The sequence below is a fragment of the Agrobacterium albertimagni AOL15 genome (genome assembly GCF_000300855.1).
Lineage (GTDB): Bacteria > Pseudomonadota > Alphaproteobacteria > Rhizobiales > Rhizobiaceae > Allorhizobium > Allorhizobium albertimagni.
The window spans coordinates 1-54,861 of sequence record NZ_ALJF01000013.1 but is presented as its reverse complement, the minus strand read 5'-3'; the positions used below and the strand labels follow the sequence as shown (position 1 = coordinate 54,861).

The 54,861-nt window shown below is 62.0% G+C and carries 57 protein-coding genes (1 of these 57 only partly in view); 29 read left to right on the top strand and 28 right to left on the bottom strand.

Annotated features, from left to right (window positions below):
- Both QWE_RS15845 and QWE_RS15840 read right to left on the bottom strand, forming a co-directional pair.
- Positions 1–1,043: the 5' portion of a fatty acid desaturase gene (locus tag QWE_RS15845; RefSeq protein WP_006727167.1), read on the bottom strand. The gene continues 10 nt to the left of window position 1, outside the view; only the first 1,043 of its 1,053 coding nucleotides appear in the window; the start codon lies at positions 1,041–1,043; its stop codon lies off the left edge, out of view.
- A 312-nt stretch (positions 1,044–1,355) separates the two neighbouring features.
- Entirely contained in the window at positions 1,356–1,847 is a 492-nt protein-coding gene (locus tag QWE_RS15840; protein ID WP_006727166.1) for a hypothetical protein, read from the bottom strand.
- A 461-nt stretch (positions 1,848–2,308) separates the two neighbouring features.
- Here QWE_RS15840 and QWE_RS15835 point away from each other — a divergent pair, with 461 nt between their 5' ends.
- From QWE_RS15835 to QWE_RS15825, 3 genes are all read left to right on the top strand, one after another.
- Positions 2,309–2,518 (top strand): cold-shock protein, encoded by a 210-nt coding sequence (locus QWE_RS15835; RefSeq protein ID WP_006727165.1) that lies wholly within the window; start codon positions 2,309–2,311, stop codon positions 2,516–2,518.
- Between the two features lie 239 nt (positions 2,519–2,757).
- Positions 2,758–2,994, top strand: coding sequence for a 30S ribosomal protein S21 (gene rpsU, locus QWE_RS15830; protein WP_006727164.1), 237 nt, complete (start codon positions 2,758–2,760; stop codon positions 2,992–2,994).
- 132 nt (positions 2,995–3,126) lie between these two features.
- Positions 3,127–3,354: a hypothetical protein gene (locus QWE_RS15825; protein WP_006727163.1), complete on the top strand. Its 228-nt coding sequence runs from the start codon at positions 3,127–3,129 to the stop codon at positions 3,352–3,354.
- A 77-nt stretch (positions 3,355–3,431) separates the two neighbouring features.
- On the opposite strand, the gene QWE_RS15820 is transcribed toward QWE_RS15825, so the two are convergent.
- The 3 genes from QWE_RS15820 to QWE_RS15810 are packed head-to-tail and all read right to left on the bottom strand — an operon-like array spanning position 3,432 to position 5,471.
- Positions 3,432–4,208: a VOC family protein gene (locus tag QWE_RS15820; RefSeq protein WP_006727162.1), complete on the bottom strand. Its 777-nt coding sequence runs from the start codon at positions 4,206–4,208 to the stop codon at positions 3,432–3,434.
- A 29-nt stretch (positions 4,209–4,237) separates the two neighbouring features.
- The gene (locus QWE_RS15815; RefSeq protein ID WP_006727161.1) at positions 4,238–4,729 is read right to left on the bottom strand and encodes a DUF1579 domain-containing protein; all 492 of its coding nucleotides are present in this window, start codon (positions 4,727–4,729) and stop codon (positions 4,238–4,240) included.
- 10 nt (positions 4,730–4,739) lie between these two features.
- The gene (locus QWE_RS15810) at positions 4,740–5,471 is read right to left on the bottom strand and encodes a DUF899 domain-containing protein (RefSeq protein ID WP_006727160.1); all 732 of its coding nucleotides are present in this window, start codon (positions 5,469–5,471) and stop codon (positions 4,740–4,742) included.
- 50 nt (positions 5,472–5,521) lie between these two features.
- Here QWE_RS15810 and QWE_RS15805 point away from each other — a divergent pair, with 50 nt between their 5' ends.
- Entirely contained in the window at positions 5,522–5,968 is a 447-nt protein-coding gene (locus tag QWE_RS15805; RefSeq protein ID WP_006727159.1) for a MarR family winged helix-turn-helix transcriptional regulator, read from the top strand.
- A gap of 8 nt (positions 5,969–5,976) precedes the next feature.
- Here the strand turns inward: QWE_RS15805 and QWE_RS15800 are convergent, their stop codons facing one another.
- Positions 5,977–6,189: a hypothetical protein gene (locus tag QWE_RS15800; protein WP_006727158.1), complete on the bottom strand. Its 213-nt coding sequence runs from the start codon at positions 6,187–6,189 to the stop codon at positions 5,977–5,979.
- 211 nt (positions 6,190–6,400) lie between these two features.
- The gene (locus QWE_RS15795; RefSeq protein ID WP_006727157.1) at positions 6,401–6,823 is read right to left on the bottom strand and encodes an organic hydroperoxide resistance protein; all 423 of its coding nucleotides are present in this window, start codon (positions 6,821–6,823) and stop codon (positions 6,401–6,403) included.
- A 144-nt stretch (positions 6,824–6,967) separates the two neighbouring features.
- On the opposite strand from QWE_RS15795, the gene QWE_RS15790 reads away from it, so the two are divergent.
- The 4 genes from QWE_RS15790 (at position 6,968) to QWE_RS15775 (ending at position 9,545) form a co-directional block, all read left to right on the top strand.
- Positions 6,968–7,423: a MarR family winged helix-turn-helix transcriptional regulator gene (locus QWE_RS15790; RefSeq protein WP_006727156.1), complete on the top strand. Its 456-nt coding sequence runs from the start codon at positions 6,968–6,970 to the stop codon at positions 7,421–7,423.
- A gap of 324 nt (positions 7,424–7,747) precedes the next feature.
- Complete coding sequence (bla, locus tag QWE_RS15785) at positions 7,748–8,647, top strand: class A beta-lactamase (RefSeq protein ID WP_006727155.1); 900 nt, start codon at positions 7,748–7,750, stop codon at positions 8,645–8,647.
- On the top strand, positions 8,644–9,009 hold the full coding sequence (locus tag QWE_RS15780) for a hypothetical protein (protein ID WP_006727154.1): 366 nt from the start codon (positions 8,644–8,646) through the stop codon (positions 9,007–9,009). Before bla ends, QWE_RS15780 begins: the two co-directional genes overlap by 4 nt.
- A gap of 131 nt (positions 9,010–9,140) precedes the next feature.
- Positions 9,141–9,545, top strand: a complete 405-nt coding sequence (locus tag QWE_RS15775) for a host attachment family protein (protein WP_006727153.1) — start codon at positions 9,141–9,143, stop codon at positions 9,543–9,545.
- Positions 9,546–9,654: 109 nt separating this feature from the next.
- On the opposite strand, the gene QWE_RS15770 is transcribed toward QWE_RS15775, so the two are convergent.
- Positions 9,655–10,362 (bottom strand): L,D-transpeptidase, encoded by a 708-nt coding sequence (locus QWE_RS15770; RefSeq protein WP_006727152.1) that lies wholly within the window; start codon positions 10,360–10,362, stop codon positions 9,655–9,657.
- Positions 10,363–10,518: 156 nt separating this feature from the next.
- Entirely contained in the window at positions 10,519–11,337 is an 819-nt protein-coding gene (locus tag QWE_RS15765) for a L,D-transpeptidase (RefSeq protein WP_006727151.1), read from the bottom strand.
- A 306-nt stretch (positions 11,338–11,643) separates the two neighbouring features.
- Here QWE_RS15765 and QWE_RS15760 point away from each other — a divergent pair, with 306 nt between their 5' ends.
- Entirely contained in the window at positions 11,644–13,866 is a 2,223-nt protein-coding gene (locus QWE_RS15760; protein WP_006727150.1) for a methyl-accepting chemotaxis protein, read from the top strand.
- Positions 13,867–13,966: 100 nt separating this feature from the next.
- Here QWE_RS15760 and QWE_RS15755 read toward each other — a convergent pair whose 3' ends face one another.
- Together QWE_RS15755 and QWE_RS15750 are read right to left on the bottom strand one after the other, a co-directional pair.
- A complete protein-coding gene (locus tag QWE_RS15755) occupies positions 13,967–14,614 on the bottom strand; it encodes a hypothetical protein (protein ID WP_006727149.1) in 648 nt (215 codons plus the stop codon).
- 134 nt (positions 14,615–14,748) lie between these two features.
- Positions 14,749–16,353, bottom strand: a complete 1,605-nt coding sequence (locus QWE_RS15750) for an MDR family MFS transporter (protein WP_006727148.1) — start codon at positions 16,351–16,353, stop codon at positions 14,749–14,751.
- A 64-nt stretch (positions 16,354–16,417) separates the two neighbouring features.
- Here QWE_RS15750 and QWE_RS15745 point away from each other — a divergent pair, with 64 nt between their 5' ends.
- On the top strand, positions 16,418–17,026 hold the full coding sequence (locus QWE_RS15745; protein WP_006727147.1) for a MarR family winged helix-turn-helix transcriptional regulator: 609 nt from the start codon (positions 16,418–16,420) through the stop codon (positions 17,024–17,026).
- A 170-nt stretch (positions 17,027–17,196) separates the two neighbouring features.
- Here QWE_RS15745 and QWE_RS15740 read toward each other — a convergent pair whose 3' ends face one another.
- Positions 17,197–17,400 (bottom strand): hypothetical protein, encoded by a 204-nt coding sequence (locus QWE_RS15740; RefSeq protein WP_006727146.1) that lies wholly within the window; start codon positions 17,398–17,400, stop codon positions 17,197–17,199.
- A gap of 219 nt (positions 17,401–17,619) precedes the next feature.
- On the opposite strand from QWE_RS15740, the gene QWE_RS15735 reads away from it, so the two are divergent.
- Positions 17,620–18,999, top strand: a complete 1,380-nt coding sequence (locus QWE_RS15735; RefSeq protein ID WP_006727145.1) for a TIGR03808 family TAT-translocated repetitive protein — start codon at positions 17,620–17,622, stop codon at positions 18,997–18,999.
- A gap of 124 nt (positions 19,000–19,123) precedes the next feature.
- Entirely contained in the window at positions 19,124–20,962 is a 1,839-nt protein-coding gene (locus QWE_RS15730) for a putative bifunctional diguanylate cyclase/phosphodiesterase (RefSeq protein WP_006727144.1), read from the top strand.
- A gap of 45 nt (positions 20,963–21,007) precedes the next feature.
- On the opposite strand, the gene QWE_RS15725 is transcribed toward QWE_RS15730, so the two are convergent.
- Complete coding sequence (locus QWE_RS15725) at positions 21,008–21,565, bottom strand: DUF2087 domain-containing protein (RefSeq protein ID WP_006727143.1); 558 nt, start codon at positions 21,563–21,565, stop codon at positions 21,008–21,010.
- Positions 21,566–21,866: 301 nt separating this feature from the next.
- Between QWE_RS15725 and QWE_RS15720 the strand changes: the two genes are divergently transcribed.
- A complete protein-coding gene (locus QWE_RS15720) occupies positions 21,867–22,526 on the top strand; it encodes a glutathione S-transferase family protein (RefSeq protein ID WP_006727142.1) in 660 nt (219 codons plus the stop codon).
- 12 nt (positions 22,527–22,538) lie between these two features.
- Here QWE_RS15720 and QWE_RS15715 read toward each other — a convergent pair whose 3' ends face one another.
- From QWE_RS15715 to QWE_RS15705, 3 genes are all read right to left on the bottom strand, one after another.
- Complete coding sequence (locus tag QWE_RS15715; protein ID WP_157790719.1) at positions 22,539–23,873, bottom strand: oligosaccharide flippase family protein; 1,335 nt, start codon at positions 23,871–23,873, stop codon at positions 22,539–22,541.
- Positions 23,870–25,165: a GNAT family N-acetyltransferase gene (locus QWE_RS15710; RefSeq protein WP_006727140.1), complete on the bottom strand. Its 1,296-nt coding sequence runs from the start codon at positions 25,163–25,165 to the stop codon at positions 23,870–23,872. Before QWE_RS15710 ends, QWE_RS15715 begins: the two co-directional genes overlap by 4 nt.
- A 117-nt stretch (positions 25,166–25,282) precedes the next feature.
- Positions 25,283–26,290 carry an asparaginase gene (locus QWE_RS15705; protein ID WP_006727139.1) on the bottom strand — a complete coding sequence of 336 codons (1,008 nt, stop codon included), beginning with the start codon at positions 26,288–26,290 and terminating at the stop codon, positions 25,283–25,285.
- Between the two features lie 72 nt (positions 26,291–26,362).
- Here QWE_RS15705 and QWE_RS15700 point away from each other — a divergent pair, with 72 nt between their 5' ends.
- The 5 genes from QWE_RS15700 to QWE_RS15675 all read left to right on the top strand — a co-directional run bounded on the left by QWE_RS15700 (position 26,363) and on the right by QWE_RS15675 (position 29,365).
- Positions 26,363–27,097 (top strand): DUF3750 domain-containing protein, encoded by a 735-nt coding sequence (locus QWE_RS15700; RefSeq protein WP_006727138.1) that lies wholly within the window; start codon positions 26,363–26,365, stop codon positions 27,095–27,097.
- Between the two features lie 567 nt (positions 27,098–27,664).
- On the top strand, positions 27,665–28,165 hold the full coding sequence (locus QWE_RS15690; protein ID WP_157790718.1) for a hypothetical protein: 501 nt from the start codon (positions 27,665–27,667) through the stop codon (positions 28,163–28,165).
- A 247-nt stretch (positions 28,166–28,412) separates the two neighbouring features.
- Complete coding sequence (locus tag QWE_RS15685) at positions 28,413–28,685, top strand: hypothetical protein (RefSeq protein ID WP_006727135.1); 273 nt, start codon at positions 28,413–28,415, stop codon at positions 28,683–28,685.
- Positions 28,682–28,981, top strand: a complete 300-nt coding sequence (locus QWE_RS15680; protein WP_040300415.1) for a type II toxin-antitoxin system RelE/ParE family toxin — start codon at positions 28,682–28,684, stop codon at positions 28,979–28,981. Before QWE_RS15685 ends, QWE_RS15680 begins: the two co-directional genes overlap by 4 nt.
- A gap of 78 nt (positions 28,982–29,059) precedes the next feature.
- Positions 29,060–29,365, top strand: coding sequence for a hypothetical protein (locus tag QWE_RS15675; protein ID WP_006727133.1), 306 nt, complete (start codon positions 29,060–29,062; stop codon positions 29,363–29,365).
- A gap of 11 nt (positions 29,366–29,376) precedes the next feature.
- Here QWE_RS15675 and QWE_RS15670 read toward each other — a convergent pair whose 3' ends face one another.
- Positions 29,377–30,072 (bottom strand): Ntn hydrolase family protein, encoded by a 696-nt coding sequence (locus QWE_RS15670; protein ID WP_006727132.1) that lies wholly within the window; start codon positions 30,070–30,072, stop codon positions 29,377–29,379.
- A gap of 274 nt (positions 30,073–30,346) precedes the next feature.
- On the opposite strand from QWE_RS15670, the gene QWE_RS15665 reads away from it, so the two are divergent.
- Positions 30,347–31,372 (top strand): hydroxyacid dehydrogenase, encoded by a 1,026-nt coding sequence (locus QWE_RS15665; RefSeq protein WP_006727131.1) that lies wholly within the window; start codon positions 30,347–30,349, stop codon positions 31,370–31,372.
- 37 nt (positions 31,373–31,409) lie between these two features.
- Here QWE_RS15665 and QWE_RS15660 read toward each other — a convergent pair whose 3' ends face one another.
- Complete coding sequence (locus QWE_RS15660; RefSeq protein WP_006727130.1) at positions 31,410–32,411, bottom strand: NAD(P)H-quinone oxidoreductase; 1,002 nt, start codon at positions 32,409–32,411, stop codon at positions 31,410–31,412.
- Between the two features lie 224 nt (positions 32,412–32,635).
- On the opposite strand from QWE_RS15660, the gene QWE_RS15655 reads away from it, so the two are divergent.
- Positions 32,636–34,348 carry a flagellin N-terminal helical domain-containing protein gene (locus tag QWE_RS15655; RefSeq protein ID WP_006727129.1) on the top strand — a complete coding sequence of 571 codons (1,713 nt, stop codon included), beginning with the start codon at positions 32,636–32,638 and terminating at the stop codon, positions 34,346–34,348.
- A gap of 23 nt (positions 34,349–34,371) precedes the next feature.
- On the opposite strand, the gene QWE_RS15650 is transcribed toward QWE_RS15655, so the two are convergent.
- Together QWE_RS15650 and QWE_RS15645 are read right to left on the bottom strand one after the other, a co-directional pair.
- Positions 34,372–34,842 (bottom strand): GNAT family N-acetyltransferase, encoded by a 471-nt coding sequence (locus QWE_RS15650; protein ID WP_006727128.1) that lies wholly within the window; start codon positions 34,840–34,842, stop codon positions 34,372–34,374.
- A 77-nt stretch (positions 34,843–34,919) separates the two neighbouring features.
- Positions 34,920–36,722, bottom strand: coding sequence for a bifunctional diguanylate cyclase/phosphodiesterase (locus tag QWE_RS15645; RefSeq protein WP_006727127.1), 1,803 nt, complete (start codon positions 36,720–36,722; stop codon positions 34,920–34,922).
- Positions 36,723–37,068: 346 nt separating this feature from the next.
- Here QWE_RS15645 and betI point away from each other — a divergent pair, with 346 nt between their 5' ends.
- The 5 genes from betI to QWE_RS15620 all read left to right on the top strand — a co-directional run bounded on the left by betI (position 37,069) and on the right by QWE_RS15620 (position 43,130).
- Positions 37,069–37,716, top strand: a complete 648-nt coding sequence (gene betI / locus QWE_RS15640) for a transcriptional regulator BetI (protein ID WP_006727126.1) — start codon at positions 37,069–37,071, stop codon at positions 37,714–37,716.
- A 108-nt stretch (positions 37,717–37,824) separates the two neighbouring features.
- A complete protein-coding gene (betB, locus tag QWE_RS15635; RefSeq protein WP_006727125.1) occupies positions 37,825–39,288 on the top strand; it encodes a betaine-aldehyde dehydrogenase in 1,464 nt (487 codons plus the stop codon).
- A gap of 228 nt (positions 39,289–39,516) precedes the next feature.
- Entirely contained in the window at positions 39,517–41,169 is a 1,653-nt protein-coding gene (gene betA, locus QWE_RS15630; RefSeq protein WP_006727124.1) for a choline dehydrogenase, read from the top strand.
- Between the two features lie 251 nt (positions 41,170–41,420).
- Complete coding sequence (locus QWE_RS24470) at positions 41,421–42,728, top strand: S8 family peptidase (protein ID WP_157790717.1); 1,308 nt, start codon at positions 41,421–41,423, stop codon at positions 42,726–42,728.
- Positions 42,729–42,764: 36 nt separating this feature from the next.
- Entirely contained in the window at positions 42,765–43,130 is a 366-nt protein-coding gene (locus tag QWE_RS15620; RefSeq protein WP_006727122.1) for a hypothetical protein, read from the top strand.
- Between the two features lie 85 nt (positions 43,131–43,215).
- On the opposite strand, the gene QWE_RS15615 is transcribed toward QWE_RS15620, so the two are convergent.
- From QWE_RS15615 to QWE_RS15605, 3 genes are all read right to left on the bottom strand, one after another.
- Positions 43,216–44,625: a virulence factor family protein gene (locus QWE_RS15615; RefSeq protein WP_006727121.1), complete on the bottom strand. Its 1,410-nt coding sequence runs from the start codon at positions 44,623–44,625 to the stop codon at positions 43,216–43,218.
- Positions 44,622–45,941, bottom strand: coding sequence for a phosphatidylglycerol lysyltransferase domain-containing protein (locus QWE_RS15610; protein WP_100220939.1), 1,320 nt, complete (start codon positions 45,939–45,941; stop codon positions 44,622–44,624). The genes QWE_RS15615 and QWE_RS15610 overlap by 4 nt, the downstream gene beginning before the upstream one ends.
- 206 nt (positions 45,942–46,147) lie before the next feature.
- Complete coding sequence (locus QWE_RS15605) at positions 46,148–47,290, bottom strand: alpha/beta hydrolase (protein WP_006727119.1); 1,143 nt, start codon at positions 47,288–47,290, stop codon at positions 46,148–46,150.
- A 375-nt stretch (positions 47,291–47,665) separates the two neighbouring features.
- Between QWE_RS15605 and QWE_RS15600 the strand changes: the two genes are divergently transcribed.
- The 3 genes from QWE_RS15600 to QWE_RS15590 all read left to right on the top strand — a co-directional run bounded on the left by QWE_RS15600 (position 47,666) and on the right by QWE_RS15590 (position 50,622).
- Positions 47,666–48,700 (top strand): TRAP transporter substrate-binding protein, encoded by a 1,035-nt coding sequence (locus tag QWE_RS15600; RefSeq protein WP_006727118.1) that lies wholly within the window; start codon positions 47,666–47,668, stop codon positions 48,698–48,700.
- A gap of 72 nt (positions 48,701–48,772) precedes the next feature.
- Entirely contained in the window at positions 48,773–49,312 is a 540-nt protein-coding gene (locus QWE_RS15595; protein ID WP_006727117.1) for a TRAP transporter small permease, read from the top strand.
- Positions 49,312–50,622: a TRAP transporter large permease gene (locus QWE_RS15590; protein WP_006727116.1), complete on the top strand. Its 1,311-nt coding sequence runs from the start codon at positions 49,312–49,314 to the stop codon at positions 50,620–50,622. The genes QWE_RS15595 and QWE_RS15590 overlap by 1 nt, the downstream gene beginning before the upstream one ends.
- Here QWE_RS15590 and QWE_RS15585 read toward each other — a convergent pair.
- Complete coding sequence (locus QWE_RS15585; RefSeq protein ID WP_006727115.1) at positions 50,600–50,881, bottom strand: Ada metal-binding domain-containing protein; 282 nt, start codon at positions 50,879–50,881, stop codon at positions 50,600–50,602. The two genes, QWE_RS15590 and QWE_RS15585, sit on opposite strands and share 23 nt — an antisense overlap.
- 150 nt (positions 50,882–51,031) lie before the next feature.
- Between QWE_RS15585 and QWE_RS15580 the strand changes: the two genes are divergently transcribed.
- Positions 51,032–51,691, top strand: a complete 660-nt coding sequence (locus QWE_RS15580) for a DUF2161 domain-containing phosphodiesterase (protein WP_006727114.1) — start codon at positions 51,032–51,034, stop codon at positions 51,689–51,691.
- 4 nt (positions 51,692–51,695) lie between these two features.
- On the opposite strand, the gene QWE_RS15575 is transcribed toward QWE_RS15580, so the two are convergent.
- The 4 genes from QWE_RS15575 to QWE_RS15560 form a co-directional block, all read right to left on the bottom strand.
- Positions 51,696–52,067, bottom strand: a complete 372-nt coding sequence (locus QWE_RS15575; protein WP_006727113.1) for a hypothetical protein — start codon at positions 52,065–52,067, stop codon at positions 51,696–51,698.
- A 115-nt stretch (positions 52,068–52,182) separates the two neighbouring features.
- Positions 52,183–52,653, bottom strand: a complete 471-nt coding sequence (locus QWE_RS15570) for a DUF6644 family protein (RefSeq protein WP_006727112.1) — start codon at positions 52,651–52,653, stop codon at positions 52,183–52,185.
- Between the two features lie 4 nt (positions 52,654–52,657).
- Positions 52,658–53,047, bottom strand: coding sequence for a DUF6152 family protein (locus tag QWE_RS15565; RefSeq protein ID WP_006727111.1), 390 nt, complete (start codon positions 53,045–53,047; stop codon positions 52,658–52,660).
- Positions 53,048–53,201: 154 nt separating this feature from the next.
- Entirely contained in the window at positions 53,202–54,221 is a 1,020-nt protein-coding gene (locus QWE_RS15560) for a sulfate ABC transporter substrate-binding protein (RefSeq protein ID WP_006727110.1), read from the bottom strand.
- Between the last annotated feature and the right edge of the window lie 640 nt (positions 54,222–54,861).

Sequence of the window (54,861 nt, the reverse complement as noted above, 5' to 3'; positions counted from 1 at the left end):
ACGGCCATCCGCCTTGCTTCGCGGAAGGACACCAGGCGGCCGCGGGCTTCGTCCCAGAGGACGAGTTTCACGCAGGCGAAGCTTTCCTTCAGCGTGATGCGGCTGATGGTCTTCAGCTCCGGGTGGTCGCGCAGGACTTCTGGCAGGCGGTAGAAGGGGATCTTGCTCGACAGATGATGCACATGGTGCACGCCGATATGGCCGGTCAGCCAGCGCAGGCCCCAGGGCAGATCGTAATGCGAGGCGCCGTGAAGGGCCGCGTGCTGGAACTGCCATTCCGGAGGGTTCGACCAATGGGTGTCTTCGAACTGGTGCTGGACGTAGAAGAGCCAGATACCGAGGGCGCCGGCAAGCAGGACGATCGGCAGGTGCACCACGAGGAAGGCGTCGAGACCGGCAAGCCAGATCATCAGCGCTGCCGTGATCGCCATGCCGGCATTCGTCGCCATAGTGGAGACCCAGGGCAGAGCCCCGTCCTTCATCATGCCGAAGGGCAGACGCTGCTTCAGCAGGAAGACCCAGATCGGGCCGATGCCGAAAAGCACGACCGGATTGCGATAGAGGCGGTAGCCGAGACGGCCCATCGGGGACAGGGCCTTGTATTCGGCAACGGTCAGCGTGGTGATGTCGCCGACGCCGCGTTCCTCGAGATTGCCGGCGGTCGCATGGTGTTCGGCATGGGCCCGGCGCCAGTAGTCGTAAGGCGTGAAGGTCAGGACACCCAGCAGGCGGCCGGTCCAGTCATCCACCGAGCGGCGGGCGAAGAAGGCGCCATGGCCGCAGTCATGCTGGATGATGAAGAGGCGCAGAAGGAAGGCGGCTGCCGGCACCACAAGCACGAGGCCCGGCCAGAAGGAATATTCGAAGCTTGCCCAGGCACCGAGCCAAAGCAGCACGAAAGGCACAAGCGTGATGCCAAGCTCGAAGCTCGAGCGCGTCAGGTCCGGCTTGCGATAGGTGTTGACGATTTTCAGCCAGGCCTTGGCATCGGGCGTCTGATCTTCGAGGATTTGATCGTCGCGGTAATCGAATGCAGCACTCACAGGCCGGCCTCCGAAATCTTGTTTTGGTCGGAAAAGGCGGAGAGGCTGAATACGCCCAATATCGGGGCGCGCGACACGGGGCATCCGAAGGAGAGGCCCGCAGCAATGGTCATGGTCGGCTGGCTTTCGTGACTTAGAGATCGCCCGTCACTCCTGGAACGGGTGCGTCCTCCTAGCAGATCATGGGGGCCTTGTCGCCATGGAACTCTGTGGCTTGTCTGGCTGCGGCATTTCGCCGGGCTTACGGTGAGGCGCCCCGGAGCGCTCAAGAACCGGGACGCTGGTTTTCTGGCACGAGACGATCGGCGCCAATCAGCCGGCCGGCTTCAGTGTCGCAAGGATCTTGCCGACTTCGGGCATGTTCTCGGCTTCGGTTTCCGTGGAAGCCCAATAGGTGACGATAGCGATCTTTTCGTCGGAAAGGCCAATGATGCCCACGCCGATCGAGACGGGACCGTCCTTGTCCGTGCCCTTCCAGTCGATGGTCTCGAACGGCATGCCGTTCAGCTGGTCCTTTGATTCTTTCTGAGACGCCGGATCGGGCACGACACCGTTTTCCTCGAGGAAGGCGAAGACATCGGTCATCACCTGGTCCATGTCCTCGGCGCCCGCGACGTCGAAGGAAATGTAGGTGCCGGCATCGGGAGAGTTTGCCTCGACGCCGTAATCGGTCTCGGTCGGCTGCCATTCATCCGGGATATCGACGATGGCTGCCGGTTCATCGGAGGGGAAGGTGAAAGTGCCTGCAAAGGCGGTGGATGCGGTGATCAGGAGGATTGCGGTTGCGGCGAGAAACTTGTTCATCCGAAGGGTCCGTTGATGAGTGACGAGACGTGACGGACCGCGGTTTTCGAGCCGCGGCCGGCGCGATGTCGTAGCAAGACAAGGTCAAGATAGTCGTACTGTTTTTGCGTGGACCGGCCTGCGGCGATGAAAAAATATCAATCCTTCACGATATGATGAAGAAATATTGAAATGCCGCGTTTCGCCCCTTGCCGCATCATTTTTTCGCCGCGGTGCAAAACTCAATTTCCGCAACGATTTCATAAACTTTTGTCGAGATTCCTGCCTTCGGCCGAGTCTCGAAACAGCGGTTTTTCCGGTTTTTGCTTGTATCGGCGCGAGCATTTCCCTATATTGCCGACATCGAAGATTGCGAGCGACTTTGTCTACGCGCTTTTTGCGCACGCCAGATTTCCTTCAACGTCGATATACCAGCCGTCGAATGTCTCGGCGGCAAGCCCAACGATTGAAAGGAAATCGTTATGAACACAGGTACCGTAAAGTGGTTCAACAGCACCAAGGGTTTTGGTTTCATCCAGCCGGATGAAGGCTCTGCCGACGTGTTCGTCCACATCTCTGCAGTTCAGCGCGCCGGCATGCGCGACCTCGTCGAAGGCCAGAAGATCGGCTACGACATCGTTCAGGACAAGCGTTCGGGCAAGAGCTCGGCCGACAACCTGCGCGCCGCTTAATAATCTGTCGCTCGCCCCACTGACCACGGATGTACCGGCAGATGGGGCTGAGTGGCGAGGGAAGGTCGGGTTCCGCCCGGCCTTTTTTGTTTATCCCGTGATCGAAGCCTTCAGCCGCGATCCATATCTTTGCCCGATTTTGTCGGGATCTTCGCCGGGGCATGGCGCGTTAGCCTGTCGTATCCCCTCCTTCGAAACTCGAAAACAAGCGGGCATCAAAGCCCGGAAAGGAAACGACCGTGCAAGTACTCGTTCGTGACAACAATGTCGACCAAGCACTCCGCGTGCTGAAGAAGAAGATGCAGCGCGAAGGTCTCTTCCGCGAGATGAAGGCCCGCAGCGCCTTTGAAAAGCCGTCTGAGAAGCGCGTCCGCGAAAAGGCTGAAGCCGTTCGCCGTCAGCGCAAGCTCGCGCGCAAGAAGATGCAGCGCGAAGGCCTTCTGCCGGCTCCGAAGAAGGCAGTGCGTACGCGCTAATGACGACATGATCCGTGCGCCCTCGGGCGCGCGGACCCGCCCTCCCCGCCACGAAGGCGCAATGCAGATTGCGACACGGGCAGGGACAAGACATGCCGAGACAGGCAGCCAGGCTGCAGGAAGGATCCGGACATGACCGCCACCAAAGAGACCTTCTTCAAGCCCGAAAAGGTTTCCCCGCAGGACAAGGCCGCCACGACCGACAGCGTTGCCCGCTCGCTGATCGCTCAGGAAGCGACCGCGCGCGAACGCAAGACGGAAACGTTGAAGGCGCTGCGCATGCAACGGGAAGCGCTCGAAGCCGAGCAGGCACCCGCACCGAAGAAGCGTGCGGTGAAAAAGGCCGTGAAGCGCGGCTGAGGCCGGCACCCACGACGGCAACTGTCGAATTCGAAAGAAGCCGGAGCCCGCTTGACGCGGCTCCGGCTTCTTTCATGTCATTTCTCTGCTGACGTCAGATTGAAGTAGGCGCCTTGCGGGTCCTGGCAGGCCGCAATCCAGGAACCGCCGGGGACCTGATGCGGGCCCATCAGAAGCTCTCCACCGAGTGACTTCACCTTTTCGATCGCCGCGTCGATGGCCGGGACGATGAAATAGAAGCCCCAATAGGGCATCGGCATTTCCGGTCGCTTGGTCATCATACCGCCGATGCCACGGTCGCCGAGCTTGAAGGTCTGATAGGTACCCATGGCATCCATGTCGACGGCCATGTCCTTTTCCCAGCCAAATCGGGCGGCATAGAAATCCCAGACCTTTTCCCAGTCGCCGGCCATCAGCTCATTCCAGCCGACCGTGCCCACACTGCCCGGGGTTGGCCAGCTGCCTTCGGAGCCATCTTCCATCTTCGGCGTCATGATGCAAAGGATGGCGCCCTGCGGGTCCGCGACCACTGCGAATCGTCCAACGCCTGGGATATCTTCAGCGGGGCGGCAGATCGTGCCGCCATTCGCCGCATAGTCGGCCGCCGTCTGGTCGACGTCATCGACGCCGATGTAACCGGTCCAGTTCGGCGGGATGCCCTGCCCTTTCATGTCTTCCGTCAGCGCCATCATGCCGGCGACGCCGAACGGGAAGCCGGGGACCGCGAACGAGGTGTAGGTGAAGCCTTCCATCTGCATATCGGTCGGCTCCCAGCCGAGCAGCGGGCCATAAAAGGCCTTGGCCGCGGCCGGATCGGGGGTCATCAGCTCGTGCCAGATGAATGTGCCATGCATGCGCAGTCCCTCTCCAAATCTGTCGGCGATCAGCCGATGCGTTTTGCTTCGCTGGTCATGAAAATGTGAAAGCTGCCGTCGGGCTGGCGGACGCTGCCCGAGAAGGTTCGGGTGTCGTCATCGATGAAATGGATGACGTCACGATAGGTCTCGGTGCGCGACGGATCCTGCATGCTCGGCCCCTCGGCCTCAAGCACCAGCGTCTGCCCACTGTCTTCCAGCCAGCCCTTGTAGACCCAGAACTTGTCCATCATCGAGCCGATCCAGCTGCCGACATAATGGCCCTCGCGGGGATCGTAGCCGAGGGTCATGATCATGGTGGCGCGATCACCCTTCGCACCCATGCCGCCCTCACCTTCCGCGACCACCCAGAGGCCTCCGATGGAGCGGACCTTTTCGGTCCAGCGTTTTTCGGGATCGTCGGGGTCGTAGCCATCCATGCCGGTCGAGGTCACGAACAGCCAGTCGCCAACCAGCCGGTCGAGGACATGGTGATGTTCGCTGGGTTTTGGAAATTCCATGACATCCTCCTCAGTGGCAGCAACCAGCCATCTCGACCGGCTTCTCAGCGTATTCATCCTTGCGCTTGACGAAGCTCAGCGTGCCCGTTTCGTTGCGGCCGAGCGGCGCATGATCGAGGATCATCAGCGTGCCGAGAGCCTCCTCCCCGCCCCGGGCATATTGCGAATAGGTATGGAAGATCTCGCCCTTGTCGTTGCGATAGAAGGCAGACAGGCCCGGAAGTTCGTCGAAAGCGCGGTCGCTCGGCGTCTGGCGGAAATTATAGTTCACCGAGCCGGAGGCGAGCTCCTCCTTGGTGAAGGAGACGTGGAAGTCGTAGTTGAAATCACTGCCTGCGGACGAGACCCAGGGGAAATGCCAGTTCATGCGCCGCTTGTAGGCTTCGATCTTCTCAAGCGGCGCACGGGAGACGGTGACGAAGGTGACGTCGTGATTGTTGAGATGCGGCAGCATGCCATCGATATGATCGGCGAAGAAGGAGCAGCCCTCGCAGCCTGCCTCCCAATCTGGATGAAACATGAAATGGTTGATCATCAGCTGGCTGCGCCCGTCGAAGAGATCGGCAAGCGTCTTTTCGCCCGTGGATGACCGGAAGCGGTAATCCTTCTCCACGCGCACCCAGGGCAAGGCGAGGCGGGCGGCGTTTACCCGGTCGCGCTGACGGGTCAGCTCCTTCTCCTGCTGCAGCAGGGATTTGCGGGCCTCCAGCCACTCCTCCCGCGAAACAACCGAATATTCCATTTTGCTGTTCCTCCTCTTGACATTTACGTTGATATCAACATATTCGGTCCATGTCAAACATGCCCCTGATTCCCTATGCAACCATCATCCATGTCCGAGATAACTGTCTTTGCCTGCATGCCCAGCGAGCAGCGCGGGCACTTGCCCGCCGCTTCGATCTGGCGCTGAAGCCCGTCGGGCTCACCAATCAGCAATTTTCCCTGATGATGGCGCTGAACCGCCCGGAGCCGCCGCCCATGGGGCCGGTGGCCAAGCTTCTGGCGATGGACCGGACCACGCTGACGGCAGCGTTGAAGCCGCTTTCGGCACGCGGTTGGGTGTCAATCGAGCCCGACCCGAAGGACAAGCGCGGCAAGCGCCTGCGGCTGACCGCCGAGGGCGCGCGCACGCTGTCAAGCGCTGTGCCGATCTGGATAGACCTGCACGGCGAGATCGAGGCCGGCATGCAGGCCGACCCCTCGATCCTTCGTCGGGGCATGATCGAGATCAGTGCCTGACGGCTACCTCAGCCGAGACCGAGCGGAAGGGCGACCAGCGGGCCGATCAGCATGACAGTCGCCATGACAAGCGCGATCCGGTCACGACCTTCGAAAAGCGGGCCGCGGAAGGCGGATGCCGGGTATCGGTGACGGATCTCGTGACGCGTGGCTTCCTCGACCGGCAGATCCGGCGACAGACGGTGATCCTCATAGATTGCATTGGCTGTGGTGGTTTGCATGGTTTCGTCCTCGGTTGTTGGTATAAAGGTCGAACCGGGAACAAGGGCAAAGGGTTCCCCTCCTCCGCCTGATGCTTATGACCGCGCGGGCGCTGACCACCTGCGGAAACGGCGATCCATGCCAACACCAATGACGGACGCTCGCACAGGAAAAAGGCCGGCGCGAGGCCGGCCTTCGGACGGTGGATGCATAGGGTCGGCGGTGTGCCGATCAGATGACCGAGACCGGAACTTCCGTCGAGGTGCGCAAGGCGTGGCTGTAAGGGCAGACGATGTGGGCTGCAGCAACCAGCTTCTCGGCCAGTTCGCGCTCCATGCCGGGGATCTCGACCGAGAGCTTCACTTCGATGCCGAAGCCGGTGCCATCCTCGCGCGGGCCGATGCCGACATCAGCATGAACCTTGGCATTTTCCGGGATCTTGACCTTTTCCTTGCCGGCAACGGCCTTGAGAGCGCCGAGGAAGCAGGCGGAATAGCCGACCGCGAAGAGCTGCTCGGGATTGGTGCCGGTCGCGCCGTCGCCGCCGAGTTCCTTCGGGGTGGTCAGCGTGACATCGAGCACGCCATTGTCGGAGGCGCCATGACCTGAGCGGCCGCCGGTGGCATGTCCGTGTGCGGTGTAAAGAATAGCCATTGGGTCTTCTCCTTGTTTTGCGGTTGGTGATTTTCTATATAGTACACAATTGAATTGCGCGCAATTGTTTTTTGCGCATTGAAATGTGCGCCTGTATTGGCCACTATCGAAACAATAGATGCCGAAAGGGGTTCATCAAGGGCCATGGACGACGAAACACTCGAAAAGGAATTGAGGCTGGACAAGCAGCTGTGCTTTGCGCTTTACGGCGCAGCGCACGCCTTTACGCGTGCCTACAAGCCGCTGCTTTCCCCGCTCGGGCTGACCTATCCGCAATATGTGGTGATGATGGCGCTGTGGGAGGAAGACGACATCTCGGTGAAGGCGCTGGGTGAAAAGGTCGGGCTCGATTCCGGCACGCTGTCACCGCTCCTGAAGCGGCTCGAGCAGATCTCTTACGTGTCGCGCCGCCGGGATGCGGCCGACGAACGCGTGGTGTTCATCACGCTGACGGAGGAAGGGCGGGCCCTCAAGGCGCGCGCGCTCGAAGTCTTCTCGACGATCGGCAACCAGATCGGCTGCGACATCTCCGAGATCGAGAGCCTGCGCGACAGCCTCAAGCGGCTGAAGGGGCATCTCGAAGCGATCGACGGGGACTGACGCGACCCCGTTCGCGAGGCCTTTTCCGGATGCCCGCGCCCGGCCACATCGTCCGGGAGCCCATTCCGTCCGCTCGCTAGACCAGGCGGATGCCCTGCGGGAGCAGCTGGCAGCGCTCGAGGAGACGGTGGAGAAATGCCATTCCATCGAACAAGACCGGGCCTCGATGCAGGCCTATCTCAGTGAGACGAAGACTGTTCTGGCCGCAGTCGGGACACAGTGAGCCTCCCAGCCGAGATGAACCCGTCTTTTCCATCTCTCCTGCCGCGTGCCTCCCTGATGCCTTGATTGGCACCGATGAGGGCCAAAGAAGGAGAGCACCGCATGACATCATCGACACCTCGTACCACCCGCCGGATGACCGCCCCAATCCGGCTTCTCGTTCTGCCGCTGATGCTTTTCGGTGGCGCCCTGCCGGCGTCCGGGCAGGCTGCCGAAGGCGAGATTATCGCGGCGGCCAAGCGGGTGGAGGAGAGGCTCGGCATGCGGGTCGGGCTTTCCGTCATCGATACGGGGCGCGGCACGGTCGTCGCTTATCGCGAGACGGAGCGTTTTGCGATGGCGAGCACCTTCAAGTCGCTCGCCTGTGCGGCCGCCCTGGCCGGTGGCAACGCCGTTCTCGAGCAGACGACACGCATCACCAAAGCGGATTTGCGTCCGCATTCGCCGGTGACGGAGAAGCGGGTGGGGACAAACCTCTCCACGCGGGCGCTTTGCGAGATCACGCTGCGCACCAGCGACAATGCGGCGGCCAATGCAATCCTCAAAACGCTGGGCGGGCCGGCCGAAGTGACGGGCTTCCTGCGCGGCATCGGCGATAAGACCACCCGGCTCGATCGCTATGAGCCTGAGCTCAACGAGGCGACACCCGGCGATCCACGCGACACGACGACGCCGCAGGCGATGGCGCAGACGCTTGAACACCTGCTGCTCGGGGATGCACTTGCCCCCGCCGCCCGCGACCAGCTGGAAGCCTGGATGTCCGCCAATGCGGTGGCCGATGGCCTATTGCGGTCCAAACTGCCGAAAGGCTGGCAGATCGCCGATCGCAGTGGTGCCGGCGGTCATGGCACACGCGGGGTCATCGCCGTCGTGCGGCCGCCGCCGGGCGCCCAGCCGCTCGTCATTGCGATCTACATGGACGGCAAGACGCATCCGCTGAAGGCGCGGGACGCAGCGATTGCCGAGATCGGTGACGCTATCTTTGCGAGATACGCGCGATGATCGCTCGTCACAATCTCTGGCCCTGCATCGCCCTCGTCTTTGGCCTTGCCAGCCTCACAGCCCCGGCACACGCCGAAAGTCAGGAAGCCGGGACGACCGTGGAAGCACGCTCCGACTGGCAGCGGAAAAAATGCGACGTCTACCGGCAGGCCTTTGCCGAGATCCTCGACCATGTGGGACGTGAGGGTGTGTCAGACGCGTTCATGGCGGAGAACCAGGCCTTCATCGACAGCGGCTGCCTTGCCGATGTCGATGCCTGTCCGGAGACGGAGGCCGATATCGAGGTGGCAAATGGCCTCACCATCGCCAGCATGAATGCAGGCGCTGCGAGCTCGTTCAGCCCGTTTCGCTGTCGGGAGTAAACCGCGTCAATCCGCCGTCCCGGCGAGGGCCTGGAACGAGGAACCGATCCCGCTGCGAGGGGTTGTCCTTAGGTCAACTGCGGCCGCTCCACCTTCGGTGGACGTCGCACAGACCATCAAGGAGAATGTCCATGCAAGTACCGCAGAATGCCGTGATTGCCGTCGCCGATGGCGAGAAGCTGAGCCTTTTCGAAAATGAGGGCAATGCGCTTGATATCAAGCTGAGGGCCATTCCGTCAGACGAGATCGACGGTTCGAAAATCCCATCCGGCGCCCGCCATTCCAGCAGTGCCGCCAATCCCGATGACAGCCAGCAGGACGAGGACGGCTTCAGCAACGGCATCACCGAGATGCTGAACAGGCAGGTTCTCGACGGCAAGATCAAGAACCTGGTGATCATCGCGGCACCGCGGACGCTCGGCGAGATGCGCAAGAGCTACCACAAGCAGCTCTCGGCGGTGCTGATCGGCGAGCTCGACAAGGACCTGACCGGCCATTCCGTGCAGGCAATCGAGAAGGCCCTCGAGGCCGCCTGATCCCGACGAGCATCTGCGACCCCATGATGCAGAGAGGCCCCGCCGTCACCGGCGGGGCCTTCTTTTTGTCTTGCGGCGATGCCGTGCAAGATCTGTTCAGAACGGCAGGTTACTGCTTAACGACGATCTTCGCCTTGGTCGGCACACGCTCGTAGAGGTCGATGATATCCTGGTTCATCAGACGCACGCAGCCCGAGGACACGGCCTTGCCGATGGAATTCCATTCCGGCGAGCCGTGCAGGCGGTAGAGCGTATCCTGGCCATTCTTGAAGATGTAGAGCGCGCGGGCGCCGAGCGGGTTGTCGATGCCACCCGGCTTGCCGCCGTTGCGGACGGAATACTTCTCGAGCTCCGGCTGGCGGGCGATCATCTCGTCCGGCGGGGTCCATTTCGGCCATTTCTGGCGCCACTGGATGACGCCGGCGCCACCCCAGGCAAAACCGTCGCGGCCGATGCCGACGCCGTAGCGCATGGCAGTGCCGCCGCGCTCGACGAGATAGAGGAAGCGGTTGGGGGTGTCGACGACAACGGTGCCTGGGGCTTCGCCGGTGGGATCGATCACCTGCTGGCGATAGAAGCGCTCGGGAATGCGCCAGTAGGGCACGGCCGGAATGACGTAGCCGCCGTCATAGACCTCGCCATACATGGCATCGAGTTCGGGCGTGCGACCGCTCGGTGCGGCCGGCACGACAGGTCCCTCGAGACGGGCATCCGCCGGGAGCGGACGGGAGGTGGTGCAGCTGGCCAGCAGGGACGCCGCGCCGAGGCCTGTCAGGGACAGGAGCGAACGGCGGGTCAGATGTGGTGTAGAGGACATTTAGGTATGAGTTTCCTGTAGCAGTTCTGCGGAGGAAGACGCTGGGAGGTGCGCTTTGTTCCGCGATGATGCGATGCAAACAGGAAAGCTTCAATGAAAGCAACGCGCGCCCCCTTTCACGTTTTGGAGAGAGGCAAACGCGGCGGTCAGGTGTCGCTAAATGACAACAATCGGCGTGTTGTCGGGCACCCGATCGAAGAGGTCGATGACATCCTGATTGAACATGCGCACGCAGCCCGAGGACGTCGCCTTGCCGACCGACTGCCAGTCGGGCGTGCCGTGGACACGGTAGAGCGTGTCCTTGCCGTCCTGGTAGATGTAGAGCGCACGCGCGCCGAGCGGGTTGTTGAGGCCGGCGACGAGGCCACCACGGGCTGCCGAAACGGGCCGGAGATTGGGATTGTTCTCGACCATAGTGTCGGTCGGCGTCCAGTGCGGCCATTTCGCCTTGCGCTGGATCACGCCGCGGCCCGACCAGGCATAGCCGTCACGACCAAGCCCGACGCCGTAGCGGATCGCCTTGCCGTTCGGCTGGACGAGATAGAGGTAATGCGCCCTGGTATCGACGACGATGGTGCCGGGGGCTTCCGTCGACTGGTAGCTCACCTCCTGGCGCAGCATGTCGGAGCGTACGCGATCGAGCGGGATGGCAGGCAGCGTGTGGCCATCATCGACCATCACGCCGTAGAGCGTGCGGTGCAGCGGGTTGGAGACCGGCAGGCCATAGGTCTGGTGGAATTGCGTCTGGTAGAGGCTGCGCTTTTGCGGTGCTGACTGATCGGCGGCCGGCGGCGTGCGGGCCGGATCGTACCAGACCGGGGCCACCTCGTCCTGAAAGACCTCGATGTTCATCCGGCTGGTATCGGTCATCAGGATGCAGCCCGAGAGCGAGCCGACAAGCGCCGTGCCGAGGCCGAGCGACAAGAGCCGCTTCGACAGGAGGGAGGCCGGGCCGGACGGGAGAGGCTTCAACATGCTGCACCGATTCACTGACATCGTTGGCCGCAACCTGTCAGCCGCGGCTGGCGCGAAGCTTATGGCTGCATGGACCGGCCGGCCGCGCCCGGCCTAACGCTCCCGGCCTGAGGCGTCGGTCATCCTCGGAAAAGCTCGAAAGAACCGTCACCGGCACCCATGAATTGCAACGGAACCCGCGATTCAGCTTAAAATGATTAAGTCAGTGCGAAATTTAGCGGTCTAACAATTAGTATTTCATCACTTTTTAAGGAGCGGCGATCAGGATCGCGTCATTACTCAACCCCTGGTCAAGGACTGACTCGCGTGCTCGACAACATGAAAATCGGAAACAAGATCTATCTGGGATTCGGATCCGTTCTGCTGGTGCTCAGCGTGATCGCCGGGGCCGGCATCTATTCGAACCTCACCAACGAGGCGTCGTTCGGTGAATATCGCGAGAGCGCCAAGGAGACGAACGAAGCGGGTCGCATCCAGGCCAACATGCTGGAAGCGCGCCTCGCCTTCCGCAAGTTTCGCGCCGAGCCAACCGAACAGTTGAAACAGGACGTAACGACACGTCTTGCGACCACGAAAGCCTCGATCGACACGATGCTAGGCTTCGGGCTTGATGATGCTGAAAGGGCGACGGTATCGGGTTTTCACCCCTTCGTCGACACCTATGCTCGAGGCTTCGACAAGGTGGTGGCGCTACAGACCCAGCGCGACGCAATCGTCAATGGAACGCTTGATACGCTCGGCCCGAAAATGGCCGAGGAACTGGAGGCGATCGGCAAGACCGTCGAAGCCTCTGGAAACCAACAGGCGGCCGCCTTGATCGAGCGCGTGAAGTATGAGGTGAGCAGCCTCCGGCTCGGAACGAACAAGTTCCTGCTGAACAACAGCGATGCCGCTTTCGAGGGCGCGACGCAGTTTGCCGTGAAGGCGCGCGACGAGGTTTCCAAGGTCACGGCTGCCAGCACCGACCCGACCGTGCTCACCACGCTGGAAACACTGACGAGCCAACTGAACACCTACGAGGCCGGCCTTCAGTCGGTGCATAACGTAATCAAGAGCCGAAACCAGGTGATCAACGAGACGATGAACGTCGCCGGGGAAGCGCTCTCCGACTCCGTGGAGCAGCTCAAGCTCGACTTGAAGAAGGAGCAGGACACGCTGGGGCCGAGTATCCAGTCGACGATGAAAACTGCCGTCGTGATCGGCAGCACGCTCGCTGGCGTCGGCCTCGTCATGGCCGGTCTCATCGCCTTCTTCATCGCACGTAGCATCACGCAGCCGATCGGCCAGATTACCGGCGCGATGGGTGCGCTTGCCGATAACAAGCTCGACACCGTCATCCCTGGCCTTACCCACAAAAGCGAGATCGGGATGATGGCCAAGGCCGTCGACGTCTTCAAGCAGAACGCCATCAAGATCCGCGATCTCGCGGCTCAGGAAGCAGCACTGCAGGAGAAGAATGCCGACCTGCAGTCGAACATCGCGACCGTGGTCGATGCTGCCGTCGCCGGCGACTTCACCCGCCGCATTACCAAGCGCTACGACAATCCGGACCTCGACCGCTTCGCCGCCAACGTCAACACGCTGGTCGAATCCGTCGATGCCGGCATCGCCGAAACCGGACGCGTCATCTCGGCGCTGGCGAAGGGCGACCTGACCGAGAGCATGGAAGGACAGTATCAGGGGGTCTTTGCGAGCCTGCAGACGAATGTGAACGAGACCATGGGCAGCCTGCGCAACCTGATGCAGCAGGTTCGCCAGTCGGCCGATGCGATCAATGGTGGCGCCGACGAAATCCGTCAGGCCTCGGACGACCTGTCGCGGCGCACGGAAAACCAGGCCGCCTCGCTGGAGGAGACCTCTTCGGCGCTTGAGGAAATCACGGTCGCCGTGAAGACTTCGACCGCGCGGGCGCAGGAATCGAGCAAGATGGTGACGGAAGCCCGGCAGTTCGCCGAAGCGTCGTCCGGCGTCGTGGGCGAAGCGACGTCGGCGATGAGCCGGATCGAGCAGGCTTCGAAGGAAATCTCGCAGATCATCAACGTGATCGACGAGATCGCCTTCCAGACCAACCTGCTCGCTCTCAACGCAGGCGTCGAAGCGGCACGGGCCGGCGAAGCTGGCAAGGGTTTTGCCGTCGTCGCCCAGGAAGTCCGCGAACTCGCACAACGGTCTGCGACCGCTGCCAAGGACATCAAGACGCTGATCACCAAGTCGTCGCAGGAGGTGCAGACCGGGGTGAACCTTGTCAGCTCCACCGGCCAGGCCCTGAGCGACATCCAGACCAAGGTCATCGGCATTGCAAGCCAGGTCACCTCGATCGCGACGGCCGCCCAGGAACAATCGCTCGGGCTGACCGAGGTCAACACGGCCGTCAACCAGATGGACCAGATGACCCAGCAGAACGCCGCGATGGTGGAAGAGGCTGCGGCCAGCACCGCCAAACTGGCGGAAGAGACCGCGCATCTTCGCGCGCTCGTCGCCCGCTTCAAGGTTCAGAGGGAAGCCAGCGCGCAGCGCTACGCGGCCTGAGGTTTGCGAAGATCAATACCCCTGGCCGCGCCTCGGCCGGGGGTTTCCTGTGGCAAGGCTGACGCGAGCGCGCGAGATACGGCGCATCGCACGCTCGTCATCAAGCCGAGGCGATGTCCAGCAATTCGCTGATCTGGTCCGTCTGCGCGTGTTCCGCGCTAACACTCGGGCCAGTGTCTGACTTGTTCAATAGCTCAAGGACCTGATCGATGAAGCTGTCAGTGCCAGGTGAGATATTGTAAGCCGCCAGTATGGAACCGATATTCTCCGAGGTCAGCTCTCCCTCGAAGTAACCTTCGGCTCGGCAAAGAGTTATCTCGGTTATGAAATCGAATGCTTGCTTAACAGACGCTTCATCGGCTGCTGCCGGCGGAAAGCCGTCGTCATCCAGCACTACGGGATGATCACCTAGGATGAGAAGGTTGTAGCCGGTCAACTGCTTGAACAACTGCGCATCAGAATCAGATGGCAATATCCAGCCCTCGGTTCCGATGAGCCTGAAGCTTTCGCCATTCAGTTCTGTGATTATTGCTCGCGCGGCGAAGCTCTTATCGGACCAGCTTTCACCCTGTATGTTGTAATCATAGCTGCCGGCTTCATTTTCAGTGATACGGGCATTGATCGCGGGATCTTTGCGCAGATTTTCGAGCATCTGCTCCAGATCTGGTCTCCCTTCTGACGCTGCGGTGCTGGCCGGCTTGGTGGTGGCCGAGTAGGACGATGCACCGTAAGCGGATTGTATCTGCATACCTGAAACCTCGAAGGCTGAAAATTGCGCGAATTATGCTGATGCACGCAGCATATGGTTGCAGACTTGCGTGAGGCGTTTGGTGGTTGTCTTCAGATCTCCTGAGCCAGATTATTGCAGTTGGCCCTCAAACCTCACTCCGCCACGACCGCCTCCGGCAACTTGCCCTCGCCTTCGCGTGGCAGGCGGATGTTGGGCAACAGCAGCGCTGCGATCAGGCCGATCACCATCATGCCGGAGGCGGTCAGGAAGAGCGGCACGAAGGCGTCGGAATAGGCGTTGGCGACGAGGGTTTGGGCGGCCTGCGGCAGGGCAGCGAGACCTTCGGGTGTGAGGTTGCGGAATTCGACGCCGCCGGGCAGTGCGATCTGGACATGGGTCAGGCCTGAACTGACGATCGCGCCGTAGATGGAGATGGCGATCGCAGCACCGCCCATGCGCGTCAGCGTGACCGTTCCGGTGGCGGCGCCGACATCGGCTTTGGAGGCGGCATTCTGGACGCCGATGACCGGCACCTGCTGGCCGATGCCGACGCCGAAGCCCTGGAGCAGCATGACCAGCGCGATGAAGATCAGGGGCGTTCCGGCATGCAGGACGGAGAAGATGCCGAGGCTGATGACGCCGAGGGCTGCAGAGGCAATCGAGAAGGGCTTGTAGCGGCCGGTGCGGGCGATCAGGCGGCCGGCGGCGATCGAGCCGATGGCGATCCCGCCTGTTGTCGCGACGAAGAGCAGACCGGCCATGGAGGGCGAGAGGCCGGTTGTGGTCTGCAGATAGAGGGCGATATAGTTGACCGAACCGATGCCGATGGCGCCTGAGACAAGGGAGATTATCAGCAGCAGGTTGATGGTCGGCTTGGAGAAGAGCGTGAGCGGGACGACGGGTTCCGGTGCGCGGCGCTCGACGAGGATCCAGCCGATCGCGCAGAGGGCACCGAAGGCGACGACGGCGAGGCTTTCCCACGCGATCAGCGAGCCGAAGATCTGGCCACTATCGGCCCAGAAGACGATCGAGGCGACGGCGCCCGCGAGCAGGATGGCGCCGGCATAGTCGATCTTCGGTTTGCGGTTCGGCTTGCGATAGGGGAGCAGGAAGGCAAGGCCGATGAGGACAGCGATGCCGATCGGCAGGTTGACGAGGAAGATCGAGCGCCAGCCGAAGAGATCCGACAGCGTGCCGCCGAGTACGGGACCGAGGGCGCCCGAGGCCATCAGCACGAGGCTCGAATAGCTCTGGTAGCGGGCGCGTTCGCGCGGCTCGAAGAGATCGGCATTGATCGAGAAGATCGAGACCATGATGCCGCCGCCGCCCAATGCCTGCAGGACGCGAGCGGCAATCAGGGTGTCCATGGAGACGGCAAGGCCGCAGACCAGCGAACCGATTGTGAAGATGGCGATTGCTGCCATGATCACGTATTTGCGGCCGAAGAGATCACCCAACTTGCCATAGAGCGGCATGACGGCGCTGGTCGTCAGCAGATAGGCGGAACCGACCCAGCCGAAGCGTTCCAGTTCGCCGAACTCGCCGACAATGGTGGGCAGTGCCGTCGAGACGATCTGGTTGTCGAGGGTCGCCATGAACATGGCGGACATCAGCAGGAGATAGACGAAGAGGCGGAGCCTGGGATCGGTGACCAGCGGCGTATTGTCTGCGGTTTGCGGGACGGTGGCGCTCGTCGTCGGGTGCGGTTCGAAACGGGGTTCGGGCCCGGAGGGGGCGGCAGTGGTGGCTCTGGTCATGGATCGGGGGCTCCTGTCTGGCCACAAAATGTGCCCCTCGCATTTATATGTCAATAGCACATATTTGCTGAAGGCATTCATTTTGCTTTTCGCACCGTCCGACCTTTGCTATGCTGGAACCATGATGTCTGCTTCACACTCCCATCCCGCTGGCGATGAGCCGGTGACCGAAACTCAGGATGCTCTCCCCGTTTGCGGAGACTCGTCTCTCGCGACCATCGGGCATGCCATGACGCGCATGCGGCTGTTGATCGGCCGCCGCTTCATCGGGCGCATGGCGCTGAAACGCATCGGGACGGGGCTGGAACTGTCTGACCTCGATGCCATCGGCGTCATCAAGCGGATCGGCAGCCAGCAGGAGGTGACGGTCGGTACGATCGCCGAACAGCTAAGGATCGATCCTTCGCGGGGCAGCCGGATCGTGGCGGATCTCGTCAAACAGGGATTGCTGGAGCGCGCGGCCTCGCAAGAGGACGGACGGCGCAGCCTTGTCAGGGTGACGGCGGCAGGGCGCAAGGTGCTCGATGAGATCGAGGCCATCAAGCGCGAGACGATTACCGAGGCGACCGCCGGTTGGTCAAACGAGGATGTGGAGGCGTTCGGGCGGCTCTATGCCCGCTTCACCGAGGGCCTGGAGGCTCAGTTCAAGCGCTTCGAGCAGGGCGAAGGCTGACAGAGACGGCACCGCACGGGCCGGAAGCGGATTGCTGAAACGCAAAACGACCCGACCGGCATTCCCTCCCCCGAGAAAATGCCGGCCGGTCGTCATGGGACTGGTTGTTCACCACCCTCCCCGCTCCGCCAGGACAGGAAGGGCTTGCGTCCCATGCCGAAGGGTGTGGCTCAGACCGGCTTCGGTCCTTGCAAGGCGTTGTAGATCTTTTTCGCCAGAACGGCCGAAACCGGGATCGAAAGCACGAGACCGGCTGCGAAAGCCGCCGCGATCTGCCAGCCTTCGCGCATCTCGAGCGACAGGACCGCGATCACCGCCGCACCGCCGACGGCGCTGGCGACGAGGATATAGAGAACTGCAGCGAGGCGAAGCATGATCGTTTTCCTTCGTGTTCATGTCTTTCTGGTGTGAGAATAGGATCAGGCCGGCAAGTTTCCTTGATCTGGCTCAAGTCTTTGCCTGAAATTGCTTAGACCAAAGGCGAAGCGCTTCACGCGCGCCGTTAACACTGTTTTAAGCCTGTTCTTGCCGGGACTGCCGGCTTCCTCCAAGGTTCTTGCCCTGACAGCTACAGCCGGAAACGGAACGGACACATGCCTTCTCGACGCTCGGTCATGATCGGCCTTGGCGGGCTCTTTGCGACAGCGGCCCTGCCCGGCAGCCTGCGCCTTGCCTCTGCCCAGACGCTTGCCATGGCGGAACTGCGCGGTGGGTTCGACGCGGCCGAAGCCGGCATCCTGCCGGGCGCCGAAGACGACCAGAGCGCCAAGCTGCAGGATCTCATCGACCGGGCGGCTGTCATGGGCCAGCCGGTCTTCCTTGCGGCCGGAACCTATGAGGTTGCCAATCTCGAATTGCGCGACGGCAGCCGGATCGTCGGCGTACCGGGGCTGACGCGGCTTGTCTATCGTGGTGACGGGCATCTGATCGCCGCCCAGGACATCCGCCGCCTCAGCCTCTCCGGTCTCACCTTCGACGGCGCCAATCGCTGGCTTGCCGATTACACCGAGGGGCTCCTGTCCTTCCGCAGTGTCGACGACGTGACGATCGAGGCTTGCGAGATCACCGGCAGCCGCAAATGCGGGATCTATCTGGCACGCTGCGGCGGCCGGATCGATACGACACGGATCTCGGGCGCTGCTGAAGCCGGCATCTGGGCGATCGAGGGCAAGGCGTTTTCGATCCGCAACAACCAGATCTTCGACTGCGGCAATGGCGGCATTCTCGTGCATCGCTGGACGAAGGGCGAAGACGCCACCATCATCACCGGCAACCGCGTGGCACGGATCGGCGCGACCAATGGCGGCACCGGGCAATATGGCAACGGGATCAACATCTTCCGCGCCGACAATGTGCTGGTGTCGCAGAACCATGTCTCGGACTGCGCCTTCTCGGCGATCCGGGCCAATTCCGCCTCCAACATCACGATCAGCGGCAACCAGGGCTTCCGCTCCGGCGAGACTGCCATTTATGCCGAATTCGAGTTCGAGGGCGCGGTGATCACAGGCAACATCATCGATGGCGCGGCGATCGGCATATCGGTCGCCAATTTCGACCATGGAGGCCGCCTGTCGACCGTCAGCAACAACATTGTCAGGCGGATCGTCAACAAGGGCCCCTATGTGCCGACGATCAGCAGCTTCGGCTTCGGCATCTCGGTGGAGGCCGACACGCTGGTGAGTGGCAATCTCGTCGAAGGGGCGGAGACGGCGGCGCTTGCGATCGGCTGGGGTCCCTATCTGCGCAACGTCATCGTCAGCGACAACATCCTGCGTGACAGCCCGGAAGGCATGCGGGTGAGCGTGGTCGAGGGTGCGGGCAAGACGGTCATCCGCGGCAATATCGTCGGAGGTGCCGAAAAGGGAGCAATCCGCGGATATCGCTGGAAGGAGCGCGTCGGCGACGAGCTTCTGGACGGCGAAACCGGCTATGGGCATCTGATCGTCACCGACAATACGCGCGCGGCTGCGTGATCCGGCGAAGAGCGAGCCTCAGCGTTAACGCTTGGGAAACCAACACCCGTATTTTCGGTTAGTCGTAATCTCTGTTTAAGGCCCGGCTGATCTAATCGCTGACGACCCTAATGCAGCGAAACCCATGTTCCTGAAACTGCAGAACACCATCCTCGAAATGATCGCCATGGGACATCCTCTGGCGGAGACGGTCGATAGACTCTGCCGCGAGGTGGAAGCGAGCAGCAATGATCTCGTCTGCTCGGTGTTGCTGCTCGACGACGAGCAGCGGCTGAGGCATCTCGCCGGTCCGTCACTGCCGCTCGAATACACCTCCGCCATCGATGGAACCGCGATCGGACCCGGCGTGGGCTCATGCGGGACCGCAGCATATTTCGGCGAGCCCGTTCTCGTCGAGGATATCGACACGCATCCCTATTGGCAGGCCTTCAAGAGCCTGGCCCTGCCCAATGGCCTGAGAGCCTGTTGGTCCACGCCGATCATCGGTGCCGGGAAGGTGCTCGGCACCTTTGCCTTCTACTACCGTGTCGCGCGCGGCCCATCGGATGCGGAGAAGGCGGCTGTCGAAGCCTGTGTGCATCTCTGCGCTATCGCCATCGAGCGCGACCAGCGGATTGCCGAGCGACGGAAGCTTGCCGAAACCGACAACCTGACCGGCCTGCCGAACCGCAGCCGCTTCAACGAGACGATCGAGGATGTGGCGCGCCGGGGCCAGGACTGGGCACTGATGCTGATCGACCTCGACAATCTGAAGATGGTCAACGATACCTTCGGCCACAGCGCCGGCGACGACCTGATCCGCATCGTTGCGCATCGCCTGAAGGATCGCGCGCCCGCGGAGATGACCTTCCGGCTCGGCGGCGACGAATTTGCCGTGATCGTGCCCTGCCTGGAGGCGACGGACCCGACCGAACTTGCCGAAGCGCTGATCCAGCGGATCAAGGAGCCGGCCGACTGTGCCGGGCATCTGATCTATCCTGCCGCGACACTCGGCGGCGCAAAGGCCGGCATCGAGCGCAGCCCGCAGCAGGTGCGCCAGAATGCCGACTACGCTCTTTATCACGCCAAGGAACGGGCACGCGGGCGCTATCTCGAATATGCCCCCGGTCTCGGCACCTCGATCGTCAAGCGCTTCCGTGCCGTGCAGGAGGTGGATCGGGCGCTGCGCGATGACCGCATCGACGCCCATTACCAGCCGATCATCGAACTCGCCACCGGGCGGATCATGGGATTTGAGTCGCTCTGCCGGATGAGGATGGCCGATGGCAGCCTGGTTGCCGCCGCTCATTTCCAGGAGGCGATGAAGGATGCGCATGTGGCAATCGAGATCACCGAGCGCATGCTGGAGCGCATTTCGGCGGCATGCATCGAATGGCAGCGAGAAGGTCTGCAATTCTCGCGTGTCGGCCTCAATCTGTCCGCCGCCGATTTCCACCGTGGTCGGCTGACGCAGCGGATCGTCGATGCCGTGAGCCGCGTCGGCCTGCCGGCTAGCGTGGTCGTCGCCGAGGTGACCGAATCCGTCTATCTCGCCCAGAAAGACAATGTGATTGCCGAAGAGATCCGGGCCATGCGCGAGGCCGGCATCAAGGTGGCGCTCGACGATTTCGGCACCGGCTTTGCCTCGCTCACCCATCTGCTGACAGTGCCGGTCGACGTCATCAAGATCGACAAGTGCTTCGTTCGTCGCCTGGCCGACGCCGGCAGCGGATCGGTGATCACGAAAGGGCTGCTCGACATCGCACGCGGGCTCGGAATCTGGGTGATTGCCGAGGGCATCGAAGAAGAGAGCCAGGCCGAGCATCTGCTGTCTCTCGATTGCAAGGCCGGCCAGGGCTATTATTTCTCGCGTCCCATGGATCGCGACAGCGTGCGGGAAATGCTCGAGGTCAGCCAGTTCCACCCGGAGTGGACACGCATTCTGCTCGATCGAGAACGGCAGCTTGTGCCGCGCGCCGGCTGAGGGACGGAGGGCGAAGGCCGCCCGTCCCTGCAACCTCGCTCCCCGTCAGTTCCGTGACGATTGACGGTTGCCGACCCAGCGGATCAATTCGCGCGCCTCCGGTGGCGGACGTTTCTCGACCCGACGATAGAGGCGGCAATCGCGGGTGCGGGACAAAAGCCCCATATTCACCAGTTCCCGGCGGATCAGCACGTGATCGCCGAAACCGTTGTGGCGCATCAGTACCTCGTTGACCGCTTTTTCCGGCATCTCCTGACCGGCCGGCAGGAAGGACCAGAGCACCCAGAGCGCGAGCTGCTGCTGGTTGAGCTTGCCCGGCCAGCGGACGAGACTATCGGTCCCGGCAAAGCAGCGGGCGGTGAGTTCGACGCGGCGGAAATCGACCGCGGGCTCGGCCTCGACGACGGGCGGATTGGCCAGGCGATCCTCTGCCGCCCGGCTCGCCTTGAAATGCTGGTAGTTTCGGTAGCCGACGGCACGCGTCAGCATGTTCAGGAGCTCGACATGGCCGGGCAGGTCCACCCGGGCTTCCAGTTCGCGCTTGAGGTTTTTCGCCAGCGCCGACAGATCGGGCGCAGCAAAGGCATGGGTCGTCCTCGACATCTCTGTTCTCCTGGTCGTGCCCGGTCGTTGAAAAGACCACAAGGCCGGTGGTCACCGACTTCCGACGGGGCACGGAAAAACGAGCCTGTGTCGACAAGAGAAAGGCAGGTTTAGCTCCCCTTTTCGGGGCGGTGACGCCTGGGTGAACTGCGGACCCTGGAGCCACAGGAATACGCGCGGTTGCGCCGTCGTGTCAATGTGAGGAGCGATCAGCAAAATTCATCGATCCCATCAGTCCGAACGGCTTTTCCATAGCCCATCGGCGCGATAGCCTCCGGCCCACCAATCAAGGGAGACCGGCATGCTGAAGATCTATGGCGTCTACAAGTCGCGGGCGACGCGCATTCTCTGGCTGATGGAGGAGCTCGGCGCGCCCTTCGAACTGGTGCCGGTCATTCAGGCCTACAAGCTCAAGGATCCGATGGCGGCGGATGCCCGGCTCAATACGCGGTCGCCGGCGTTTCTCACCGTCAACCCGATGGGCAGCATTCCGACGATCGAGGACGACGGCCTCGTGCTGAACGAGTCGCTGGCGCAGACCATCCATGTAGCGAAGACGATCGGCGGGCCGATCGCGCCCAAGGATGCCGCCGAAGACGCGCTGACATTGCAATGGACCCTTTTTGCAGCAACCGCGATCGAGACCGAGGCGCTGAAGATCTCGCATGCGAACAACGAGGGCCGGCTTTCGACCGAGGCCGGCCGCGCCGAGGCCGAAGCAGTCGCGCAGATCCTCGCTCGGCCGTTCGGGGTTCTGGAGAAGCATTTCTCCGCCCATGACTATGCGGTCGGCGACCGCTTCACCGTGGCCGACATCAATCTCGGCGAGGTCGTGCGCTACGCCCAGGCCTATCAGCCGCTGTTCGACGCCCATCCGAAGACGGCGGAATGGCTCGCCCGCATCCAGTCCCGTCCGGGCTTCAAGGCGATGTGGGAGAAGCGGCTGGCAGAGGTGGAGTGACCACCTCCGGCCCTATCCGTTGGCACGCGCAAACAGCCGAACCAGCACCCAATAGCCGGTGTGGCGGTGGACCAGCCCCGTGACCACCACCAGCCGGACGATCTGCACGAGGACCATGGCGGCAGCGGCACCTGTTATGCCCCAGAGGGGCACGAGGACGAACATCGCCGCGACGCAGACGGCAACCGAGAGCGACACGATGGCAAGGCTCAGGCGGTAGCGGCCCTGGACCACGAGGAGCTCGGCCGCCTGGCCGGTTGCGGCGCGGATGACATAGGCAAGGCCCAGCAAGACGAGGCAGGGATAGGCGGTGACGAAGGCTTCTCCGAAGAGGTGCAGCAGCGGATAGCCGGCGGCGAGCGTCAGCGCGACCGAGGGAATGGTGAGCCAGAAGGTGGCATTGGTCGAGCGGGTGATGCGCGCCTGCAGCCCTGCCCTGTCGGCTGAGGCGAGCGACAGCGAGAAGCCACGCGCGGCGACCAGCATGAAGCCATATTGCACGAAGGCAGCGAGCGACAGGGAGCGCTGGGCGGCGAAATAGAGGGAGGCCTGATCCGGGCTTACCAGAAAGCCGAGGATCAGCACGTCGATCCAGACGAAGAGTTCTTCCGCCGTCATCGCCGGCATCATCAGCACCGAAGCGAGTAGCCAGAATCGACGGCGCTCCGGTGTCGTTGCGGTGGGCGTGGTCTTTCTGGGCAGGCGGGCGCGCAGCAGCAGGGCCTGGACGATGAGAACGACGATCGAAGCGAGCACGACAATAGCAAGCACGGTCACGGCATCGAGCGGCAGGCCTGCAAGCCTCACCAGACCGACGCCGATCATCACCATCACCGGCCGCAGGATGAAACCCGGCACGGTCGATAGCGCATACCAGCCGAAACCGCGGGCAATGCCTGTCACATAGGTTTCGAGCGACAGGACGGGGAAGCCGAGGGCAAGCACGCCGATCGGCAGCAGGAAGGCCGGCTCGACAAGGCCCGGAAGGACAAGCAGGAAGGCAATGGCGAGAGCAGCCAACACGCCGGAGCCGAGGATGACGGCGCGGAAGCCGGTCGCGAGGTAGCCCGTCAGGTGGGCGTGTTTTTCGCGCCGGCCATAGCGGGGAATGAAGCGGGCGGCGGAATCGTAGAAGCCGAGCACACCGATCTGTCCGACGACGCTGACCCAAGTCCAGAGAATGACATAGACGCCGTAATCCTCGAGCGCCATCAGCCGGGCGAGCAGGATCTGCAGACCAAGCCCGACAAAGGCGGCAGCGATGCGGACGGAGATGCTGACAAGCGCCCCGCGCAGGCCGGGGTCACGCACCGCCTGCTGCAATCTGGCGACTGACCGCGCGATCATGGCATGCAGCACAGGACGAGGCCCATGCTGCCGCCATGGCGACCAAGCAAGCGCTGGACCGGACCGACCGCCGACAGCAGGCGGGCCCGGATTTGCGCGCCGAAGCGATGGTAGATGGAGCGCATATGCGGGCGAAGGCCTGCCATCCAGTGATGGCAATAGAGCCGGCCGAGGCTGGTCAGCGGAACATAGGAGGCGGTCAGCGGCTCGGTGGCGTTGGTCCAGCTCGACTTGTAGGCGGAAGGGTCATTGAGAAAATCGAAGCGGCGGATCCCGGTTTCGATCGCCCAGCGCTGGGCGCTTTCCATCTGCACCTTGCCCGGAGAATATTTCTGATAGGCGAGATCGATGGCGCCTAGGAAGCAGTAATAGTCATCGCGGAAGCGCATGCCGATTTCCATGGCGATCGGGCTGCCGTCGAGCGTCAGGGCATGCAGGTAGACGCCGTCGTCGCCCTCGTTCGCACTGGTGCCGAGATCGCGGAGGAAGGCGACAAAGCGTGGGTCAAACACGTCGCGGCCGAGCCGGCCGGTGTCTCTGAGCCAGGCCTGTTTCAGGGCGATGCAGCGCTCGATGTTGTCTGCGTATCCGCGACTTCCCGCCGGATAGACGCGATAATCGAGGGCGCCCAGTTTTTCCAACCGGTTGCGGCGGCTGTTGCGCTGCAGGCGTTGTTTCTTCGGCAAGGCACGGTGATGGCTTTCCCAGTCGGTGATAGCAGAGAGATCGAGGATCGAGGATTGCTGCCCGCCCTCGGGGCTCACGCCTTGGCCTTCCAGAATATCTGCGAGTAGCGCGGATTGCGGCACATGATCGAGGCAGATGGCATCGAGCCCCCGATCCCTGCGGATTTCCTCGAGCACCGCCCGGCCGGCTGTCCGATCAAAACGGGCGGGATCGTAAAGCAGCGTCGAATACTGGTTCATCGGCGCCGTCAGCGGAACGAGAAGCGTGATTGCCGGGCTGATGCGACGGGTCATCAGCGGCCAGATCATCACGCAGTCGGCGCCATCCCACAGCACATAGACCCGGGCGCGCGCCTCCATCTTTTCCGGCGCGAGGTAGAGCCGGGACCAGGACAGGCACCAGTCGAAGCTCTGAAAATAGCCGAAAGCTTCTGGACTGCGGCCTTCCAGGCCCTGCCAGACATCCTTCAATGCTTCGAGTTCATCGAGGGTTTCGCGGCATTCGAGGTCCAGACTGCGGCCATGAAATTCCACCGGAACGGTCCAGCTGCGGCCAGCCCTGGTCATGGCGGCGGCGCGGTCTCGCCCTTTGATCGAAACAGTCATGACACTCGGCCTCGTCGTTTGCCCACGATGGGTCGTGGCGGCACTCTAGACCGACAAGGGTTAAACCTCCCTTGAGGCAGGTGGCCGCTGCGTGGCTGACCGGCAAACGTCGAAGGCTCAGGCGAACAGCACGTCCGTCGTCCTGATTGTGCCGACCGACAGGCCATTCCAGTTCGTCATGCCGTGATGGGCAAGCTTCATCAGGGCGGCCCGCTCCTCGCTATCCGCATCGAAATGGCGGGCAAGCAGGGCTGCGATCATCGCCTCTGCGGCGCGGGTTGCGCCATCCTCGGCCTTCACGGCGAAGGAGAGGCCCTTATCCGGCAGAAGCGCGCAGAAGACGCCTTCGGCGCCGGTCTTGGCGAAGATCCTGCCCGGTGCGACCTGCATCAGCTTGGTGCAGAAGCGTTTCGTGCCGGCGACGTAGAAGGGTTCTGCCATGCAGGCATTGATCAGGCGGCGGGCGGCGGCGGCGCGCAAGGGCTCCAGCCCCTTGCCGGTGACCAGCTTGCCGAAGCCGCGGGCAAGGCCCGTGAGCGGCACGGCGTAGGTGGGGATCGAGCAGCCATCGGTGCCGCAATTGTCTCTCGAGAGCACGGCGCCGGTCAGATCCGTCATGATGGCGCGGATCGCCTCCTGTAGCGGGTGGTCGAAGCCGGCATAGCCGCGCGGGTCATCGCCGGTGTGGCAGCAGGTGCAGACAAAGCCGGAATGTTTGCCCGAGCAATTGTTGTGGAGGGCGGTCGGCTTCTCCAGTGTGCGGACCTGATCGATCAGCACGGACTGGTGTGAGGACCAGTGGGCGCCGCATTCGAGCACGCTTGCGTCCCGGCCCGCGGCCTTCAGCATGAAGGCTGCGGTCGCCACATGCTCCGGCTCGCCGGAATGGGAGGCACAGGCGAGTGCCAGTTCGCGATTGCCGAAGCCGTAAGCATCCGCCGCACCGCTTTCGACGAGCGGCAGGGCCTGCATGGCCTTGCAGGCAGAACGGGGGAAAACACCGGAATCGACATCGCCGGCGGAGAAGACGATGGCGCCCTCGGCATCGATCACGACGGCCATGCCGCGATGGCGGCTCTCGACGAGTTGACCGCGCGTGACCTCGACCGTAACAGGATTTTCCATGACGTGCCTCAAAATGCCAATATTCTCTGATGGTTCTTAAAGCATGCATCGTCCTGCTGTTCGAGGTCCGCGTTGAAATTTCTGCTGCGCATCGTCTCCGTCATCCTGCTTGTCTTCGTGCTGCCGACGCTGGTTTCGGCCGGGCTCTGGGCGACGCGCGACCATCCGGAAGGCTGGAGTTCGGCACGATGGAGCTCGTCCGGGCTGCTGCCGACGGCCGAAGAGAGCCCGGAGGCGGCGATCTATGTCTTCTCGGCGATGACCGGCGGCCTGAAGGGGGCGATCGCCAGCCATGCCTGGATCGTCACCAAGGACGAAAACGGCGACTATCAGCGCTATGACAAGGTGGGCTGGGGCTCGCCGATCCGCCGCAACCACCGGGCGCCGGATGCCTATTGGTATTCCAATCCGCCGCGGCTCGTCGCCGAAGTGAAGGGCGAAGAGGCCAAACGGCTGATCCCGATGGTGGAGGCGGCGATTGCCGGCTATGCCTATGGCCAGCCGGGCGGCTACCGGATCTATCCGGGACCGAACTCCAACACTTTCGTCGCGCATGTGCTGCGCGAAGTGCCGGAACTGGGGGCTGTTCTGCCATCCGATGCGGTCGGCCGCGACTATCTGCCGGGCGGTGCCTTCTACTATCTCGATAAGGACGGGCGGGACCTGCATTTGAGCCTCGGTGGCTTTGCCGGGCTATCGGTCGGGGCGCGCAGCGGGCTGGAGGTGAATTTCCTCGGCCTCGTGGCTGGCATCGATGTCGCCCGACCGGGCATCAAGGTTCCGGGCTTCGGCACTGTGGGACTTTGAGTTCACTGGCGGTTGACTTGCCAAGCTAACGCATACGGATATGCTGGCTAGACAATAGCTCGCCGAGGTTGGCACGATGCCCAGAACCTTACATCGCGTAATAGAATGGGCACCCACGATTATAGGCATCGCGGCCCTGCAAATCGCATACGTTCAGTTGTCGTCGGCTAACATGTCCTTAAATGCCGCGAATACCATCTCGATATCGCGAGAGAGCAGAGAGATCACCGAGGAAATATTTGCCGCAGCGGACGATTTCGTACTTTTGAATAACGCGTACGACCGCTATGGCGACTTCATCGCGCATGCTGGGTACCTTGCAAACCAAGGGCAGCTACCTGAAAGATACTGGGCCTACCTTCAGAATGATTTCTGTAGACTATACGAAGATAAAAAATTTCAGATCTGGTACGCTAGAAATATAAACGCTGATCATCTAGTTTTTCTTTATCCTAAGTTCAGCCGACTGAAAGACCACGAGAAATGCAAAGCAATAGAATCCTGACAGCGTCATTGCTGGTTTTATTCGCCAGCATCTCAGTCGCTCAGGTCGGGTCCCGATTTGAAATGAAGTATCGCGACTCCTTTTCCGACATAAAAATTGCCAAAGACAACATCAATCGCTTACGGACAGATTTGAATCAAGCATCCGCGGGCGACCTATCGAAAAGTAAGGAAGAAATCGAAAGGCTTATAAACAGCGACTTAACGCTTCAATTTCAGGCGGTTGAGTTTGCCATGTCAAAGGATTTTGGGGCAACAGAAATCGAATTTTCGTCACTTAGCCCAGAGCAGCTGCAAGAACTCAAATCTACCATCAATGCAACCCTGCCTGGAGCAAGCGCAAAACTGGAGAGCTCCGCAACCGGTGAAGAGTTTTCTCTATTCATCACATTGTCAATGAAAGACATATACGCAAAGGGCAACCAGCTTCTTGAACTGATTAACGGCGGTTCGGCGAGCGACATACAGATTGCGAAGTCCGAGCTATCAATCGCGCTAGCCAGATTTGATATTTTAACTGCCTATCTGATAATCGGTGTAGAGAGCAGTTCGCGAGACCTTTAGCCCACAAATCAAAAGAGCCACCCGCGAGGGTGGCTCCCATGAGTTTTAGTCCTTTGTCTGGACCCGGACGGGGATACCGCCCGAAGGAAGGCTGGGTCAGGCCGAGGGCTGCCCCGTCAAAACCGCACCCTTTCCAAAGTCACACACGCAGACCGAAATCTCATTAGACATTGGATCACCTTCCTTTCGTTACGTTGCCGATAGAGATAAGGTAGGTGCGTCGAGTGGATCCGGCAAGGCACGAAATATGACGAAGCTCGAAATTATGTTACCAGATGTGGTGACCGTCGCCATCGAGACGCTTTCACGCCAGACAGGCCAGTCGCGCGAAGACATCGTCGCGCGCGCAGTCGAGGCCTATATCGACGGTCGCAATCGCTGGCAGGCGGACATGGATCGCGCCTTGGGCGATGTCGACCGAGACCTCGGACATGACGGAAACGAGGTGCTGAACTGGATGGAGAGTTGGGGTGACGAAGCGGTTCTGCCGCCTCCCCCGTCGTTCGTCGAGCGCTCATGAAGCTCCGGTTCACGCGCGATGCGGTTCGAGACCTTGAAGACCTAAGAGACTGGCTGCGGCCACGCTCTCCGTCTGGGCACAAACATGTTGTGACCGCCATTCGAACGACGCTGCGTCGGGTCCAAGAGCAGCCGCAGAGCGGACGGCTGACAGAGCGTCCGGATATTCGCGAAGCGGTCGAGCCCCGCTTCGGCTTCATTCTCCCCTACACCGTTCGCGGTGACATTCTCTGGGTGCTGAGGGTCTACAACGCCCGACGGCATCCGATGATCTGGACCGATGACGACGCGATATGATCTGCCGGATGGCAAGCATTGCTGTTGACCGCCCCCTCTCCGGCGGCGACACTCCTGAGCGTAATGGGAGGACATATCATGGACGAATCCATCCGCTGGCGAAACATGCGCACGGCGCCGCGCGACGGTAGCCGCATTCTCGTGACCATCCGCGCATCCGAACAGGGGCCGGGTGCCGTCGATCTCGTCTACTGGTCGAAGGGCGACCGGTTCGGAGCCGAGGGCTGGCGGTCGTCCGATTCGACGCCAGGACTGATCATCGCCTATGCGGAGCCGGAGTTGAAATGCTGGATGCCGCTGCCTGGGGCAAATCTGGATGCCATGGTCCGCCCGCCCGCCTGGGAGGGCGAGGACGAAACGGAGCTCGATGGCTCCGGCATCTGAGCCTCAGCGGCTCAGTCGAATATCTTGGCGATGGCGGCCTGTTCGGCCTTTTCCCAGCGAGCCACGACTTCTCCGACCTTGTCGATCTCCTCGTCGGTCAGGTGATGGGCGCCGTCCTTGGTGATGCGGCACAGGCTGAACGGCTTGCCGACGCTGGCGGAGGTGAGGTCGAGGGACTTCAACACGCGCAAGACCGCGGCACAGCCGACATCGACTGAGCGCTTGCCGATGCGGAAATGCGAGAGCAGCGAGCCTGCCTGCTGGGCCATGGCCGCCCCGCTGCCGATCGCATGGAATCCGATATCGGCATAGTGTCCGATCATGCCCGAGGGGGTGATCTCGATGATCCACGGCTCGCCGTCACGCCATCCAGCGGCCATGACATAGGCCGAGGGCGTGCCACTGCCTTCCTCGCCGGGCACGTCGGGGATGAAGGTCTCGTAGTGATGGCGAAGGATCGGTAGGACCTGGTTTTGCATGGCACGGCCGATGTCCGGCGCCTCGAGGATCGCCGCACTGTTTTCATTGAAGCTGCGCTGCACGTCTGTCAGCACCGAGCGGGCACCGCTGCCACCCCAGGCGGCGTCGCTGCCGAGGGGATGAAGCTTCTGGGCCGGATAGGTCATGCCGCGCCCCTTGTCGGTAATCTGGGAATCCGATCCCATGACCACGCCATCTTCACATACGGTGGCAAGCACGACAGTCATTGAGCAGTCCTTTCAATTTCAGCATCTCCGGCACCCGACCAACGACCTCTCAGCGGTCGTAACCGATCGGCGCCTCGACGTTCAGACAAAGCGCGGGAACATATCATCCGCATCCAATAGACGCCTTCGGCCCTCAAGCCGTTCCATCAAGGCCCCGCTTTTCGCCTTCCGCAGCACAGACGTGGCCGGGCATGACCTGCACAGACGGCCTTGCCCAGAGAGGGGCGTTTCGCGCTAAGCTCCGATCAGCCAAAGATTCTCGAGGGAGGAAACAGTGAACCGCGATATCATCCTGGTCGATCCATTGCCGAGGACACTCGATCTGATCATGGAGCCGTCCGTTCGGGCGCGGCTCGAGGCGCTGGGCGAGGTGATCGTGTCAGAGGATCGCGCGATGCCAGCCGAAGAGGTCGAGCGGTATCTTCCCGACACTGTCCTGATCTTCGGCCAGACGGACATGCCGAGAGAACGTCTGGACAGGGCGCCGAGGCTGAAGGCGATCATCAACGTGGAATCGAATTTCCTAGCGAATATCGACTATCAGGCCTGTGTCGAGCGCGGGATCTGGGTGATTACGCCAGCCTCGGCTTTCGCTTCGCCGGTGGCGGAAGCCGCACTTGCGATGGCACTCGATCTTGCTCGCGGCATCACGGCAGCGGATCGGGATTTTCGGCTTGGCGTCGAGCGCTATGGGCTGGAGGGCAATGCCGAGACGTTCCGCTTCGCCGGCGCCCCTGTGGGGATCATCGGCTTCGGCGATCTCGGCCATGCGTTTCGCGAGCTCATTCGCCCGTTCAAGAACCGGGTTCGCGTTTTCGACCCGTGGCTTCCGAAGGAGATCATCGAGGGCCAGGATTGCGAGCCGGCGACGCTGGAAGAGGTCTTACGCGAAAGCCAGGTGGTCCTCGTATTTGCGAGCGTCACCAGCGAGAACGAGGGCTTCATCGGCAAACGCGAGTTCGCGATGATGAAGCCGGGTGCCGCCTTCCTGCTGATGAGCAGGGCTGCCGTCGTTGATTTCCCGGCGATGATCGAGGCGGCGCAATCCGGCCATATCAAGGTGGCAACGGACGTCTTTCCAGAGGAGCCTGTCGCGGCAGACGATCCCGTGCGCCAGGCCTCTGGTATCCTGCTGTCCGCCCACAGGACCGGCGGCACGCGCGACGCCTTCTATGCGTTGGGCTCAATGGCCGTTGCCGATGCCGAACTGATCATGAAGGGCCTGCCGCCCCGCCTCTGCCGCCGCGCCGATCCGGCAACGGCGAGCCGGCTGCGGTCGAAGCCGGTGACGGTGTCGTAAGGGCTGGGCGGGCCGCCTTTCTTGAAGGTGGCCCCGCTCACCCCAGCTTCAGCACGATCTTGCCGATATGTTCGGAGCTTTCCATCAGCCGGTGCGCCTCGATGACATCCTCGAAGGGCAGGACCGTATGGATGACGGGGGCCACTTCGCCGCGCTCCAGGCGGGGCCAGACCTCGGTCATCAGGTCGTCGCGGATGGCGCGTTTTTCTTCCGGGCTGCGCGGGCGCATGGTCGAGCCGGTGACGGTGAGGCGCTTGACCATGATCGGCGCCAGATTGGCCTTTTCGACCGTGGCGCCACCGAGGAAGGCGATGATCGAGAGACAGCCGTCCTTGGCGAGGACCTGCAGGTTGCGGTCGAAATAGGCGGCACCGATCATGTCGAGAACGACATCGACGCCCCTGCCTTGCGTCTCTTCCTTGACGATCTCGACGAAATCCTCGGCCTTGTAGTTGATGGCTCTCACGGCCCCCAGATCCATGCAGGCGGCGCATTTTTCAGCCGAGCCGGCGGTGGTGTAGACGGTGGCGCCGAAGGCTTTCGCGAGCTGAATGGCGGTCGTGCCGATGCCGGAGGAGCCGCCATGGATGAGCACCGTCTCGCCTTCGGTCAGGCCCGCCATCTGGAAGAGATTGGCCCAGACGGTGAAGAAGGTTTCCGGCAATGCTGCCGCCTTCACGGCATCATAGCCCTTCGGAAACGGCATGGCCTGACTTGCCGGCACGGCGCAGTATTCGGCGTAACCGCCGCCATTCGCCAGCGCGCAGATCCGGTCACCGATCTGGAAATCTGTGACACCGATGCCGAGGCCGACGATCTCGCCTGCGATCTCCAGACCGAGAATGGGGCTTGCATCCTTCGGCGGCGGATAGGCGCCCTGGCGCTGGGCGACATCCGGCCGGTTGACACCCGCCGCCTCGACCCTCACCAGCACTTCGCCGGGCCGCGGGCTCGGCAGCGGCCCCTCGACGAGGTGCATGACCTCCGGACCCCCATGGGTGGGCAGGTCGACATGGCGCATGGTGGCGGGAAGAGACATGGGGGAAACTCCTTTGGACAGGACGGACACCTTATACGGGGTGATGTCCGGACAAATGCGGTAAATCGCCTCGGAAGGACATCTGATCATTTTTGGTTGCAATGCTCAAAGCATGAAACCTCACAGTCGAAAATTCAGATCTCGTTAACCATGGCCGCGCTTAAACAGGCATCACTATTCGGCACATGACGTGCCAGCATCTTCCTTCCCCGAGAGTCTTTTTCATGACCAGTATTCACACGAATCTGGGCGCGATTGCCGCGCTCCAGACGCTGCGGAGCGTTGCCAGCGATCTGACCGATCATCAGCAGAAGGCCGCATCCGGCCTGCGGATTGCCGTTGCCGCCGACAATGCAGCCTATTGGTCGATTTCCACAACGATGCGCTCGGACAATCTGGCGATCTCGGCCGTATCCGATGCGCTTGGTCTGGGGGCAGCCAAGATCGACACGGCCTATGCCGGGACGGCTGCCATCGTCGACATTCTCGGAGAATTCAAGGCGAGACTGGTCGCGGCCAAGGAGCAAGGCGTCGACCGGGCGAAAGTCCAGGAAGAATTGACGCAACTGAACGCGCAGGCCGAATCCATCGTCGAATCGGCAAGTTTCAGCGGTGAAAACCTGCTGAAAACGAAGTCCACCTTGCCGCTGCTCGAAGAGGGGCCGATGACGACGAGCGTGGTCTCCTCCTTCGTCCGCGACGCGAACAGCAATGTTCAGGTCAAGACGATGGCGATCGATCTGAAGCAATCCAGCATGCTCAATGTCGGCGGCGGTGGCGGGATCCTGCAAAAGCAGATCCACAGCGTCGGCGACATCGGCGGCTTCCGCGGCACGGGTGTAAATTCCGTCGCGCATCAGGGACATGAGAGTTACAGGTTCACGGGCGGCGTGGAGCTGGCGGCGACTGATTCCATCACCTTCACCCTTACCGTGGACGCCGGCGACTATTCGCCCGGCACAGCCTATGTTCTGACAATAGACAAGGCAGCGATCGATACGGCGCTCGGGACGACCGATGGCAAGATCGCCACCGCGCCGCAGCTTCGTACGGTGCTGGAGAGCATATTTGTCGCGAATGGCGTGCCTGCCACCGCCATGGAGCGGATGTTCACCTCTCTCAGTTCGACGACAGAATTCGAAATCGGATCTCTCGAGACATCTGGTCATGTCGGGTCGAGCATTGCCATCTCGAATGTGATCTCGAACCTCAGCGGCTCCTACCCTGCCGGTTTCGCCCTGGGGATTGAGAATGCGCCGACTGACAAGCATGACAACATGTATCCCAAGGCATCCATCTCCTTCTCTACGGCGTTCACGGTATCGCCGCTGGCGGAAGTCTATTTCGACGTCCAGGTCGGCCCCGGGGCGATGACGACCTATACGATCAACCGGGCGGTCGTCGATGCGGCACTCGGCACGGTCGACGGCTATATCGGCAGTGCTGCGGATCTGGCGGCCGTCATCAGCCAGGCCTCGAGCGGCAGCAATCTGATGGCGGTTGCGACAGGCAACTCGATCATCTTCTCCGCCGACCAGACCGTCTATCCCGAGGCCGGCAATCGCGCCGCGCGTGTCTATGTCGGGAACGTCCAGTCCAACCCGCCCTATGCCCCGGATTTCGATCTGGCTGAGGTGGACATCACCCAGAACATCAGAACCATCGACCAGTATCTGCGGGGCGTCGACCACATGGAGAAGATGGCGATCAGCAGCGCCAGCCGCCTGGGTTCCTTGCAGACACGCATCGAGTTGCAGGCGGAGTTTGCCGAGAAGCTTTCCGACAGCATCGACAGCGGTGTCGGCCGACTGGTGGATGCCGACATGAACGAGGTCTCGACACGCCTGAAGGCGCTGCAGACCCAGCAGCAGATCGCGGTGCAGTCCCTGTCCATCGCAAACAGCAACAGCGAAAGCCTGATGCAGTTGTTCCGCTAAGGCAAGGCGGCGGAGCGCGCCGGCTAAAGGTCGATCTGCATGAAGGTGGCGATCGGGGTCTGGCGGTAATTGCCGAAGGGGCCACGATCGCGGAAGCCCACGCTTTCGTAGAGCCGGCGCGCCGCGACATTGCGGATGCCGACCTCGAGCAGCACGGAGCGGAGGCCGCGTTCCCGCGCCGCTTGCAGGAGACCGAGGAGGAGTTTGCGACCGACGCCCTGCCCGGCATGATCAGGATCGACGATCATGCGTTTCAGCTCGACGGTGCCGTCCGACAGGTCCATTAGGGCGGCGCAGCCGAGCGCGCATCTCGAAGCATCGCGGGCGACGAAGAGCGTGACGCTGGGAAGCGCAAGGCTGGCGGCCGTCAACGACTGGCGGAAGGCACCGGGATAAAGGCGAGCGGCGACCGCGTCGGACAGATCCAGGAGCCGCTGGATGTCGGGTTGGTCGGCTGGCTCGACGGCGATCAAAAGCATCTGTCCCTCGGTCACCTGAACGCTTCCTGTTCCCACTGGCGCATCATGATCGATGGGATTGCAGGTTCAAGCGGCGAGGATGGCGACGTTGCTCATTCCCTGCCGGATTGGCCGATCACCACGCCCTCGGCACTTTCCTTTGCGAGCTTCTTCAACTCCGCGATCTCGCCGCTGATGCGGTTGACGTCGTCGATGACGAGGCCAGCGGGGAGTTCCAGGACGCCGATCGAGCAGCGCATCAGGGGGAAATCGCGTTCCAGGCCCTGGCGGTCGAGGCCTCTGATGTGGCCGGTCTGGCGATCGGCATCGGAGTAGAGGTCGATGACGTCGTCATGGAAATCCGACAGCAGACGATCGAGGATTTCGGTCAGTTCCTCGCGGGTCCAGTCGGTGACGCCGATGAAGAAATCGTCGCCGCCGACATGGCCGAGGAAATCGCCTTCCGAGAAGAAGTAGCGGCGCAGAAGGGCTGCGAACAGCGAGATCGCGTGGTCGCCCTGGTGGAAGCCGTAATGGTCGTTGAACGGCTTGAAATGATCGAAATCGCAGTAGCAGAAGAAGCGCGGGCCATCGCCATCCAGTGCCGCAGTCCGCATGAAATCGCGGATGGCGCGATTGCCGGGCAAGCCGGTCAGCGGGTTCTGGTCCTGGGCAGTCTTCAGCTGCTTTTCGCTCATGATGCGGATCAGCGAGGCTGCCGAGACGACGCCGGCATAACGCATGTTTTCCGTCAGGATGACGCAGTCTGAACCTTCCATATTGGCAAACATGGTCATCAGCCGCTCGGCATCGGCATCGAGCCCGACGATCGGCGCGCGATCGACGAAATGGGAAATGGCGCGCTCGTAGATCTTGTTTTTCAGGAGATCACGGCCGAAGGGCTGGTAGATGAACTCCTTCAGATGCCGCTCGTTGATGATGCCGCGCGGCTCGCCATTGGCATTCAGCACCGGAAAGAAGGACTGGCCCGGGTTGCGCCGGAAGAGATCGAAGACGTGATCGATATTCTCGTGCTCGTAGACGCTGGGAAGCGTCTCGATCTGCTTGCGGATCAGGATCTCGTCGAGCGACTGCGTCGTGCGGCGAGCCTTGCCGACATCCTGGAGATGGGGAAAGGCGCTCTTCAGCTCCGAGACGATGGTGCTGGGACGCGCGATATACCAGCCCTGGACGAGGTCGACGCCGAATTCGCGACAGGCGAGGAACTCCCCTTCCGTCTCGATGCCTTCGGCAATGACGCGCACGCCGAGCACATGGCAGAAGTTGACGATGTTCTTGACGAGATGGCGCTTGCGCGGATTGTGGTCGAGGCCGGCGATGAAATGGCGGTCGATCTTCACATAGTCGACGGGATAGTCGCAGAGCAGCTTCATTTCGCCATGGCCGACGCCAAAGTCATCGATGGCGAGCTTGAAGCCGGAGCGGCGCAGACGCTCGACGAGGCCGGCAAATTCCGGCACGCGGGTGTTGTCGAAGCGCTCGGAGAGTTCGAAGCAGACGGAAGACGGCGGGACATGCGCCTTGCGCAACTGGTCGAGCAAGGTGTCGACGAGCGCATTGCCGTCGGGGATCAGGCGGACGTCGAGATTGAGAAAGAGGGTGGCGCCGGCGCAATCCGGCAGGGTCGCGAATTTGGCAAGCGCGCGGCTCGCGACCATCTGTTCAAGGGCCAGAAGCTGGCCGGTCGAGGCCGCCTGATCGAGCAAGTCGAGCGGGCTTTCAAAGCCGATGCGGTCATGGCCGCGCATCAGGCTCTCATGGCCGAAGACGGCACCGGTGCCGACCTCGACGATCGGCTGGAAGGCGTTTTCGACGACGAGCTTGGCCAGTGTGACGAGCTGGTCACTGGCAAAACGCCTGAGCGCGCCCAAATCTTCCGCGACCCCCGCACCCATACGCGATACTCCAGTATGCATTTGTTTTTATGGGCGGAAATGTGGCTGAACAATCGTCAATAAAAGCTTTCCGTAGTGTGACAGTGGGATGAAAGTTTCACGCGACACCAATTGCTCAAACGGGGCGTGGGCCTGCCCGCATGATCACCGAAAGACCAGGGAACTCAGGTGATCTGGCGTAGTGGCCAGGGTCGCCAAATGGCGGGGTCGCAGTGCTCCCAGACACTTTAGCTGTCATGCTTTACCGTTAACGGTCGAGCTCAATTGCGAGGCACGGCGTCATCGGCAATTTTTTATTGATTGATCAGTCAATCAAAATTATCATGGACAGGATAGGAGAAGCCGGATGCCGAAGGTCGGAATGGAGCCCGTGCGCCGAAAGGCGCTTGTCGATGCCGCGTTGAAGACGATCGGCCATCACGGCTCGCTGACGGTCACCATGTCGGAGATCGCCCGCGAGGCGGGTGTTTCTCCGGCGTTGGCGCATCACTATTTCGGCTCGAAGGATCGCTTGCTGATCGCGACGATCCGCTCGCTGCTGCGGCAGTTGCGGGCGGATGCGGTTTATGCGCTCACCCAAGCGCAGACGCCACGCGAGCGGATCTCGGCGGTCATTCGCATCTCCTTTAATGCCGACCAGTTTGCGCCGGAAGTGGTTGCCGCCTGGCTTGCCTTCTATTCGGAGGCGCAGCGCTCGGAAGAGGTTCGCCGGCTCCTCGCGCTCTATGCGCGGCGGCTGCATTCGAACCTTCTTTCGGGGCTGAAGCCGCTCTGCGGCTCCCCTGAGGCAAGCCGGATCGCCGATGGCGCGGCCGCGATGATCGACGGGCTCTATATCCGGCAATCGCTGAAGGCTTCGCCCTTGTCGATTGATGCCTCTGTCGCATTGGTCGAGGATTATGTGACGGGACAGCTGCAGGCCGCGTCGGCCGCAAGAACTGCCCCTCACCCTACCCTCTCCCCGCAAGCGGGGAGAGGGGGAGACGAACGCTAGCCTCGCATCTCCTTCTCCCCGTCTCGACGGGGAGAAGGTGCCCGGCAGGGCGGATGAGGGGCATCCAACGGTCACATGCAAATTCGAACACCCGTCCGGAGAGACACCATGAAAGCCCAACCGCAAGCCTCCCACTTCATCGACGGGGAGTATGTCGAGGATACCGACGGCACCGTCATCGAGAGCATCTATCCGGCGACCGGCGAGGTGATCGCAAGGCTGCATGCAGCCACCCCTCAGATCATCGAAAAGGCCATCGCGTCTGCCAAGCGGGCGCAGAAGGAATGGGCGTCCTGGAGCCCGGCGGCGCGCGGGCGCGTGCTCAAAAAGGCCGCCGAGATCATGCGCGAGCGCAATCGCGAGCTTTCCGAGCTCGAGACGCTCGACACGGGCAAGCCGATCCAGGAAACGATCGTGGCCGACCCGACCTCGGGGGCTGACAGCTTCGAATTCTTTGGCGGCATCATCGCAACCGCGATGAACGGCAGCCAGATCCCGCTCGGCGGCGACTGGGCCTATACCAAGCGCGTGCCGCTCGGCGTGGTCGTCGGCATCGGCGCCTGGAACTATCCGCAGCAGATCGCCTGCTGGAAGGGTGCACCCGCACTCGCTGCCGGCAATGCCATGGTGTTCAAGCCATCGGAAGTGACGCCGCTCGGGGCGCTCAAGATCGCCGAAATCCTGATTGAGGCCGGTGCGCCGAAGGGCGTCTACAATGTCATCCAGGGCGACCGCGAGACGGGTCCCATGCTCGTGTCGCATCCCGATGTCGCCAAGGTGTCGCTGACCGGCTCGGTGCCGACAGGGCGCAAGGTGGCGGGCGCGGCTGCCTCGCAGCTCAAGCATGTCACCATGGAACTCGGCGGCAAGTCGCCGATCGTCATCTTTGACGATGCTGATATCGACAGCGCGATCTCGGGCGCCATGCTCGGCAATTTCTATTCGACCGGCCAGGTCTGCTCGAACGGCACCCGCGTCTTTGTGCACAAGGCGATCAAGGAGACGTTTCTCGCGCGGCTGAAGGCCCGCACCGAGGCGATCCTGATCGGTGATCCCCAGGACGAGGCGACCCAGATGGGGCCGATGGTCTCGCTCGCTCAGCGCGATAAGGTCCTGTCCTATATCGACAAGGGCAAGGCGGAAGGCGCGACGCTCGTGACCGGCGGCGGCATTCCGAACAGCGTCACCGGCGAAGGCTTCTACATCCAGCCGACGGTGTTTGCCGATGTCACCGACGACATGACGATCGCGCGCGAGGAGATATTCGGGCCTGTGATGTGCGTGCTCGATTTCGAGGACGAGGCAGAGGTGGTCGAACGCGCCAACGCCACCGAATTCGGTCTGTCTGCGGGCGTGTTCACGGCGGATTTTTCACGTGCGCACCGGGTGGTCGATCATCTGGAGGCCGGGACGCTGTGGATCAACACCTATAATCTCTGCCCGGTGGAAATCCCCTTCGGCGGATCGAAACAGTCGGGTTTCGGCCGCGAAAATTCGGCAGCGGCGCTGGAGCATTATTCCGAGCTGAAGACGGTTTATGTCGGCATGGGCAAGTGTGAGGCGCCGTATTGATCTGCCACCTCCCCCTTGAGGGGGGGAGGTCGCGCGGCACGCGCGGGTGGGGTGACGGTTTTGGGGTTTCCCCTTCGTCGGGCTCACCCCACCCCGGCACTGCGTGCCGACCCTCCCCCTCAAGGGGAGGGTGTCGAGACGCCGCCGTCGCTGGATCAGCTCTTGTGTTGAGGGGTCGATAACGAGAGCTGGAATGGGCAGTAGAAACAGTTCGTTTTGGGGATAGGCATGCAGAACGCAGACTTCATCATCATCGGGTCCGGCTCTGCCGGTTCGGCGCTGGCTTACCGGCTTTCGGAAGGCGGCAAGAACAGTGTCATGGTGCTCGAATATGGCGGATCGGATGTCGGGCCATTCATTCAGATGCCGGCTGCCCTTGCCTGGCCGATGAGCATGAAACGCTACAACTGGGGCTACCTCTCCGAGCCCGAGCCTAACCTCAACAACCGGCGCATCACGGCACCGCGCGGCAAGGTGATCGGCGGCTCCTCCTCGATCAACGGCATGGTCTATGTGCGCGGATCGGCCGAGGATTTCGACGGCTGGGAGCAGAGTGGCGCCAAGGGTTGGGGCTATGCGGACGTGCTGCCCTACTTCAAGCGCATGGAGAACTCACATGGCGGCCAGGACGGCTGGCGCGGCACCGACGGGCCGCTGCATGTCCAGCGCGGGCCGGCGAAGAACCCTTTGGTGCGTGCTTTTGTGGAAGCCGGAAAGCAGGCCGGCTTCGAGACGACCGAAGACTATAACGGCGAGAAGCAGGAAGGCTTTGGTCTGATGGAGCAGACCATCTGGCGCTCGCGCCGCTGGTCTGCCGCCAATGCCTATCTCAAGCCAGCGATGAAGCGCGGCAATGTCGAGCTGGTGCGTTGCTTTGCCCGCAAGATCGTCATCGAAAACGGCCGTGCCGTCGGCGTCGAGATCGAGCGCAATGGCAAAATCGAGGTGGTGAAGGCCAATCGGGAGGTCATCGTTTCCGCTTCAACCTTCAACTCGCCGAAGCTCCTGATGCTTTCGGGCATCGGACCGGCGCAGCATCTGAAGGCCATGGGCATCGAGGTGAAGGTCGACCGGCCGGGCGTGGGCGCCAACCTCATGGACCACATGGAGTTCTACTTCCAGCAGGTCGCGACCAAGCCCGTCTCGCTCTATTCCTGGCTGCCCTGGTTCTGGCAAGGGGTGGCTGGCGCGCAATGGCTGTTTTCCGGCACCGGGCTTGGCAGCTCCAACCAGTTCGAATCCTGCGCCTTCGTGCGCTCGGCAGCCGGTGTGAAGCAGCCTGACATCCAGTTCCACTTCCTGCCCGTCGCCATTTCCTATGACGGCAAGGCGGCAGCGAGAAGCCATGGCTTCCAGGTGCATGTGGGCTACAACCACTCGAAATCACGCGGCGCCGTCACCCTGCGCTCGTCCGATCCGATGGCTGATCCGGTGATCCAGTTCAACTACATGAGCCACGAGGAAGACTGGGTGAAGTTCCGTCACTGCGTTCGGCTTACCCGCGAGATCTTCGGCCAGAAGGCTTTCGACGCCTTTCGCGGACCGGAAATCCAGCCAGGCGAAGGGGTTCAGACGGACGAGCAGATCGACGCCTTCCTGCGCGAGCATCTGGAAAGCGCCTATCACCCCTGCGGCACGTCGAAGATGGGCGCGAAGGACGATCCGATGGCCGTGGTCGATCCGGAATGCCGGGTGATCGGGGTCGAAGGCCTGCGCGTCGTGGACTCGTCGATCTTTCCGCAACTGACCTATGGCAACCTGAATGGTCCCTCGATCATGACCGGCGAGAAGGCGGCGGATCATATTCTCGGGCGACAGCCCCTGCCCCGCAGCAATCAGGAACCGTGGATCAACCCACGCTGGGAAGTCAGCGACCGCTGATTGAGCAAAGGTTGCATCCACCGCCAGAGATTGCAACTTGCGATATTTTTGTTAGTCTTGCTCGCGGTCGGGTTTGGGGACACTGATTCATGGGCAAGTCACGAGACTACGGGGACGTCGGTGCATTTCTGCAAAAGCTCGACCGTCAGATGTTTACGTGGAAACGTCGGACGACGGGCCACAGAGGCGGCAAGCGACATGCTCGGGAACTCCGACGGCGATGGATACGCGACTACAAGCGCAGATCGGGGATGACGCGCCTACCCCAAGTGGCCAGGGCCCAAAGCATTGGCGACTTGTGGCTCAAGCCGGATGTGGAACGCGCTTTGCTGGTGCTGATGCCGACGCGGGAGCGGACGAATGGTCCTGTGGGGCGGAAGGCCGCAAAGACCCTTCTCTACGAATCCACATCCGACCTGCTAAGCGTCGACCTGCTCAATGCCGCTAACAGCGGGGGCGGCTCAATACCGGCGGTCGCCGAGGCGCAGTTTGGAGCCTTCACACAAATGCGGGGCATCTACCTCTCAGCACTCGACGCGATGATATTACCGGCTCTTCCCGACGAAACGATTGCCAGTCTTCAGGATGCAGGCGCGGTGGTGCTGCAGAATGAAGTTGTTATGCAGATCGCGCCGACGGAAGCGGAAAGCGTCAGTGTCGACACGGATGATTGGCACCTCGACGCCATCGAAATCGACGCCGCTCGCAGGAAGGGCCTGACGGGTAGAGGCGTCACCATAGGCTTCCTGGACACCGGGATCGATGCCGATCATCCCGAATTCACTGGAAAGCAGGTCATCTTTCAGGATTTCGCACCGGACGGCTCAAAGAAGAGAAAGAGAGAGCCGAAGGATTACGACACGCATGGAACGCATGTCGCGGCACTCAGCGCCGGACGCAGCAAAGGCGTGGCACCTGCAGCTCAGATCGCGATGGCATCAGTACTGAATACGCGAGATGCCAATCAGAGGATCGTCGGCTACCGCAACCAGATCGCCGCCGGCCTCAACTGGCTAGCAGTTGAGGCACTCGGATTGGGCGAAGGCGTCGATATCGTCAATGCTTCGCTGGGGCAGGATTTCGATCGAGAAGAGTATGCGGTTGCGAGAAACTATGTCGATAGTGGAATCCTGATCGTGGCCGCCATCGGAAATGATGGCCGTCGGGGTGAAGGCCATCATAGCGCGCCCGGCATGTACGAATGCACCCTTGCCGTCGGCGCCGTTGATCGTAACCACTCCATCGCCGATTTCAGTGACTGGGGACCGGCGATGCCAGCTTCGCAGCCACCAGTCTACAAGCCGGATCTGGTTGCGCCAGGGGTACAGGTGAGCAGTGCTTTACCGGGTGCTCGCTATGGATTAATGTCGGGCACGTCGATGGCGTGCCCGATTGTTGCCGGTGTTGCAGCGTTGGCGATCGAACAAGATGAGGCGCTGCGCGGGGAACCAACAGGCTTGATTGAGCGTATTCTAAAGTTAACGGCAACTTTACCACCTGCGCCCAATAATCAGCCTCCGCGAGGTGGCCGGGGACGGCTTCATCTCGCGAATATCTGAAGTGGCACGAGTTCGTCTACCCAAAGGGACAAGGACATGATGAGTGCACAGATGAAAGCATCGGTCCGTCGATTGGACCCGACCCAAGACGTCTCCATCCTCGTTTCAGTCAAGGTTGCTGACGAGAAGGTCGAGAAAGCACGGGAAGCCGCAACGGCCCGCGAGCGCCGTTCTCTGCTTTTCGGTCTCTACCAGGAAGTCAAGCAACCGATCATCGACACCCTGACCGACTACAGTTCGGACGGGTTGCGGATCATCAACGAGCTCAACGGCACCCCGCAGTTGATCGTCGCTGCTCCGGCAGGGGTCTGGGAAAAGCTGATCGCAGACGACAGCACACTTCTTGGAAACCCGGACGTGGATATGCGTCCAAATGAAGCCACGGCGGTATTGATCGACTGACCGTCGCGCCACGCCTTGAGGCAGAGGTGTGGGATCTTTGTTCCAGCATCGTGACCGTGCGGAACAGACAGGCCTCACCGTGCGCTCAGCGGCTGCCGACCCGCCCCAGAATCTTGTCTGCAATCAGCTCGTAATTCTCGTCGAAGTGATGGCCGCCGGGGCGGGCGATGAGGTCGAGGCCATCCTTTGCGCGGGGCTCCAGCGCCGGGCAGGCTGTGTCCTCTTCTTCCAGTCCGTACACGCATTGGATCTTGGCCGCCTCGACGGGCGCCAGGTGATCGACGGGATCGCCGTGCTTTCCTGAACCAGCGGCACCCAGCCAGCCGGAGACAGCGATCTCGAAATCGGCTTGATGCGACAAAGCGAGCAGCGACAGGAGGGTAACCGAGCTTTGGTCGGGCTCGGGCAGAAGGCCGTAGACTCGCGGCAGGAGATTGGCGCCGAAGGAATAGCCGATCAGCACCACCCGGGAGACGCCCAGCCGCTTGCGGTAGTAAGCGATGATCCGCGAAAGGTCGGTTGCCGTTTCATCCGGCGTCTTCTCGCTCCAGAAGTAGCGCAAGGCATCGACGCCGATGACGGGCACGCCCGCCTTGTTCAGATGGGCCGAGATGCGCTGATCGATCTCTCGCCAGCCGCCATCGCCGGAATAGAAGATCGCGACCGTGTCGTGTTCAGGTCTGACGATGTCTTCCACGAGCGGCAGGTCGAGCGCTGCATCGTCCGGCGTGAGCCGAGCCACGGGACCCGTGGCTTCAGCCGAGAGGATGCGGGCCGGACCGCCCTCCCCGTCTGTTACCACCACGTCCGGATGGCTCGCCTTCAGCGATGCTGCATGCTGCCGGGCCCCCTCGTCCGCCGCCGGCGAGAAGGTGATGCGGACGGGATTGGGCAGCTTGCCGGGTGCAAGGCCATAGGCTGTGCCGTACGTCGTGTCGCGGCGCGGGGCCGGTGTGCAAAGCGGCTTTGGCAGGGCGACGGCCTCCGTTGGATCCAGGGCCACCGTCTCGCCGATCGTTTCGGCAAAACTGCCGTTCGGTGTCTGGGCGGCGATGGCGAGCACCAGTGCACCTCCTTCGCCAAAACCCAGCAGGCGTGGCGGGCGATAGAAATCCGCGGTGTGGCTGCGGTGCAGCTGGCGGGTCAGGCGTTCGATATCGGCCGGCAGGAAGAGGCAGTCGCGCTCGGTTTCGCGCGACAACGCTTCGCGCCAGACATTGAGATCGACGCCGACGCCGATCGCGCCGCCCAGGACCACCGTCTCCAGCGCCGCCTGCTCGACGGCGTCCCAGCCATTGGCATCGGAGACGATGACCACGACACCAGTCATGCTGTCATCATCGGGCACCGAGATGCGATCGTGCGGCAGGCTGACGATGCCGTTATCGCTGGCGGCAGCCACAGAGGCTGAAACCTGCACGAAGACAGCCAGAACGGCAACGAAGAGCCTTGGCTTCAGCCCGTGAAGCGTGGCCCGGATAGCGACCGCGTTCATTTGCGCGCCAGGCCCTTGAGACCGCCACCGATCAGCAAGGTCACGTCGATCAGCGACAGGATCGGCAGGCCCTGCCCCGCCACGACGAGGTAGCGGGGCTGCCAGTCCGGATCGAACTTCTCCTTGAAAGCGCGCACGCCACGGAAATTGTAGAACCGCTCGCCGTGTTCGAAGATCTGCCGGGCGACGTGGTTCCAGGCGGGGGCGCGACGATTGCCCGAGAGACCGGCGAGCGGCGCCATGCCGAGGTTCAGGGTGGCGAAGCCCTGTGCTTTCAGGGTCTCCATGATCTTCACGAACAGAAGGTCCATCATGCCTCGATGGACACCGGGAACATGGCGCATCAGATCGATGAAGGCATCTCCGTCAGACGAGGTCGTCATCAGGCTTGCGAAGGCGACGATGCGGCCGTCGAGGCGGATGAGCGCGACGGGGCCAGAAGTGAGATAGGCCCGATCGAAGGTGCCGAGCGAAAAGCCCTTTTCGGCAGCCTGGTGGGCGGAGAGCCAGGTGTCGGAAACGCTCTGCAACTCGTCGAGAACCGCCGGCACAGCATCCGCCGGCAGATATTCGAAGCACAGGCCGTCGCGTTCGGCGCGGTTGATCGAGCGACGCAATTTCAGCCAGTCGCCGCCGGCAAGCGTGAAGCGGGAGAGATCGATGACCGCCTGCTCACCGAGCTTGAGCGCCTGCAGGCGCGTCTCAACGGCGACCGGCAGGAATTCGGCGGAGACCTGGTAGAAGACCGGGCGGCTTCGGCTGCGGCGTGCTTCGCCGATGAACTTCTCGACAAGTGGCGCCCAGAGATGCTTCGGGCCGACGGGATCGAAAAGTGCAATGAGCGAGCGCCCCCGGCGGGCATACATGATGAAGCCCTGACCGCAATCTGAGAAGAGGATCCGCTTGTCGCCGAGACGCACGAGACCGGCGCTGGCGTTTGGCTGGGTCGACAGCAAGGATACGGCGCGGGCTAGATCGTCCTCGACATCCTTCGGCTCACGCCTGCGGCGCGGAATGCGGACGAGACCGCGGGAGGCGAAGACGCCAAGCACCATGGAGAGCCCGAGCGTGCCCTCGGTCGCATCGATGCCGTGGCGTGCGAGCACGAGACCCCAGCCGAATTTCAGCAGGTTCTCTTCGGCGAGGATCGGACCAAGCAGCGCCAGCATGACCAGCGCTCCGAAGACGGCACCGCTGCGCGGCGCCCGCAGAACAAGCTTCGGGATCAGGGAGAGAACGGCGACGGGCAGAGGCTTGGCGTGACCTGCGGCGGGCGCAGGTGCAGCCGCTTCGGCATCAGACAATGAAGAAGCCATGAACGGAACCATGTGACGAAGGGGATCGAACGCTTATTAGCGCGCATGCATGGACCGAAGCTTGTGACACCGAGGCGTAAACGAGTCGGTAAGCCAACGCATAAATTGCGCAAGACACCGAATTTCGCCCCTCGTCAACCTGACGAAACGCAAGACTGAGCTGCGCGCTGCGTCGTATTTCTCTGATGGCTGCGCTCAGCCCACCGTCATTGCTGGCGCAGGACCCTGGCGGCGAGCGAGAAGGGGCTGGACACAGTCTGGGCGGCAGCATCCAGCACGAAGGCTCCGGCATCGCCGAGCGTCGCGCTCGAGGTGGGTGTGCCAAGCGTTGCGGCCAGCTGCTTCACGTCGAAGAAGCGGTTGTGATTGGTGGCATCGACGGATTCGAGCGACGAGATATCGATGACCGTCACGCCATAGCGTTTGGCTGCTTCTGCCACTTCGGGGTTGCGCGCGTCCAGCGCTCCGACGCGCTGGGTGCCGGCGCCGAGAATGCTCGAGACCTGCAGCGCCCGGTCGTCCGGCGAGACGAGAATGGTGATCGGGATCCGCATGCGACCGATGACGTCGAGCTGGGCCGTGAAGACATCTTCGTCGATGTCGGGCGCTGCCATGATGACCCTCAGCCGATCGAGGACGTCCCCCTTGCCCTGCAGTCTCAGCTGTCGCAGCGCCTCGACCGTCAACCAGCCTCCCATCGAATGGGCGAAAACATCGACCTCACCGTTTCGCGCCCGCACCATGTCGGCGAGCAGGTCGGCCAGCGCATCGCGGGAATAGGTAGCGGATTCCTTGTCGGCGACATAGGCCGGGAGAGCGGCGAGCGAAGGCCAGGAGAAGAGGACCGGCGTTCCGTCGAGATTGCTGTCCGTCTTCAGCTGGGCGAGGCGGAAGAGCGATTCCTGGAAATTGTAGTTGTAGCCGTGCACGAAGACGACCGGCGGGGCGGCCTCGCGGGCGCGGATCGCCTGCAGGAGGCCGGGGCGATCCAGCACCGACTGCGACACGACGGCGAAATCGGTCTTCGGATTTACTTTGCGGCCGGGCTTCGGCCATTCGATGTTAGCCGGCTTGTGGTTCGGCGGGATGGAGACGCCGAAGCTCGCATAATTCGGCTCGCGGGTCTTGGTCGTCGTGAAGACATTCTCGCCGGGTTTCGCGCGGTCGCGTGTCGTTACCGTATAGAGCGTTTCGACCCGAGCAGGCTTGTAGTCACCCAGCGCCACCGTGCCGAGCGTTTCCGGCCCCGGACGGCCGGCACAGGCACTGAGCCCCGTTGCCGACAGCAGGCAGAGCGCCACGAAGGCCGCACGCGACCGGCGATGGGGGCCGAAGGGAAGAAAACGCATCCGGGATCATCCTTGCAGATCGACAATCGCCCGCCGCAAGTCGTCATAACCGGGCCGGAGCCGCGAGCTATAACCGGAGACGAGGATGGAGCCAAGGCCCGGCAGCGGGCCCGTCGTCACGATCGCGGCACGGGGCCGAGAAGCGCGGCTTTGCACAAGGCAATCCATACATGTTTGGTTATGGTTTCCGGCCACATAATTATTTGCGTGCCTGCATCCCATCTGTAATCATAACTGACAAGGAAGAGTCTGCCGGATGGGAGTGAGGAACCGGGCGACGCGATCTTTACATGATTTGTCTCGTCATGTTTTCTGATTGCTCTGTTGCCTCGAGCCGGTCGGTTTTTCCAGATCAACAAGACATGGGAGGAAATCATGTTGCGCCAGTTTCTTATCGCCGGATTGTCCGGTGCCGCATTGTCGATGATGGCGTCCGCCAGCTTCGCCGCAGACGTTACCCTCAAGCTTCACCAGATGTTGCCGCCACAGGCGACGATCCCGGCCAAGGTTCTGCAGCCCTGGGCCGAGAAGATCCAGGCCGATTCCGGTGGCCGCATCGCCGTGGAGCTTTACCCTGCCATGCAGCTCGGCGGCAGGCCGGCCGACCTCGTGGATCAGGTGAAGGATGGCGTGGTCGATCTGACCTGGACGCTGTTCGGCTACACGCCAGGCCGCTTCCCGAAGTCGGAAGCCTTCGAACTTCCCTTCATGGTGACGACAGCCGAGGCCACCTCGCTCGCCTTCCAGGACTATTACGAGAAGCACCTCAAGGACGAGCTGACCGACTACCACGTGCTGGCAGTCCACACCCATGGTCCGGGCCTCATCCACACCATCGCCTCGAAGCCGGTCGAAAAGCTCGAGGACATGCAGGGTCTGAAGCTGCGCGGCACCTCGAAGGTGATCAACCAGATGCTTGAGGCCATGGGCGCCTCTGCCGTCGGTATGCCGGTCACGGCCGTTCCGGAAAGCCTGTCGAAGAGCGTCATCGACGGCTCGGTCGTTCCGTGGGAAGTGACCCCCGCCATCAAGATCGCTGAGCTTGCGCCGAACCATACCGGCTTCTCCGGTCCGAACGGGCTTTACACCGGCACCTTCGTGTTCGCGATGAACAAGGACAGCTATGACGCGATGCCGGACGACCTGAAGAAGGTGATCGACGACAATTCCGGCAAGGAACTCGCCCGCCTCTTCGGCCAGGCCATGGATGCCGGCGACATTGGCGGCAAGGAGATTGCCGAGAAGAACGGCAACAAGATCATCACCCTGGACGAAGCCGAGACTGCACGCTGGAAGGCTGCGGGCGAGGCCGTGACCAAGGCCTGGATCGCCGAAATGGACGGCAAGGGTCTTGATGGCACGACGCTCTACAACGATGCGCTTTCGCTCATCCAGGCCAATACCCAATAACCTCCCCGCCTTGTCCGGGCGCTTGTCGGAAGGCGCCCGGACCCTTTGCACAGACTTTCAAAGGACTTTCTGATGGCGACTGCCGTTTCCACCAGCTTCGAACGACTGGAGCGGGCGTGCCATGGCCTGGCCTCCGCCCTCGTCCTGTTCGGCGGCTTCTGCCTCGTGGTTGCCTGTGCGCTGACCGTTGCCTCGATCGTGGGCTCGGTCACCATCCGCCCCCTGCCCGGTGAAATCGAACTGGTCGAAGCGCTGTGCGGGCTCGCAGTCTTCGCCTTCCTGCCCTTCTGCCAGCTGAAGCGTGGCCATGTGGGCGTCGACATCCTGATCTCTGCCTTCGGACCGAAGGCGATGAACTGGACGCAGCTGATCGGCGACATCGTCATCGCCATCCTGATCGGCCTCGTCACCTGGCGCCACGCGATCGGCACCATGGACAAGTTCGGCAATGGCGAAACCACGCCGCTGCTTCTTCTGCCTGTCTGGTGGGGCTTTGCCATTGCGCTTGTCCTTCTTGTCGCCAACCTCCTCGTCTGCCTCTATGTGATCGCTGCCGACATCCGCGACATCCGCCGCGGCAAGACGATCGTCGCTGCGATGGGAGCGCACTGATGAGCAGCATTGAAATCGGCCTCTGGTCTTTCCCCGTCCTCATTCTGCTGATTTTCCTGCGCGTGCCGATTGGCGCTGCCATGCTCGCCACCGGCGTCGTCGGCACCTATCTGGTGCTCGACCGCTGGACACCGATCATGGCGCAGATGAAGGTTCTCGCCTGGAACACGAATGCGAATTATTCGCTGTCGATCATCCCGCTCTTCCTGCTGATGGGTCAGTTCGCCGCTCGCGGCGGCATGAGCCAGGCCCTGTTCAACGCGGCGGCGGCCTTTGTCGGGCATCGCAAGGGCGGGGTTGCCATGGCGGCAATCGGTGCGTCTGCCGGCTTCGGCTCGATCTGCGGCTCGTCGCTCGCGACCGCTGCGACGATGGCGCAGGTGGCGCTTCCGGAACTGAAGCGCAACGGTTATGCCGGTGGGCTTGCAACCGCGACGCTGGCTGCCGGCGGCACGCTCGGGATTCTCATCCCGCCGTCCGTCGTGCTGGTCATCTATGCGATCCTTGCCGAGCAGAACATCGCCAAGCTCTTCCTCGCGGCCTTCGTGCCGGGTCTGATCGCGGCGATCTCCTATCTCGTCGTCATCGCCATCTATGTCCGCCTGAAGCCGGAAAGTGCCGGCCAGGCGCCGCGCATTCCGTGGAAGGACCGCGTGCCGGCGCTGATTGCCGTCTGGCCGGTCGTCGCAATCTTCTTTGCCGTCGTCGGCGGCATCTATCTCGGCTGGTTCACGCCGACACAGGCCGCCGCCGTGGGTGCCGTGGGTGCCGGTCTCGTCGCCTTTGCCAATGGCGGGCTCGACCGCGCGTCGCTGATCGCCTGCTTCAAGGAGACGGCGGTTTCCACCGGCATGATCTTCTTCATCATTCTCGGCGCCTCGGTGTTCAACTCCTTCCTCGCCTTCTCCCGCCTGCCGCAGATGGGTGCGGAATGGGTGACGGCGCAGGGCTTTGCCCCGATGACCGTGCTGATCATCATTCTCCTGCTCTACATCATCTTCGGCTGCATCATGGACTCGCTCTCCATGATCGTGCTCACGATCCCGATCTTCTTCCCGATCGTGACGGCGATGGATTTCGGCATGAGCCCCGAACACTTCGCCATCTGGTTCGGCATCCTGGTGCTGATGGTGGCCGAGATCGGCATGATAACGCCGCCCGTGGGTTTAAATCTCTTCATCATATCGGCCATGTCGCGCGACGTGCCGATCCGCGAGACCTATAAGGGCATCGTGCCCTTCGTCACCGCCGACGTCTTCCGCATCGTGCTTCTGACGGCGTTTCCGATCATATCGATCTTCCTGGTGTGAGAGAGCGCGGCAGCGTTACGGCCCAGGTTTCGGGCTGATCCGGACGGCAGCGCAGACAGGCCTTGAAGCCGCCCGCCCGGGCGGCTTCAGCCGTTTCAAGGAAGACGATATTCTCCGGACGGGCGGGCCCCGAGGGGCAGGACGGACGGCAGAAAATGCCGGTGGAGCGGACCCCATAGACGAACAGCCCGTCATGCGATGCATCGCGGGTGCGGATGGCCTGCCAGCGGGCATCGTCGTCTGTCAAATCGGGCTTCATGGGATCCTCCCTGCAGTTAGAGTATCCAAGGATTGCCGGAGAAAAGCTGGGGGGCCACCCGTTTCCTGCGGTTCACATGTGATTTCCGGATGACGGTCACCGACAAAGCAGTTTAGGTGTCGGTCCCTGCGCAACCTGATCCCGAGCTCCATGGAAACCTCGCTCTACCTTCCCGTCAAAAGCTTCCTCGAACAGGCGGGCTATACCGTGAAGGGTGAGATCGGTGGCTGCGATCTCGTGGGTTTGAGCGACGAAGACCCGCCCGTGATGGTCGTCTGCGAGCTGAAACTCAGCTTCAATCTCGAACTCATCCTGCAGGCGGTCGACCGCGCCTCGGTCGCCGACGAGCTCTGGATCGCGGCGCGCATCTCCGCCAAGGGCAAGGGCCGCGAGAGCGACAAACGCTACCGCGATCTCTGCCGCAGGCTCGGCATCGGCATGCTCGGCGTTGCCGACAATGGCACGGTCAATGTCATCGTTGCATCCGTCACGCCAATGCCGCGGACCAATCCGAAACGGCGTTCGCGGCTGATGCGCGAACATCAGAAGCGGCGGGGAGATCCGGCCGTCGGCGGCAGCACCCGCACCCCCTTGATGACCGCCTACCGCCAGCAGGCGCTGGGCTGTGCCGCGGCACTTGCCTCCGGGCCCCTGAAGGTGCGCGACGTCAGGGCAAGCGTTCCCGAAGCTGCGAAAATCCTGCAGGCGAATGTCTATGGCTGGTTCGAACGTGTCGACCGCGGCGTCTACGGGCTGACACCGGCGGGGCTGGAAGCGCTCGCACGGTGGCAGGACGGAGAGGCCCGCTGATCCGTCACGCCTTCCGGGTAAACAGGATCACCGCAAAAAGCAGAACGCCGGCGAAGGTCACCAGCGAGGAGACCGCGACGACGGGCTCGAGCGACGGATTACCGGTCAGCATCAGGAACAGCGACGGTGCCATGACCAGGATGCCGAGCGTGTAGAGCATGTACTGGATCCGGGCGATGCGGCTCGCAGCCTGGACCGGGTTCAGCGCATAGTAAATGCCGAAGATCGCCATGGTGACCCAGCCCAGCAGGTTGATATGGGCATGTGCACCCGTCGCCTCGAACTTGTGCGTGATCGACATGTAGAGACCAAGACAGATGCCGGCGATCAGGAACAGAATTGCCGTGCGGAAATACCAGATGGAAAGTTGTGGCATGTTGAAATCCCCCGAAACAACAGTCGCAGAGTAACACCACTCGGGTGGCACGGAAATAAGCTGGCAATCGTCATTTTCGGGTGCACCAAGGGGTGAATCCTTAGACCAGACGCTTTCAGAGAAAGCCGATCCAGCGACCGGCGAGGGCGGCGGACAGCCATGTTGTCAACGAGATGACAGCGCCGATTTTCAGACGCAGTGAGACCTGCTGTTCGACGATCATCTCGGCCCAGTCCCGGGAGAGATGAATGAACACGGCATTCGCCGTTCCGAGGCCGACGAGCAGGAGCTTGATCAGGAAGGCGGTATTGCCGGCATATTCCACCGGACGCACGGAAAAGAGGACAGCGCCCGTCAGCACCGCAAGGCAAAGCGCAAGGGCTGCGATCCGCGACAGCAGTTCGGCTGTTTCGGCGAGCGGCAGGCTCTTGAACCGGCCGAGCAGGCGCAGATCAAGGATGACACTTGTGCCGACCAGCATGGCCAGCGACAAGATGTGCGCGGCACTGGCGAAGATGTAGAGCACCGGCGCACGGATCAGCGCTCTCGCGACAGAGGTCTCGCCAAGGACTGAGAGCCACTCCATGGTGTCAATTGGTGACGATGCGGCTCGGATAGATGTCGTAGTTCGTGCCCTCGACGATGACGCGCACGGCCTTCAGGCGCTTTTCATCCGGATCGAGCGAGCGGTTGCCGCGCACGGTGATTTCATCGCCGACCGCCGCGACGCCTTCGACGAAGCCGGAACGCTGGGTCTGGTTCGGATTGCCGAGTTCGATACGCCATAGGCCTTCTGCCGTCTGCAGTTCGAGCGTCGGATGCGGCGGGGCAAATGAGATCGCGGTGATCGTGCCGGTCAGATCGATCTGGTCGGCCTCGGCCCAGGACCAGCCGTGATGAGCGAGCGCTGCTCCGGCCAGAAGTGCGGCACCGGCGAATGAAGACAGGGCGAGCGCAGACAGGGACTGAGTGCGGTTCATGATCGACCTCCGGATCGTTGGACATGCCTTCAAGGTAACGCGCCCGCCCGGCTTATCGACGTCACCTTTGCTTGATCGTCCGGTGAAAGGCGAAGCGGCGGTGCAACCCTCCGTTTCAGGGCACACCGCCAATCCTCTCGTGAAGCGCCATAACTCAGGGGCGGTAGATCTGATCGAAGATGCCGCCTTCGCCGAAATGCTCAGGCTGCGCCTTGGCCCAGCCGCCGAAGAGTGGGTCGTCGATGGTGACGAGATCGAGCTTCGGCAATTCCGGGCCGGAGCCTGCGGCCACGAGATCCGGACGCGACGGGCGATAGAAGTGTTTCGCCGCGAGCGTCTGCCCCTCGGGCGAGTAGAGGTAGTTGAGGTAGGCTTCGGCCTCTCTGCGGGTGCCCTTCTTGTCGACGACGACGTCGACCACTGCGACCGGCGGTTCGGCAAGGATCGACAGCGACGGGGTGACGATATCGAACTGGTCGGCGCCGAATTCCTTGTCGGCGAGATAGGCCTCGTTTTCCCAGGAGATCAGCACGTCACCGATCTCGCGCTGGGCGAAGCTCGTCAGCGAGCCGCGGGCGCCTGTGTCGAGCACGGGGGCGCGGCGGTAGATCTCGGCGATATAGTCGCGGATCTTCTGCTGGTCGCCGCCGAACTCGTTGTTGGCCCAGGCCCAGGCGGCAAGATAGTTCCAGCGGGCACCGCCCGAGGTCTTCGGATTGGGCGTGACGATCTCAACGTCGCCCTTCACCAGATCGCCCCAGTCCTGGATGCCCTTGGGATTGCCCTTGCGCACCAGGAAGACAATGGTTGAGGTATAGGGAGACGAATTGTTCGGCAGGCGGGTACGCCAGTCAGGCGCGATCAGCTTTGCCCGCTCGGAGATGATGTCGATGTCGCTTTGCAGGGCGAGTGTAACGACATCGGCCTCGAGGCCCTCCATCACGGCGCGGGCTTGGCGACCCGAGCCGCCATGCGATTGGCTGACCGTTACGGTCTCGCCTGTTTCCTCCTGCCAGTGTTTGGCAAAGGTGGCGTTGAAATCCGCATAGAGTTCGCGGGTCGGATCGTAGGAGACGTTCAAGAGCTCCGCAGCCCCTGCCGGCAACACGAGGCCGGTGGACAGGCTCAGTCCGACGAGAAACGCCGCAAGATTTTTCCCAATGCACTTTTTCATTTGTGCCTCCTCTCTGGCGTTAACGATTTAAGACTACCGCAAAGGTCGTCTTAGTCAACGCGGCCGGGAAAATAGCAAAACGGTGCTCGCAAGACCCGGTCGGGGCGAAACGGACGCTCTGCGGAGAGCGTCGATCATGGGGAAATCTGGCGCGATATCGGCAATGGACGAAAAGCCGGCACCATCCTCGCCAACCGTTGGCGCGGAGCAAGGGCTGAGTGCCTTTGGCCGATTAGTAGATCTTTATTGACGTTAGCGCCTTCGCATCGCGGCGGTCCGCCCAGTGCCTGTCCGTCCCCCATCAACGGGGACTGGCGCCATCGATTGCGGTCCCTTTGCAAGGCCACGACCCACGCCTTTCACCCCACCAAACTGTCACAAAAGGGTGATTGAGGTAAAAAATAATCGTTGTATGTCATAGTTAAATGACGGTGTCTTTAAAGCCTAACCCGCTGTTTTTCCTCAATCCATCCTTCAAGTATCATCCGTGATACCGGGTACTTCCACCGAACCAATCAGTTCGATTGTGCGCAAAGGGGTATTGATTTCCCCAGCGCAATACGCCAAATACATCTCATGGACTTCCGTGCCGTTGAGATAGAAGGTGTGGAAGAAGTTCGAACCGGCGGGTGCCTGTTCG

Bases quoted from the DNA above. Each gene is read 5' to 3' on its own strand.
- QWE_RS15600 (WP_006727118.1), top strand. From the start codon at position 47,666: ATGTTGCGCCAGTTTCTTATCGCCGGATTGTCCGGTGCCGCATTGTCG.
- QWE_RS15680 (WP_040300415.1), top strand. From the start codon at position 28,682: ATGAAGCTCCGGTTCACGCGCGATGCGGTTCGAGACCTTGAAGACCTA.
- QWE_RS15820 (WP_006727162.1), bottom strand. From the start codon at position 4,208: ATGCATGGCACATTCATCTGGCACGAGCTGATGACCCCCGATCCGGCC.
- QWE_RS15770 (WP_006727152.1), bottom strand. From the start codon at position 10,362: ATGTCCTCTACACCACATCTGACCCGCCGTTCGCTCCTGTCCCTGACA.
- QWE_RS15720 (WP_006727142.1), top strand. From the start codon at position 21,867: ATGCTGAAGATCTATGGCGTCTACAAGTCGCGGGCGACGCGCATTCTC.
- QWE_RS15800 (WP_006727158.1), bottom strand. From the start codon at position 6,189: ATGCAAACCACCACAGCCAATGCAATCTATGAGGATCACCGTCTGTCG.
- QWE_RS15790 (WP_006727156.1), top strand. From the start codon at position 6,968: ATGGACGACGAAACACTCGAAAAGGAATTGAGGCTGGACAAGCAGCTG.
- QWE_RS15715 (WP_157790719.1), bottom strand. From the start codon at position 23,873: ATGATCGCGCGGTCAGTCGCCAGATTGCAGCAGGCGGTGCGTGACCCC.
- QWE_RS15740 (WP_006727146.1), bottom strand. From the start codon at position 17,400: ATGCTTCGCCTCGCTGCAGTTCTCTATATCCTCGTCGCCAGCGCCGTC.
- QWE_RS15705 (WP_006727139.1), bottom strand. From the start codon at position 26,290: ATGGAAAATCCTGTTACGGTCGAGGTCACGCGCGGTCAACTCGTCGAG.
- QWE_RS15655 (WP_006727129.1), top strand. From the start codon at position 32,636: ATGACCAGTATTCACACGAATCTGGGCGCGATTGCCGCGCTCCAGACG.
- QWE_RS15645 (WP_006727127.1), bottom strand. From the start codon at position 36,722: ATGGGTGCGGGGGTCGCGGAAGATTTGGGCGCGCTCAGGCGTTTTGCC.
- QWE_RS15580 (WP_006727114.1), top strand. From the start codon at position 51,032: ATGGAAACCTCGCTCTACCTTCCCGTCAAAAGCTTCCTCGAACAGGCG.
- QWE_RS15805 (WP_006727159.1), top strand. From the start codon at position 5,522: ATGTCAAACATGCCCCTGATTCCCTATGCAACCATCATCCATGTCCGA.
- QWE_RS15585 (WP_006727115.1), bottom strand. From the start codon at position 50,881: ATGAAGCCCGATTTGACAGACGACGATGCCCGCTGGCAGGCCATCCGC.
- QWE_RS15660 (WP_006727130.1), bottom strand. From the start codon at position 32,411: ATGTCTCTTCCCGCCACCATGCGCCATGTCGACCTGCCCACCCATGGG.
- QWE_RS15710 (WP_006727140.1), bottom strand. From the start codon at position 25,165: ATGACTGTTTCGATCAAAGGGCGAGACCGCGCCGCCGCCATGACCAGG.
- QWE_RS15605 (WP_006727119.1), bottom strand. From the start codon at position 47,290: ATGCGTTTTCTTCCCTTCGGCCCCCATCGCCGGTCGCGTGCGGCCTTC.
- QWE_RS15560 (WP_006727110.1), bottom strand. From the start codon at position 54,221: ATGAAAAAGTGCATTGGGAAAAATCTTGCGGCGTTTCTCGTCGGACTG.
- QWE_RS15590 (WP_006727116.1), top strand. From the start codon at position 49,312: ATGAGCAGCATTGAAATCGGCCTCTGGTCTTTCCCCGTCCTCATTCTG.
- QWE_RS15565 (WP_006727111.1), bottom strand. From the start codon at position 53,047: ATGAACCGCACTCAGTCCCTGTCTGCGCTCGCCCTGTCTTCATTCGCC.
- betI (WP_006727126.1), top strand. From the start codon at position 37,069: ATGCCGAAGGTCGGAATGGAGCCCGTGCGCCGAAAGGCGCTTGTCGAT.
- QWE_RS15610 (WP_100220939.1), bottom strand. From the start codon at position 45,941: ATGGCTTCTTCATTGTCTGATGCCGAAGCGGCTGCACCTGCGCCCGCC.
- QWE_RS15815 (WP_006727161.1), bottom strand. From the start codon at position 4,729: ATGGAATTTCCAAAACCCAGCGAACATCACCATGTCCTCGACCGGCTG.
- QWE_RS15690 (WP_157790718.1), top strand. From the start codon at position 27,665: ATGAAGTATCGCGACTCCTTTTCCGACATAAAAATTGCCAAAGACAAC.
- QWE_RS15755 (WP_006727149.1), bottom strand. From the start codon at position 14,614: ATGCAGATACAATCCGCTTACGGTGCATCGTCCTACTCGGCCACCACC.
- QWE_RS15595 (WP_006727117.1), top strand. From the start codon at position 48,773: ATGGCGACTGCCGTTTCCACCAGCTTCGAACGACTGGAGCGGGCGTGC.
- QWE_RS15795 (WP_006727157.1), bottom strand. From the start codon at position 6,823: ATGGCTATTCTTTACACCGCACACGGACATGCCACCGGCGGCCGCTCA.
- QWE_RS15775 (WP_006727153.1), top strand. From the start codon at position 9,141: ATGCAAGTACCGCAGAATGCCGTGATTGCCGTCGCCGATGGCGAGAAG.
- betB (WP_006727125.1), top strand. From the start codon at position 37,825: ATGAAAGCCCAACCGCAAGCCTCCCACTTCATCGACGGGGAGTATGTC.
- QWE_RS15780 (WP_006727154.1), top strand. From the start codon at position 8,644: ATGATCGCTCGTCACAATCTCTGGCCCTGCATCGCCCTCGTCTTTGGC.
- QWE_RS15685 (WP_006727135.1), top strand. From the start codon at position 28,413: ATGACGAAGCTCGAAATTATGTTACCAGATGTGGTGACCGTCGCCATC.
- QWE_RS15750 (WP_006727148.1), bottom strand. From the start codon at position 16,353: ATGACCAGAGCCACCACTGCCGCCCCCTCCGGGCCCGAACCCCGTTTC.
- QWE_RS15825 (WP_006727163.1), top strand. From the start codon at position 3,127: ATGACCGCCACCAAAGAGACCTTCTTCAAGCCCGAAAAGGTTTCCCCG.
- QWE_RS15735 (WP_006727145.1), top strand. From the start codon at position 17,620: ATGCCTTCTCGACGCTCGGTCATGATCGGCCTTGGCGGGCTCTTTGCG.
- QWE_RS15835 (WP_006727165.1), top strand. From the start codon at position 2,309: ATGAACACAGGTACCGTAAAGTGGTTCAACAGCACCAAGGGTTTTGGT.
- QWE_RS15575 (WP_006727113.1), bottom strand. From the start codon at position 52,067: ATGCCACAACTTTCCATCTGGTATTTCCGCACGGCAATTCTGTTCCTG.
- bla (WP_006727155.1), top strand. From the start codon at position 7,748: ATGACATCATCGACACCTCGTACCACCCGCCGGATGACCGCCCCAATC.
- betA (WP_006727124.1), top strand. From the start codon at position 39,517: ATGCAGAACGCAGACTTCATCATCATCGGGTCCGGCTCTGCCGGTTCG.
- QWE_RS15570 (WP_006727112.1), bottom strand. From the start codon at position 52,653: ATGGAGTGGCTCTCAGTCCTTGGCGAGACCTCTGTCGCGAGAGCGCTG.
- QWE_RS15730 (WP_006727144.1), top strand. From the start codon at position 19,124: ATGTTCCTGAAACTGCAGAACACCATCCTCGAAATGATCGCCATGGGA.
- QWE_RS15615 (WP_006727121.1), bottom strand. From the start codon at position 44,625: ATGAACGCGGTCGCTATCCGGGCCACGCTTCACGGGCTGAAGCCAAGG.
- QWE_RS15840 (WP_006727166.1), bottom strand. From the start codon at position 1,847: ATGAACAAGTTTCTCGCCGCAACCGCAATCCTCCTGATCACCGCATCC.
- QWE_RS15765 (WP_006727151.1), bottom strand. From the start codon at position 11,337: ATGTTGAAGCCTCTCCCGTCCGGCCCGGCCTCCCTCCTGTCGAAGCGG.
- QWE_RS15725 (WP_006727143.1), bottom strand. From the start codon at position 21,565: ATGTCGAGGACGACCCATGCCTTTGCTGCGCCCGATCTGTCGGCGCTG.
- QWE_RS15675 (WP_006727133.1), top strand. From the start codon at position 29,060: ATGGACGAATCCATCCGCTGGCGAAACATGCGCACGGCGCCGCGCGAC.
- QWE_RS15810 (WP_006727160.1), bottom strand. From the start codon at position 5,471: ATGGAATATTCGGTTGTTTCGCGGGAGGAGTGGCTGGAGGCCCGCAAA.
- QWE_RS15670 (WP_006727132.1), bottom strand. From the start codon at position 30,072: ATGACTGTCGTGCTTGCCACCGTATGTGAAGATGGCGTGGTCATGGGA.
- QWE_RS15620 (WP_006727122.1), top strand. From the start codon at position 42,765: ATGATGAGTGCACAGATGAAAGCATCGGTCCGTCGATTGGACCCGACC.
- QWE_RS24470 (WP_157790717.1), top strand. From the start codon at position 41,421: ATGACGCGCCTACCCCAAGTGGCCAGGGCCCAAAGCATTGGCGACTTG.